Annotated in this window: 56 protein-coding genes, 1 tRNA gene and 1 other annotated feature (2 of these 58 only partly in view); of the genes, 42 read left to right on the forward strand and 15 right to left on the reverse strand. The window is 44.4% G+C overall.

Annotated features, from left to right (window positions below):
- Nucleotides 1-167, reverse strand: partial view of a Cof-type HAD-IIB family hydrolase gene (locus QMA04_RS05410; RefSeq protein ID WP_290184414.1) — the start only. The gene continues 640 nt to the left of window position 1, outside the view; only the first 167 of its 807 coding nucleotides appear in the window; its start codon is at nt 165-167; the stop codon falls past the left edge of the window.
- 159 nt (nt 168-326) lie between these two features.
- Between QMA04_RS05410 and QMA04_RS05415 the strand changes: the two genes are divergently transcribed.
- The 3 genes from QMA04_RS05415 (at nt 327) to QMA04_RS05425 (ending at nt 3746) form a co-directional block, all read left to right on the forward strand.
- Nucleotides 327-1091, forward strand: coding sequence for a prolyl oligopeptidase family serine peptidase (locus QMA04_RS05415; protein ID WP_191713859.1), 765 nt, complete (start codon nt 327-329; stop codon nt 1089-1091).
- Between the two features lie 67 nt (nt 1092-1158).
- Complete coding sequence (locus QMA04_RS05420) at nt 1159-1467, forward strand: metal-sulfur cluster assembly factor (protein WP_191713860.1); 309 nt, start codon at nt 1159-1161, stop codon at nt 1465-1467.
- Between the two features lie 137 nt (nt 1468-1604).
- Nucleotides 1605-3746, forward strand: coding sequence for an ATP-dependent Clp protease ATP-binding subunit (locus QMA04_RS05425; RefSeq protein WP_290184418.1), 2142 nt, complete (start codon nt 1605-1607; stop codon nt 3744-3746).
- 31 nt (nt 3747-3777) lie between these two features.
- Here QMA04_RS05425 and QMA04_RS05430 read toward each other — a convergent pair whose 3' ends face one another.
- On the reverse strand, nt 3778-3963 hold the full coding sequence (locus QMA04_RS05430) for a DUF2929 family protein (RefSeq protein ID WP_191713862.1): 186 nt from the start codon (nt 3961-3963) through the stop codon (nt 3778-3780).
- 187 nt (nt 3964-4150) lie between these two features.
- Between QMA04_RS05430 and QMA04_RS05435 the strand changes: the two genes are divergently transcribed.
- The 7 genes from QMA04_RS05435 to opp4A all read left to right on the forward strand — a co-directional run bounded on the left by QMA04_RS05435 (nt 4151) and on the right by opp4A (nt 12698).
- Nucleotides 4151-5089, forward strand: a complete 939-nt coding sequence (locus tag QMA04_RS05435) for a beta-ketoacyl-ACP synthase III (protein ID WP_191713863.1) — start codon at nt 4151-4153, stop codon at nt 5087-5089.
- A 27-nt stretch (nt 5090-5116) separates the two neighbouring features.
- Complete coding sequence (fabF, locus tag QMA04_RS05440) at nt 5117-6352, forward strand: beta-ketoacyl-ACP synthase II (RefSeq protein WP_191713864.1); 1236 nt, start codon at nt 5117-5119, stop codon at nt 6350-6352.
- Nucleotides 6353-6915: 563 nt separating this feature from the next.
- Complete coding sequence (locus QMA04_RS05445; RefSeq protein ID WP_191713865.1) at nt 6916-7932, forward strand: ABC transporter ATP-binding protein; 1017 nt, start codon at nt 6916-6918, stop codon at nt 7930-7932.
- Nucleotides 7919-8854, forward strand: a complete 936-nt coding sequence (locus QMA04_RS05450; RefSeq protein ID WP_225218322.1) for an ABC transporter ATP-binding protein — start codon at nt 7919-7921, stop codon at nt 8852-8854. Before QMA04_RS05445 ends, QMA04_RS05450 begins: the two co-directional genes overlap by 14 nt.
- A gap of 5 nt (nt 8855-8859) precedes the next feature.
- Nucleotides 8860-9822: an oligopeptide ABC transporter permease gene (gene opp4B / locus QMA04_RS05455; RefSeq protein ID WP_191713866.1), complete on the forward strand. Its 963-nt coding sequence runs from the start codon at nt 8860-8862 to the stop codon at nt 9820-9822.
- A 26-nt stretch (nt 9823-9848) separates the two neighbouring features.
- Entirely contained in the window at nt 9849-10760 is a 912-nt protein-coding gene (locus tag QMA04_RS05460) for an ABC transporter permease (RefSeq protein WP_191713867.1), read from the forward strand.
- Between the two features lie 117 nt (nt 10761-10877).
- Entirely contained in the window at nt 10878-12698 is a 1821-nt protein-coding gene (gene opp4A, locus QMA04_RS05465; RefSeq protein WP_290184425.1) for an oligopeptide ABC transporter substrate-binding protein, read from the forward strand.
- A 48-nt stretch (nt 12699-12746) separates the two neighbouring features.
- Here opp4A and trpS read toward each other — a convergent pair whose 3' ends face one another.
- Together trpS and QMA04_RS05475 are read right to left on the reverse strand one after the other, a co-directional pair.
- Nucleotides 12747-13736, reverse strand: coding sequence for a tryptophan--tRNA ligase (trpS, locus tag QMA04_RS05470; protein ID WP_290184427.1), 990 nt, complete (start codon nt 13734-13736; stop codon nt 12747-12749).
- A gap of 44 nt (nt 13737-13780) precedes the next feature.
- Nucleotides 13781-13992 (reverse strand) — a binding site (T-box leader).
- Nucleotides 13993-14035: 43 nt separating this feature from the next.
- Nucleotides 14036-14377, reverse strand: coding sequence for a DUF3899 domain-containing protein (locus QMA04_RS05475; protein WP_191713870.1), 342 nt, complete (start codon nt 14375-14377; stop codon nt 14036-14038).
- A gap of 242 nt (nt 14378-14619) precedes the next feature.
- Between QMA04_RS05475 and QMA04_RS05480 the strand changes: the two genes are divergently transcribed.
- From QMA04_RS05480 to pepF, 10 genes are all read left to right on the forward strand, one after another.
- Entirely contained in the window at nt 14620-16323 is a 1704-nt protein-coding gene (locus QMA04_RS05480; protein ID WP_191713871.1) for a peptide ABC transporter substrate-binding protein, read from the forward strand.
- Nucleotides 16324-16510: 187 nt separating this feature from the next.
- On the forward strand, nt 16511-17446 hold the full coding sequence (opp3b, locus tag QMA04_RS05485) for an oligopeptide ABC transporter permease (RefSeq protein ID WP_191713872.1): 936 nt from the start codon (nt 16511-16513) through the stop codon (nt 17444-17446).
- On the forward strand, nt 17446-18474 hold the full coding sequence (gene opp3C, locus QMA04_RS05490; RefSeq protein WP_191713873.1) for an oligopeptide ABC transporter permease: 1029 nt from the start codon (nt 17446-17448) through the stop codon (nt 18472-18474). Before opp3b ends, opp3C begins: the two co-directional genes overlap by 1 nt.
- 15 nt (nt 18475-18489) lie before the next feature.
- Nucleotides 18490-19545, forward strand: a complete 1056-nt coding sequence (locus tag QMA04_RS05495; protein ID WP_290184430.1) for an ABC transporter ATP-binding protein — start codon at nt 18490-18492, stop codon at nt 19543-19545.
- Nucleotides 19545-20483, forward strand: a complete 939-nt coding sequence (locus QMA04_RS05500) for an ABC transporter ATP-binding protein (RefSeq protein ID WP_191713875.1) — start codon at nt 19545-19547, stop codon at nt 20481-20483. Before QMA04_RS05495 ends, QMA04_RS05500 begins: the two co-directional genes overlap by 1 nt.
- A 276-nt stretch (nt 20484-20759) precedes the next feature.
- Nucleotides 20760-21968 carry a putative glycoside hydrolase gene (locus QMA04_RS05505; protein ID WP_203339312.1) on the forward strand — a complete coding sequence of 403 codons (1209 nt, stop codon included), beginning with the start codon at nt 20760-20762 and terminating at the stop codon, nt 21966-21968.
- Between the two features lie 396 nt (nt 21969-22364).
- On the forward strand, nt 22365-22760 hold the full coding sequence (spxA, locus tag QMA04_RS05510; protein WP_290184692.1) for a transcriptional regulator SpxA: 396 nt from the start codon (nt 22365-22367) through the stop codon (nt 22758-22760).
- 246 nt (nt 22761-23006) lie between these two features.
- On the forward strand, nt 23007-23663 hold the full coding sequence (mecA, locus tag QMA04_RS05515; RefSeq protein ID WP_191713877.1) for an adaptor protein MecA: 657 nt from the start codon (nt 23007-23009) through the stop codon (nt 23661-23663).
- A gap of 55 nt (nt 23664-23718) precedes the next feature.
- Complete coding sequence (locus QMA04_RS05520; RefSeq protein ID WP_290184433.1) at nt 23719-24825, forward strand: competence protein CoiA; 1107 nt, start codon at nt 23719-23721, stop codon at nt 24823-24825.
- Between the two features lie 60 nt (nt 24826-24885).
- Complete coding sequence (gene pepF / locus QMA04_RS05525) at nt 24886-26694, forward strand: oligoendopeptidase F (protein WP_290184434.1); 1809 nt, start codon at nt 24886-24888, stop codon at nt 26692-26694.
- A 461-nt stretch (nt 26695-27155) separates the two neighbouring features.
- On the opposite strand, the gene QMA04_RS05530 is transcribed toward pepF, so the two are convergent.
- From QMA04_RS05530 to QMA04_RS05540, 3 genes are all read right to left on the reverse strand, one after another.
- Nucleotides 27156-27953 carry a ClpXP adapter SpxH family protein gene (locus QMA04_RS05530; protein WP_191713879.1) on the reverse strand — a complete coding sequence of 266 codons (798 nt, stop codon included), beginning with the start codon at nt 27951-27953 and terminating at the stop codon, nt 27156-27158.
- Nucleotides 27950-28348 carry a globin domain-containing protein gene (locus QMA04_RS05535; protein WP_191714486.1) on the reverse strand — a complete coding sequence of 133 codons (399 nt, stop codon included), beginning with the start codon at nt 28346-28348 and terminating at the stop codon, nt 27950-27952. The genes QMA04_RS05530 and QMA04_RS05535 overlap by 4 nt, the downstream gene beginning before the upstream one ends.
- A gap of 101 nt (nt 28349-28449) precedes the next feature.
- On the reverse strand, nt 28450-29040 hold the full coding sequence (locus QMA04_RS05540; protein WP_290184436.1) for a CYTH domain-containing protein: 591 nt from the start codon (nt 29038-29040) through the stop codon (nt 28450-28452).
- A gap of 105 nt (nt 29041-29145) precedes the next feature.
- On the opposite strand from QMA04_RS05540, the gene QMA04_RS05545 reads away from it, so the two are divergent.
- From QMA04_RS05545 to QMA04_RS05560, 4 genes are read left to right on the forward strand one after another with little or no spacing between them, the layout of a single operon-like run.
- Nucleotides 29146-29541, forward strand: a complete 396-nt coding sequence (locus QMA04_RS05545) for a UPF0738 family protein (RefSeq protein ID WP_290184438.1) — start codon at nt 29146-29148, stop codon at nt 29539-29541.
- Nucleotides 29542-29563: 22 nt separating this feature from the next.
- Nucleotides 29564-30241: a GTP diphosphokinase gene (gene yjbM, locus QMA04_RS05550; RefSeq protein ID WP_191713882.1), complete on the forward strand. Its 678-nt coding sequence runs from the start codon at nt 29564-29566 to the stop codon at nt 30239-30241.
- Nucleotides 30238-31044 (forward strand): NAD kinase, encoded by an 807-nt coding sequence (locus QMA04_RS05555; protein WP_191713883.1) that lies wholly within the window; start codon nt 30238-30240, stop codon nt 31042-31044. The genes yjbM and QMA04_RS05555 overlap by 4 nt, the downstream gene beginning before the upstream one ends.
- 5 nt (nt 31045-31049) lie before the next feature.
- The gene (locus QMA04_RS05560) at nt 31050-31925 is read left to right on the forward strand and encodes an RluA family pseudouridine synthase (RefSeq protein ID WP_191714487.1); all 876 of its coding nucleotides are present in this window, start codon (nt 31050-31052) and stop codon (nt 31923-31925) included.
- Here QMA04_RS05560 and prpE read toward each other — a convergent pair.
- Nucleotides 31922-32659: a bis(5'-nucleosyl)-tetraphosphatase PrpE gene (gene prpE / locus QMA04_RS05565; protein ID WP_290184442.1), complete on the reverse strand. Its 738-nt coding sequence runs from the start codon at nt 32657-32659 to the stop codon at nt 31922-31924. The genes QMA04_RS05560 and prpE overlap by 4 nt on opposite strands.
- A gap of 101 nt (nt 32660-32760) precedes the next feature.
- Between prpE and mgtE the strand changes: the two genes are divergently transcribed.
- Both mgtE and fabI read left to right on the forward strand, forming a co-directional pair.
- Nucleotides 32761-34131, forward strand: coding sequence for a magnesium transporter (gene mgtE / locus QMA04_RS05570; protein WP_191713885.1), 1371 nt, complete (start codon nt 32761-32763; stop codon nt 34129-34131).
- A gap of 79 nt (nt 34132-34210) precedes the next feature.
- Nucleotides 34211-34981: an enoyl-ACP reductase FabI gene (gene fabI, locus QMA04_RS05575; RefSeq protein ID WP_290184445.1), complete on the forward strand. Its 771-nt coding sequence runs from the start codon at nt 34211-34213 to the stop codon at nt 34979-34981.
- Between the two features lie 64 nt (nt 34982-35045).
- Here the strand turns inward: fabI and QMA04_RS05580 are convergent, their stop codons facing one another.
- The 3 genes from QMA04_RS05580 to QMA04_RS05590 all read right to left on the reverse strand — a co-directional run bounded on the left by QMA04_RS05580 (nt 35046) and on the right by QMA04_RS05590 (nt 36791).
- Entirely contained in the window at nt 35046-35477 is a 432-nt protein-coding gene (locus tag QMA04_RS05580) for a GNAT family N-acetyltransferase (protein ID WP_191713887.1), read from the reverse strand.
- A complete protein-coding gene (locus tag QMA04_RS05585; RefSeq protein WP_290184448.1) occupies nt 35478-35996 on the reverse strand; it encodes a YjcG family protein in 519 nt (172 codons plus the stop codon). It lies immediately after the preceding gene.
- Between the two features lie 72 nt (nt 35997-36068).
- The gene (locus QMA04_RS05590) at nt 36069-36791 is read right to left on the reverse strand and encodes an alpha/beta hydrolase (RefSeq protein WP_290184450.1); all 723 of its coding nucleotides are present in this window, start codon (nt 36789-36791) and stop codon (nt 36069-36071) included.
- A 105-nt stretch (nt 36792-36896) separates the two neighbouring features.
- Here QMA04_RS05590 and QMA04_RS05595 point away from each other — a divergent pair, with 105 nt between their 5' ends.
- The 6 genes from QMA04_RS05595 (at nt 36897) to QMA04_RS05620 (ending at nt 43333) form a co-directional block, all read left to right on the forward strand.
- The gene (locus tag QMA04_RS05595) at nt 36897-37481 is read left to right on the forward strand and encodes a phosphatidylglycerophosphatase A family protein (RefSeq protein ID WP_191713890.1); all 585 of its coding nucleotides are present in this window, start codon (nt 36897-36899) and stop codon (nt 37479-37481) included.
- A gap of 128 nt (nt 37482-37609) precedes the next feature.
- The gene (locus QMA04_RS05600) at nt 37610-38593 is read left to right on the forward strand and encodes a TAXI family TRAP transporter solute-binding subunit (RefSeq protein WP_290184453.1); all 984 of its coding nucleotides are present in this window, start codon (nt 37610-37612) and stop codon (nt 38591-38593) included.
- Between the two features lie 78 nt (nt 38594-38671).
- Complete coding sequence (locus QMA04_RS05605) at nt 38672-39196, forward strand: DUF1850 domain-containing protein (protein ID WP_203339324.1); 525 nt, start codon at nt 38672-38674, stop codon at nt 39194-39196.
- The gene (locus QMA04_RS05610; RefSeq protein WP_290184456.1) at nt 39186-41219 is read left to right on the forward strand and encodes a TRAP transporter permease; all 2034 of its coding nucleotides are present in this window, start codon (nt 39186-39188) and stop codon (nt 41217-41219) included. Before QMA04_RS05605 ends, QMA04_RS05610 begins: the two co-directional genes overlap by 11 nt.
- A 481-nt stretch (nt 41220-41700) precedes the next feature.
- Nucleotides 41701-42960 carry a Y-family DNA polymerase gene (locus QMA04_RS05615; protein WP_191713894.1) on the forward strand — a complete coding sequence of 420 codons (1260 nt, stop codon included), beginning with the start codon at nt 41701-41703 and terminating at the stop codon, nt 42958-42960.
- A gap of 10 nt (nt 42961-42970) precedes the next feature.
- Entirely contained in the window at nt 42971-43333 is a 363-nt protein-coding gene (locus QMA04_RS05620) for a YolD-like family protein (RefSeq protein WP_191713895.1), read from the forward strand.
- A 281-nt stretch (nt 43334-43614) separates the two neighbouring features.
- On the opposite strand, the gene QMA04_RS05625 is transcribed toward QMA04_RS05620, so the two are convergent.
- The 3 genes from QMA04_RS05625 to QMA04_RS05635 all read right to left on the reverse strand — a co-directional run bounded on the left by QMA04_RS05625 (nt 43615) and on the right by QMA04_RS05635 (nt 44938).
- Nucleotides 43615-43687: transfer RNA gene (locus QMA04_RS05625), tRNA-Val, on the reverse strand.
- A 183-nt stretch (nt 43688-43870) separates the two neighbouring features.
- The gene (locus tag QMA04_RS05630; protein WP_191713896.1) at nt 43871-44602 is read right to left on the reverse strand and encodes a thermonuclease family protein; all 732 of its coding nucleotides are present in this window, start codon (nt 44600-44602) and stop codon (nt 43871-43873) included.
- 192 nt (nt 44603-44794) lie between these two features.
- Complete coding sequence (locus QMA04_RS05635; protein WP_191713897.1) at nt 44795-44938, reverse strand: hypothetical protein; 144 nt, start codon at nt 44936-44938, stop codon at nt 44795-44797.
- 115 nt (nt 44939-45053) lie between these two features.
- Here QMA04_RS05635 and QMA04_RS05640 point away from each other — a divergent pair, with 115 nt between their 5' ends.
- From QMA04_RS05640 to QMA04_RS05665, 6 genes are all read left to right on the forward strand, one after another.
- Nucleotides 45054-45977, forward strand: coding sequence for a Gfo/Idh/MocA family protein (locus QMA04_RS05640; protein WP_191713898.1), 924 nt, complete (start codon nt 45054-45056; stop codon nt 45975-45977).
- Nucleotides 45978-46041: 64 nt separating this feature from the next.
- Nucleotides 46042-47430: an aldehyde dehydrogenase gene (locus tag QMA04_RS05645; RefSeq protein WP_290184461.1), complete on the forward strand. Its 1389-nt coding sequence runs from the start codon at nt 46042-46044 to the stop codon at nt 47428-47430.
- 335 nt (nt 47431-47765) lie between these two features.
- The gene (locus tag QMA04_RS05650; RefSeq protein ID WP_290184463.1) at nt 47766-48464 is read left to right on the forward strand and encodes a response regulator transcription factor; all 699 of its coding nucleotides are present in this window, start codon (nt 47766-47768) and stop codon (nt 48462-48464) included.
- Complete coding sequence (locus QMA04_RS05655) at nt 48448-49818, forward strand: sensor histidine kinase (protein WP_290184465.1); 1371 nt, start codon at nt 48448-48450, stop codon at nt 49816-49818. Before QMA04_RS05650 ends, QMA04_RS05655 begins: the two co-directional genes overlap by 17 nt.
- Complete coding sequence (locus QMA04_RS05660; RefSeq protein ID WP_290184467.1) at nt 49818-50519, forward strand: PepSY domain-containing protein; 702 nt, start codon at nt 49818-49820, stop codon at nt 50517-50519. Before QMA04_RS05655 ends, QMA04_RS05660 begins: the two co-directional genes overlap by 1 nt.
- Before the next feature lie 110 nt (nt 50520-50629).
- Nucleotides 50630-51286 carry a PepSY domain-containing protein gene (locus tag QMA04_RS05665; protein WP_290184469.1) on the forward strand — a complete coding sequence of 219 codons (657 nt, stop codon included), beginning with the start codon at nt 50630-50632 and terminating at the stop codon, nt 51284-51286.
- A gap of 73 nt (nt 51287-51359) precedes the next feature.
- Here QMA04_RS05665 and QMA04_RS05670 read toward each other — a convergent pair whose 3' ends face one another.
- The gene (locus QMA04_RS05670) at nt 51360-52934 is read right to left on the reverse strand and encodes an ATP-binding protein (protein ID WP_290184471.1); all 1575 of its coding nucleotides are present in this window, start codon (nt 52932-52934) and stop codon (nt 51360-51362) included.
- Between the two features lie 191 nt (nt 52935-53125).
- Between QMA04_RS05670 and QMA04_RS05675 the strand changes: the two genes are divergently transcribed.
- From QMA04_RS05675 to QMA04_RS05690, 4 genes are all read left to right on the forward strand, one after another.
- Nucleotides 53126-54184, forward strand: coding sequence for a M42 family metallopeptidase (locus QMA04_RS05675; RefSeq protein ID WP_191713905.1), 1059 nt, complete (start codon nt 53126-53128; stop codon nt 54182-54184).
- A gap of 19 nt (nt 54185-54203) precedes the next feature.
- The gene (locus tag QMA04_RS05680) at nt 54204-55664 is read left to right on the forward strand and encodes a UDP-N-acetylmuramoyl-L-alanyl-D-glutamate--2,6-diaminopimelate ligase (protein WP_191713906.1); all 1461 of its coding nucleotides are present in this window, start codon (nt 54204-54206) and stop codon (nt 55662-55664) included.
- Between the two features lie 106 nt (nt 55665-55770).
- Nucleotides 55771-57339, forward strand: coding sequence for a peptide chain release factor 3 (locus QMA04_RS05685; protein WP_191713907.1), 1569 nt, complete (start codon nt 55771-55773; stop codon nt 57337-57339).
- Nucleotides 57340-57476: 137 nt separating this feature from the next.
- Nucleotides 57477-57671, forward strand: partial view of an efflux RND transporter permease subunit gene (locus QMA04_RS05690; protein WP_191713908.1) — the 5' end (the start) only. 2865 nt of this gene lie beyond the right edge of the window; 195 of the gene's 3060 nt are visible here — the first part of the coding sequence; the start codon lies at nt 57477-57479; the stop codon falls past the right edge of the window.

A 57671-nucleotide genomic window follows, 5' to 3' on the forward strand; every position in this document is an offset into this window, starting at 1 on the left:
TCTTTGTAATACGGTTCGCTTGAACGGTATGGACGTCCAGTGGCAATCATAACTTGATGCCCTGCTTCAAGTGCTTTATTTAAAGTCAGTTTCGTTTTGGGTGAAATGACTTTTTGATCGGTTAATAAGGTTCCATCTAAATCTAGAACAATCAAATGTTGCTTCATAAATAGCCGACTCCTTTCTCTATACTACTAGTGTAGCGATAATACGAGGGTTTCGTCAAAAAATCTTGAGAAAATCGACAGGGTTTTTTGGGAAGTAGATTGACATTTGCTGGATAAGGTTAAGATTGGTAGGATTACTAATGAAGGAAGTGATTTGAGATGAGAGTTGAACGACAAGTCTGGGGACATATCCCATTGCTGAACATAACGCCGGATCAGGATGGAAAAGAGTTGCCGACCGTTATTTTTTTTCATGGGCATACGAGTGCTAAAGAGCATAATCTGCATTATGCATACCAATTGGCTGATAAAGGAATTCGTGTGATTTTACCTGATTCCCATCTTCACGGAGAACGAAGTGAAGGATTGGATGGAGTCCAGATAAGCTTACGATTTTGGGAAATCGTTTTGACATCAATTGAAGAATTGGCATTTCTGCGGGATGAATTACATAAACGCGGATTGATGGCCGGTGAACCAGCAGTAGGCGGTACGTCAATGGGCGGCATTACGACACTGGGCGCAATGACGGTCTATCCGTGGATCAAAGCGGCCGCAGTGATGATGGGTGCCGGAAACTATGTGGAATTGGCACAGGCACAGATGGCCCAATACGAAAAGAGAGGTTTCCAGTTGCCGATCAGTGAAGAAGAACGCGAAAAGATGCTGTCGACTTTAGCTATTTTTGACAGCCGCCGCCATTTGGAGAAATTCAATGGACGCCCGATTTATTTCTGGCATGGGGAACAGGATGTCACGGTTCCATTTGAACCGACCTATCGCTTGTATAAAGAATTGAAACAACAATATGAAGCGATCCCTGAGAAGATCGAGTTCAAGCGTGAACGCGAAGCGGGACATGCGGTGAGCCGGACCGGCATGCTTGAAGCGACAAACTGGCTGGCTAAGTATTTGCTGGAATAAGCGTGTGAATTTCATTTCCGGTGAAAGTTTGTTAAGATGGTACTAACAGTAAAGGGAGGGATTCTGAATGGATCAAGATATGAAAGACAGCATGATGGGTGCCTTAGAAACAGTAATCGATCCTGAATTGGGTGTCGATATTGTCAATTTGGGCCTTGTATATGATGTAATGGTTACAGAAGACGGATTTGCAGTGGTTACCATGACATTAACGTCAATGGGTTGCCCAATGGGACCTCAAATCGTTCAAATGGTCAAAGAAGCATTATATGAGCTGCCTGAAGTGGAAGAAGTCGATGTTAAAATCGTCTGGCAGCCAGTATGGGGCAAAGAACATATGTCTCGTTACGCGAAAATGGCGCTTGGCGTCAGATAATCTATACTTGAAAGGCCGTTACGGATTTTATTCCGTAACGGCCTTTTTTTAAGACCAAAATAATTGCATATTCCTGAAAATTTGACTATAATCTAATTAGTCAAAGATAGTCAAACTAATTGAGAGGTGTGGTTGTTATGGTTCAATTCCAAAATAACACAGAACAAAAATCCCCGTTGGAGCAGTTTGGCCGCAATATGGTGGAGCAAGCCCAATCAGGGAAAATGGATCCTGTCATCGGACGAGACCAGGAAATCCGTAATGTCATCCGCATTCTGTCGCGGAAAACCAAAAACAATCCGGTATTGATCGGCGAACCGGGTGTCGGCAAAACGGCGATCGTTGAAGGATTGGCACAGCGAATTGTCCGCAATGACGTACCGGAAGGGTTGAAAAACCGGACCATCTATGAGCTTGATATGAGCGCATTGATTGCTGGAGCCAAGTACCGGGGGGAATTTGAGGAACGGTTAAAAAGTGTTTTAAAGCAGGTCAAAGACAGTGAAGGACAGATCATCCTGTTTATTGATGAAATTCATACCATCGTCGGAGCGGGTAAAACTGAAGGTGCGATGGATGCAGGAAATATGCTGAAACCGATGCTTGCCCGAGGGGAATTATATTGCATCGGAGCGACCACATTGGACGAATACCGGATGCATATTGAAAAAGATCCGGCTTTGGAACGCCGGTTCCAGCAAGTGATGGTAAGAGAGCCTTCTGTAGAAGACACGGTGTCGATTTTGCGCGGTTTGAAGGAGCGTTTTGAACTGCACCATGCTGTGCGGATACATGACCGTGCCATTGTAGCTGCGGCTGCTATGTCGGATCGTTACATCACTGAACGCTTTTTGCCGGACAAAGCCATTGATTTGATCGATGAGGCATGTGCGATGATCCGGACAGAAATCGATTCCATGCCGCAGGAATTGGATGAAGTGACGCGCCGCCTTATGCAGCTTGAAATCGAAGAGCAGGCATTGATGAAAGAAACCGATGCAGCCAGCAAAACACGCTTGGATACTTTGCGTAAAGAAATCACGGAGCTGCGCGATTCTTCCGCAGATATGAAAAACCAGTGGACAGAAGAAAAAGAATCGTTGAAGAAAATCCAGGAAAAGCGGGAACAATTGGATCAGTTCCGCCGCCAGCTGGAAGATGCGGAAAACCGCTATGATTTGAATGCGGCAGCCGTTCTGCAGCATGGCAAGATTCCGGAACTGGAAAAGGAATTGGTAGCGCTCGAAGCCAACCTTGAAAAAGACGGCGCTGAACGGTTGTTGCGTGAAGAAGTGACGGAAGAAGAAATTGCCGGCATTGTCGCCAGATGGACTGGAATCCCGGTAACCAAATTGGTGGAAGGTGAACGTGAAAAATTGCTTCGCTTAGGCGAGACCTTAAAAGAACGGGTCATCGGACAAGATAAGGCAGTTGAACTGGTGACGGAAGCTGTATGGAGAGCGCGGGCAGGCATCAAGGATGAGAAGAAACCGATTGGTTCATTTATTTTCCTAGGTCCGACCGGTGTCGGTAAAACCGAATTGGCCAAGTCTCTTGCTGCAAATCTGTTTGATTCGGAAGATCATTTTATCCGAATCGACATGTCCGAGTATATGGAAAAACACAGTGTATCCCGTTTGGTCGGAGCGCCGCCAGGATACATCGGCTATGAAGAGGGTGGACAGTTGACCGAAGCGGTACGCCGCAACCCTTACTCTGTCGTGTTGCTTGATGAAATTGAAAAAGCCCACCCGGATGTCGCCAATATCCTGTTGCAGATTCTGGATGACGGGCGCATCACCGACAGCCAAGGGCGCTTAATCAACTTCTCGAACACGGTGGTGATCATGACTTCCAATATCGGATCAGCCCACATCAGCGATACGAGCAATGAACATGATATTGAAGACATTGTCATGAGCGAATTGCGCAGACATTTCAAGCCGGAGCTGTTGAACCGCATTGATGACATCGTCATTTTCCATGCGCTCAACAACACTCATTTCTACGGAATTGCTAAGAAGATGATCGCTGAATTGGCAGCCCGCATCAGTCAGCAGCAAATCAAGCTGACAGTGGATGATTCCGTCATCGACTATATCGTCGAAGCTGGAACCGATCCGGTATTCGGGGCACGGCCATTAAAACGGTTTATCCAGCGGAATATCGAAACGAATATCGCCCGTGAATTGATCAAAGGTGGAATCGTCGCAAATACAGAGTTGGAATTGACTATGGGCGACAATAAGCAAATCATCATCAACAAAAAAGAAGCGTAAACCGGCTAACCGGTTTACGCTTCTTTTTCTATTAATGCTTTTCAGGAGCTGGTTCGTTAGAAATGACAGCTGACATAACGAAGATCATGATTGAAACTCCGACTGAAATGTAAACGCCGATCATGAAGTCGAACGGTACGTTTTGTACTGCACTTACCACATAGTTGACCAATGAAATCAATAAGAATGACCATAAGAACGTTCCAATATATTGCATCTAGTTTCACCTCTACATAGAATATCTAGATTAATCATAGCACAAGCTCCGACAGACAGAAAGGAAGATTGGAGAGATTGAAGATTTTTTGTCGGAAATATGTCAGTTAGTTGAAATTAAAGGATAGATGACGTATTATTAACACCAGGTACTAATATATGATGACAAGTGAAATGAGGGATATAAAATGAATGCTGGCATAATCGGTATGGGCAGATGCTTGCCTGAAGATAAATTGACGAATTTTCAATTAGAGCAGCGGATGGATACCAGTGACGAATGGATTCGAACAATGACAGGCATAGAAGAACGCCGAATCGCGAGAGAGGAACAGGACACTTCTCATATGGCTCGTGAAGCTGCGCAAAAAGCGATTCAGGATGCTGGAATCGATCCTGCTGAAATTGGTTTGATCCTGGTGGCGACCGTAACGCCGGACCAGCCATTCCCATCGATGTCTTGTGTCATCCAGCAGGAAATTGGTGCTGTCAATGCTGCAGCCATGGATATTTCAGCAGCATGTGCCGGCTTTATGTATGGAGTTATCACAGCAAAACAATTCATCGACAATGATGTTTATAAATATATTCTGGTTGTGGGCGTCGAGAAATTATCAAAAATCACCAACTGGGAAGACCGCAATACTGCTGTCCTTTTCGGTGACGGAGCGGGAGCCGCAATCATTGGGAAAGTATCCGAAGGAAGAGGGATTCTGTCCTTTGAACTGGGGGCTGATGGGTCTGGCGGCAAGCACCTGTTCCAAGATGAAGAAGATCATCTGCAGATGAACGGCCGGGAAGTATTCAAGTTTGCAGTTCGCCAGATGGGTGAATCTGCTGTAAATGTTATTGAAAAAGCGGGATTGCAGAAAGAGGACGTCGATTTTCTGATTCCGCATCAAGCGAATATTCGAATTATGGAAGCATCCCGAGAACGCTTGGGGCTTCCAATTGAAAAAATGTCAAAAACGATTCACAAGTATGGCAACACTTCAGCAGCTTCAATTCCGATTTCTCTTGTCGAAGACATCGAAGAAGGCCGTGTCAAAGATGACGATGTCATCGTCATGGTTGGATTCGGTGGTGGCTTGACTTGGGGAGCAATTGCAATGAAGTGGGGCAAATAATCAGCTATGCGAAAGGAAGAAGATAGAATGGATAATCGCCGTGTAGTCATTACGGGAATTGGTGCTGTAACACCTTTAGGCAATAACATCGAAACAACCTGGGAAGCTGTAAAAAGCGGGAAATCCGGTGTCGGTCCCTTAACTAGATTGGATGCAGATTTGTATTCAGCAAAAGTGGCAGCTGAAGTAGAAGGTTTTTCAATGGAAGATTATGTAGAAAAGAAAGATGCCCGGAAAATGGACCGTTTTACGCATTATGCGTTAGCAGCCTCCATTATGGCCATGAAAGATGCTGACCTTGAACTGGATGACAATACAGCTTTGCGTACGGGAGTTTGGATCGGTTCTGGCATCGGCGGAATGGAAACCATTGAAAACCAGATGAATGTGTTGAATACAAGAGGCGTCCGCCGCATCAGCCCGTTCCTGATTCCAATGATTATTCCTGATATGGCTTCAGGGCAAGTATCGATTTACTTTGGCGCAAAAGCCATCAACTCCTGCTCGGTGACTGCCTGTGCGTCCGGCACCAACTCGATTGGAGATGCTTTTAAAGTCATCCAGCGCGGAGACGCAGATGTAATGATTTCGGGTGGCGCTGAAGCACCGATCACGCAATTGTCTGTAGCCGGCTTTACAGCCAATACGGCATTGACGACCAATCCGGATGCAGCTACAGCATCCCGTCCATTCGATAAGAACCGCGATGGTTTCGTTATCGGTGAAGGTGCAGGGATTGTTATCCTTGAAGAATATGAACACGCAAAAGCACGTGGCGCCAAAATCTATGCGGAAGTGGTCGGGTACGGCTCGACTGGCGATGCCCACCATATTACAGCTCCTGCTGAAGGTGGAGAAGGAGCGGCCCGTGCAATGGCACAAGCTTTGGCAGATGCCGGTGTTGAAACAACGGAAGTCGGTTATATCAATGCGCATGGAACAAGTACACCATATAATGATTTGTACGAGACCATGGCTGTGAAAACGGTATTTGGTGAGCATGCCTACAAATTAGGAATGAGTTCTACAAAATCTATGACAGGCCATTTACTTGGTGCAGCAGGTGGAGTAGAAGCGATCTTCACTGCGTTGGCTCTTCAAGAAGGCATTATGCCCCCAACAACGAATTACGAAACACCGGACGAGCAATGCGATTTGGATTATGTTCCAAATGAAGCCCGCAAAGCGGATTTGAAATTTGCTATGAGCAATTCATTAGGCTTTGGTGGACATAACGCTTCACTGGTATTCAAGAAAATTTAACCACTATCTAGATGAAACAGCTAGTTGCGCTTTGTTGACGCAGCTAGCTGTTTTTATGTTTTCCATGTAGAAATAAGGGGGTTATGACATATTTTTATAAAAATTGAAAAAGTTTTCCGATTATTGTTTAGCTTGTGTTATTCTATTTACACAGAGCATTAGTGTTTAATTATATGGATGTACAATACAAATTATATGAACAATATTTACTAGGCTCTCTCTCGTTAAAAAATGAGTGGATATTCACAATAATTTAATCTCTATCGAAACGTTGGTACGACTGGTTTTCTAAAGAGAAATTGCTATTCGGAATTACGAAATAATTCATAAAATTAATAATAATCATTGTTTTTGTAATTTTATTGTAATAAAATTAATGGTAGAAACCATTATCCGAAGAAAACATTAACGTTGATATGCTGTTCCGGGGAAACAGCTCAGCAAGTGTTAACATTTTTTTTAGGATGATATGTCTGAAAATTGAAAACTTCATTGCATGTATTAAGTCGCTCAGTTCAGCAAGAAGACAACCATAGAACGGATTCATTTTGAGGAGGATAAATGTGAATGATGTTTTGTTGAATATCAAGAATTTAAAAACGTCTTTTAGAATTAAAGATGATTATTACGCTGCAGTTGATGATGTATCGTTGACCGTTAGAAAGAACGAAGTGTTGGCAATCGTAGGTGAATCAGGATCCGGCAAAAGTGCTTTTGCTTTTTCTATCATGGGTCTTCATACAAGAGCCAAAATCGAAGGGGATATTGATTACAAAGGAATCAACCTGGTAAAGGCTAGCACCAGCCAAATGAGAAAATTGCGCGGCAAAGATATGGGAATGATTTTTCAGGATGCACTTTCAGCTCTGAATCCGCTTATGGTAGTGGGAGATCAAATTGATGAAGCAATTTTCCTGCACAACCCGAAAAGTTCCAAGAGCCTGCGAAAAAAGCAGGTCATCAATTTATTGAATCAAGTGGGCATTCCCCGTCCAGAAAAAACATATCACCAGTATCCGCATGAACTGTCAGGCGGAATGCGCCAACGTATTGTAATCGCTATGGCGATTTCCAATCAGCCCGAACTGTTGATTGCAGATGAACCGACAACTGCGTTAGACGTGACGATTCAGTCACAGATCCTTGATTTGATAAAAGAATTGAAAGACACCATCAATGCCGGCATTATCCTAATCACACACGATTTGGGTGTCGTAGCAGAAATGGCCGATCGGGTAGCAGTCATGTACGCGGGGCAAATTGTGGAGATTGCAGATGTTTATACATTGATGGAAAATCCACAGCACCCGTATACCCGATCACTTTTAAATTCAATACCTACATTGAACGACGTGAAGGAAGAACTTCACGTAATACAAGGGGTAGTGCCATCGCTCCAGAAACTGCCAAGAACCGGTTGCCGGTTCGCTGCCAGAATTCCTTGGATCGAAGAATCTTCACACGAAGCTTCACCGGAACTCCATGAAATTAGTCCTGGACATTTTGTGCGCTGCACATGCTACAAGGACTTTTACTTCCCAGAACAAGCCGAGGAGGAGCGCAATTATGTCGCTAATTGAAGTTGAAAACCTGAAAGTTCATTTCCCCGTACGTGGAGGAGTCTTTCAGACAGTAAAAGATCATGTTCGCGCAGTAGATGGTGTTTCATTCTCTATTGAACAGGGCCAAACTTATGGGCTTGTCGGCGAATCTGGATCAGGAAAGACAACAACAGGACGCGCGATTATCGGTTTGAACGATATCACTTCAGGCAAGGTCATGTTTGAAGGAAGAGATTTGGCTACGATCAACAAGAAAGAGTATATTGATGTGCGAAAAGATATCCAGATGATTTTCCAAGATCCATTTTCCTCATTGAACCCTAAAAAAAGAGTAGTGGATATTGTCGCAGAACCTCTGCGCAACTACGAAAACTTATCGGCTAAAGAAGAGCGGATCCGTGTTCAGGAGCTAATGGAATTAGTTGGGCTCAGTCCAGAAGCTATCTATAAATACCCGCATGAATTCTCCGGAGGACAGCGGCAGCGGATCGGTATTGCCCGGGCAATAGCGCTCAATCCAAAATTGATCATTGCGGATGAACCGGTATCTGCCTTGGATGTTTCCGTCCAGGCGCAAGTATTGAATTTCATGCGTGAAATACAAAAAGAATTGAACTTGACGTATTTATTCATCAGCCATGATTTGGGGATTATCCGCCACATGTGCGATCATATCGGCATCATGTATAAAGGGCGATATGTTGAACATGGGACATCTGACGAAATTTTCAACAACCCGCAGCACATTTATACAAAACGGTTGATTGCGGCCATTCCGGACAGCAACCCGCGCAATCGGGAAATGCATTACGAAAATCGCAAACTGGTGAAATCTGAGTACGACAAGTTGGAGAAAGACTTTTTTGATGAAGAAGGTTTGCCTTTCTCTTTAAAATCAATTTCAGCTACCCACCAAGTAGCGTTGCCTGAGAGAGGTTGAATGGTATGTGGAAATTAATTTTACGCAGAACACTTATAACGATCCCGCAAATTATCCTCTTGAGTGTCTTGGTCTTCATCTTGGCCCAAGCAATGCCTGGAGATGCATTAACCGGACTGATTGATCCCAATATCGACCCTGCCACCATCGAAGCGATGCGAGAACGTCTTGGATTGAACAATCCATGGTATGTACAGTATATCGACTGGATCAAAGGTGTGCTTCAAGGGGATTTCGGACAGTCATTCCGCTTTAAGATGCCAGTATCTGAATTGATCGGCGAACGCATGATCAATACATTGTGGCTGTCATTGGCTACATTGATCCTGACTTACTTGATTGCCATTCCACTTGGAATCATCAGCGGCCGCTTTAACGACACATGGTTGGATCGTGCCATCACAGGATATACGTATATAGGCTTTGCAGCTCCATTATTTATTTTCGCCTTGGTTATGCTGTTTGTTTTTGGATTCCAGTTGGGCTGGTTCCCGACAAGCGGAAGTGTGACACCGGGTACTGAACCGGGAACCTTCGCATATTTCCTGAGCAAACTGAATCATTTATTATTGCCGGCATTGTCTATGGCATTAATTACAACTGTTTCAACAGTCCAGTATTTGAGAAGTGAGATCATTGATACAAAACAAAAAGATTTTATCGTAACAGCCAGAGCAAAAGGCAATTCTGAGACACGGGTCTACAATCGCCACATTTTGCGGAATTCCCTGTTGCCGATTGCCGCCTTCTTCGGCTATGAAATCACTGGCTTGATTGGCGGGACCATTTTCATCGAGAATATTTTCGGCTACCCAGGAATGGGTGAATTGTTCCTTTCTTCAATCAGCTTACGTGATTACAGCGTTATGACAGCTCTTGTCCTGTTGTTTGGACTAGCAGCGATTATCGGGGCATTGCTATCCGATATCATCTTGAGTTTGGTTGATCCACGCATACGGATTAAATAATAAATGACAATTTTAGAGGTGTAAATATGAGAATTGATAAAGACAGTGGAGCACAAATCCCTGATGTGGATCTTGGCAAAAGCCCATCTGGATTCAGTATATTACTAAGAGAGCTGATTCGGGACAAAGTTGCATTTGGTTCTCTCTTGTTCCTGTTTTTGATCATTGCTGGCGTCTTCGGCACTTCGATCATCATGGACCAGTCTGAGATTATCAAAGTAGATCTTTTTGCACTATATGAGCCGCCATCGGCCACTTATTGGCTGGGGACGGATTACGGCGGCCGCGATATTTTCGGGCAATTGATCATCGGTACACGGAATTCATTAGCTATTGGATTTTTGGTCACATTACTGACTGGAATCATCGGCATATTGGTAGGTTTGATTTCTGGTTATTACGGCGGAACTGTGGATAATATTTTCATGCGCTTTGTTGACTTCTTCATGGTTTTGCCGATTTTGATGATCGTTATCGCATTTGTTACAGCGGTACCAGGATACAGTATTGTATCTTTCTCATTGATCATGACAGCTTTCCTATGGATGGGAATTGCGCGATTGATCCGTTCAAAAGCATTGCAGGAAAAAGAACTGGATTACGTAAAAGCTTCTAAAACATTAGGGACATCCGATTTTAAAATCATGTTTTTCCAGGTTCTGCCGAATCTTAGTTCGATCATCATTGTTACGATGACGTTGAATTTGGCAGGCAATATCGGAATCGAGTCAGGCTTATCCTTTTTAGGGTTCGGCTTCCCGGAATCGACTCCGAGTTTGGGGACCTTGATCAGTTATGCAAGAAATCCGCAAACACTGGAATTACGATGGTGGATTTGGTTACCTGCATCAATCCTGATTTTTGTTTTGATGCTTAGCATAAATAATGTCGGGCAAGCGTTAAAACGCGCTACTGACGCACGACAGCGTAGAGGGTGACAAAAAGCGGGGGAAAAGGAGGAGTAGGGTTCTCAGTACCAGAAATAAACAACTCTATTCGAGTACAACATCAGTCAGAAATACCTTTAGTTATTAGAAAAGAGGAGGAAACAGAGAATGGCGAAAAACAAATGGTCCAGATATTTAGCATTGCCGATGTTGTCTTTTGTAATGGTCTTGGCAGCTTGTTCCGGAGACGATACGTCTAAAGAAGAAGGCGGGGAAAAAGAAGCCGACGGCGGACAGGATCTGAAGAATGGCGGCATGTACTCAATTGAAGATTTCGACAATGTAAAAACAAATGAAGGGGAAGCCATTGATGGCGGAACCGTTACATTCGGTTTGGTGTCGGATACAGTATTTGAAGGAACATTGAACTGGAACTTCTACTCCGGTGCACCGGATGCTGAAATTTTGAACTGGTTTGATGAAGGTCTATTAACATGGGATGAAAACTATGTGTATACCAATGATGGAGCTGCAACATATGAAGTTTCAGAAGATGGCCGTACATTTACCTTCAAAATTGGCGACAATGTCAATTGGCATGACGGCGAACCTGTAACTGCAGAAGATTGGCTATTTGCGCACGAAGTAATCGGTAACCCTGATTATGACGGCCCTCGCTACAATACTGATTTCACCAACATTGAAGGAATGGAAGAGTATAACAGCGGGAAAGCTGATACAATTTCAGGCATTGAAGTGATCGATGAAAAAACCTTGTCGATTACGTATATCGAATCAACACCTTCTCTATTAACAGGAAGTATCTGGACTTACCCATTGGCTAAGCACATCTTCGGAGACATGGCAGTTGCTGATATCTCGTCTTCACCTGAAGTGCGTGAAAAGCCAATCGGTTTTGGGCCATTCAAAGTGGACAGCATTGTACCTGGAGAGTCTGTGACTCTTTCTAAAAACGAAGACTACTGGCGCGGAGAACCAAAACTTGATGGTGTAACAATTAAAGTAATCAGCAGTTCGACAGTCGTTCAGGAATTGGAAACTGGCGGTGTTGACCTGGTAAGTGATTTCCCTGTAGATCAATTCCCGGATAATGCTGAAATGTCGAATGTAGAGTATTTGGGAACAATTGATCGTGCTTATACGTATATCGGCTTCAAGCAGGGAACATGGGATGCTGAAAACAACCGTGTTGCGTATGACCCTGAATCGAAAATGGGCGATGTAGAGCTTCGCCAAGCAATGTGGCATGCAGTGGATAACGCAGCTGTCGGCGAAAAGTTCTATAACGGTTTGCGTTGGAATGCTACAACATTGATTCCACCATCCCATCCTGAATTCCATGATGAAAACAATAAAGGCAGAGAATACGATCCTGAAGTCGCTAAACAACTTTTAGAAGAAGCTGGATATGTTGATACAGATGATGACGGTTTCCGTGAAGATCCAGAAGGCAACCCATTGGAAATCAATTTTGTTTCTATGACTGGCGGCGATACAGCTGAGCCTTTGGCACAATACTATGTTCAGTCTTGGGAAGCTGTTGGTTTGAACGTGAATTTGGAAATGGTTGAGTTTAACTCGTTCTACGATCGTGTAGGTAACGGCGGAGAAGATGATCCAAGCGTAGATGTTTACCAAGCAGCTTGGGGAGTTGGAATTGACGTAGATCCTTCAGGTCTGTACGGCGCTGACACATTGTACAACTTCGGCCGTTGGGAAAATGAAGAAAATGATCGCCTTCTAGCAGAAGGCCGTTCAGAAAAAGCATTTGACCTAGCATACCGCCAAGAAGTTTACAACGAATGGCAGCAATTGATGGTTGACGAAGTACCGGTATTCCCTACGCTATACCGTGCACTATTGGCTCCTGTCAATAAACGCGTAATGAACTATGCAATCGGTGATGGCACTGGAGTGTACTTGTCTGATCTTGCGGTAAACGCAGAATCAGCAGAAGTAGCTGAATAAAAGAAAATGGAAAAGGAGCTGCGAATTCGCAGCTCCTTTTTGTATATTTTATTTTCTTTTCCGTCCAAGACCCATAGCGTTTTCCATTTTCTTTAACGTTTTATTTGCCAGGTAATTGGCTTTTTCAGCACCAGCATCGAGTATCGCATCCAGCTCTTCAGAACCGAGAAGCGCAGCGTAGCGTTCTTGGATCGGTGCCAAATGTTCAGTGACGGCTTTGGCAACAGAAGCTTTAAAATCTCCGTAGCCGGAACCTTCATATTTAGCCACCAGACTATCAATGCTTTCTCCGGTCAATGCAGCTTCAATAGTCAACAAGTTCGCAACACCAGGCTTGTTGATCGGATCGTAGCTGACTACTCCTTCAGAATCCGTGACCGCGCTCTTGATTTTTTTCTCGATCGTTTTCAGGTCATCCAATAAAGTAATGATGGCTTTTTTATTGGTATCGGATTTGCTCATCTTTTTCGACGGATCCTGCAAGGACATGATGCGTGCTCCGTTCTTGGGCACGCGAATATCAGGGATCGTAAAGATGTCGTTGTATTTGCGGTTGAAGCGTTCTGCCAAATCACGTGTCAGTTCGATATGCTGCTTTTGATCATCGCCGACAGGGACGATATCCGTCTGATACAAAAGAATATCGGCTGCCATCAATGGTGGGTAAGTCAATAATCCTGCTAGAACAGACGTGTTTTTCGCGGACTTGTCTTTGTACTGGGTCATGCGCTCAAGTTCACCGATAGTGGAGACGCATTGCAGCATCCATCCGGCTTGTGCATGGGCGGGAACTTCAGATTGGATAAACAAGGTGACTTTTTCCGGATCGATTCCGACAGCCAAATAGAGAGCTGCTAAAGCACGAATGTTTTTCCGGAGCTCTAAACGATCCTGGGGCATTGTAATGGCATGTTGGTCGACGATGCAGAAGATGCAATCATACTCGTCCTGCAAATCTGTAAATTGCTTGAACGCTCCTATGTAATTTCCGAGTGTCACCGTACCAGTAGGCTGAACGCCTGAAAAAATTTTCTTCATCAATATTCCTCCTCAAAGTAAAAAACACAGCACACACCCCTAAAAAAAGGGACGAATGATGTGTTTTCCGCGGTACCACCCTAGTTGCCGTCACCGGCCACTCTTCTTCATAACGTGAAGAACACGGAACCGGCTACTCCACGTTCACCGGTTCAGCTCAAAAGCCCATTCAATGCAATCCTCCATCTGTTTCCACCAACCACAGACTCTCTTTATAGAAGGAACTGCATTTACTCTTCTTTTTCATCGCTCAATATATGTCTTATTATTATAATACATAAGCGATTTGAGGTGCAATGTTAGAAGCTGTAAATCATCAGGCAAATTCCCATGATCAGCATAGTGACTGCACCTGTGGTCAACAGCAGAGAACTGGAAAATCCCAATGCTTCGGATGGGGGACGCATTTCATCATCATCCAGTGTGGATTTCAGCTTAAAAGCTTTTCTCATGCTGATGGTGAATATATCAAATACGCCTGTACGGACGACGAAAACCCACAAACCGAAAAACAGCAGAACGCCACCGTAAATAAATGAGTTGTTGATATAGGACAACAAGGAAAGATTTTCTGCCCGGAAAAATATTGTCACGAAAATCAATACTTGGATAATTACTAAAGAGAAACCTATTTTCTTCAAAACTCGCACCTCGATTCTTATCAATTGTAGAAGAAATTAAAAAAAAAATCAAAAATTCTTTATTTATCTTAGACGGCGAAAACGCTTACAAATCCAATATTCTGGCGCTTTTATGTAATGTTAATGTAACGCAATTGTTACAAGAGTGTAAAAATTTCCAAAAAAAGTTCTGTACAACAAAAAAAAATTATGTATAATTAGCAGTGTACCAAGTTTTCAGAAAATTCGAGGGGGTCAATTTAGTGAAGAACAGCAAGATTTTTTGGCTACTAAGCCTAGTTTTAGTACTAAGTGCTTTTCTAGCAGCATGTGGGGGCGGCGATAACGCTGACACTGGGACTGAAACTACAGACGAAAAAGAAGGTACAGAGACAGCTGGGGATTTAGACTCAGTACAAGAACTTAACTTGATGGAAAGCGCAGAAATTCCAACAATGGATTCGGCAATCGCTGAAGACACAGTAGCTTTCAATATCTTGAATAACGTAAACGAAGGACTATTTCGTTTAGATCAAGAAAACATCGCTATTCCGGCATTGGCTGAAGGCGAGCCAGAAGTAAGCGAAGACGGTTTGACATACACGTTTAAATTGCGTGATGCTAACTGGTCAGATGGTACTCCTGTAACAGCTGAAGATTTCGTGTTCTCTTGGCAGCGTGCGATTGATCCTGCAACTGGATCTCCTTATGGTCCATACATGATGAGCGGAACAATCCTTAACGCTACAGCAATTTCTGAAGGTTCTATGGATAAAGCAGAACTAGGCGTTAAAGCTATTGATGAAAAAACTCTTGAAGTAAAACTTGAACGCCCGGTTCCATATTTCATGTCATTAATGGCATTCGGAACTTTCTACCCGCAAAACGAAGCGTTTGTTACTGAAAAAGGCGATGCATATGCGTCTAACTCTGACAACCTTCTTTTCAACGGACCATTCACACTTACTGATTGGGACGGCACTGGCTTGACTTGGAAAATGCAGAAAAATCCTGAGTACTGGGATGCTGAAACAGTTAAACTTGAAACAATCAATGTTGACGTAGTTAAAGAACCTGCTACTTCAGTGAACTTGTACAACTCAGGTGAAAAAGACCAAGCAATCCTAAGTGGAGAATTTGCATTGCAGTATGGCGATAACGAAGAAGTAGTAACTGATTTGGAGCCAACTGTATTTTACTTGAAATTTAACCAAGAACGTGAAGGAGCAGCAACAGCTCTTAAAAACGTAAATATCCGTAAAGCAATTGCAACAGCTTTCAACAAACAAGATCTAGCAGATGTTGTATTGGCGAATGGTTCACTTCCTGCAAACTTCTTAGTTCCAACTGAATTCACTTTTGATGAAAGCAAAAAAGATTTCCGTGAAGTAAACGGAGACATGCTTGAATTCAACGCTGAAGAAGCTAAGAAACTTTGGGCTAAAGGCTTAGAGGAAGAAGGCTTGACTGAAGTCACTTTGGAATTGCTTGGTGGCGATACAGAAACAGCTAAGAACATGGATGCATATTTGAAAGATCAACTTGAAACAAATCTTGAAGGTTTGACAGTTAATCTGAAAGCAGTACCTTTTGCAGTTCGTCTTGAGCTTGACGAAGCACAGGATTATGACATCCAAACATCTGGATGGGGCCCTGATTACCAAGATCCAATGACTTTCATTGACTTGTTCGTAACAGGATCTTCACACAACTTGATGTCTTATTCTAACGAAGAATTTGATAAATTAGTAGAATCTGCTAAAGCAGAACTTGCACAAGATCCAGCTGCACGTTGGGAAGCAATGGCTAAAGCTGAAAAAATCTTGTTAGAAGACGATGCAGCGATTGCACCAATTTACCAACGTGGTGAAAAAGCTCTTCAAAAACCTTACGTTAACGGTATCATCAAACACCCATTCGGTGGGGAATACAGCTATAAGTGGGCTTCTATTTCTGGAAAAGAATAATTTAATCCCGTTACTGTAAAAACAAAATAGAAGGAGAGTATATCGCATTGTTAGGACGATATACTCTCTTTTCTAATGTAAAGGAATTAACCGAAAATTAACGGTTTTCTGCTAACTCATGAATATAACAAGACTCTGTTTATTATGCATAGAGCTTGTCAAATAGACTTATTTTTGGAGGTGCACAATGGGTAAATATATTGGCAAACGTTTAATTTATATGGTTATCACTCTGGCTTTAATCGCTACGTTCACGTTCTTCTTGATGAATGTACTACCAGGTTCCCCAATCGCTTCCGCAGATAAATTAACTCCAGATCAAAGAGCAGTTGTAGAGGCAAGATATGGCTTGGACAAACCTCTTCCGGTTCAGTATTTTGATTACATGTTCGGGTTAGTGCAAGGAGATTTAGGGATTTCCATTAACCAATTTAAAGGCGCAGATGTAACAGATGTTATTTTAAGCCGTATGGGTCCTTCAGCTCAAATTGGTTTCCAAGGTATGCTGATCGGAACTGTGCTTGGAATTCTATTGGGCATGGTTGCCGCTTTAAGGCAAAACACATGGATGGATTACACCAGTACGTTTATCGCTATTGTTGGTATTTCAATTCCGTCCTTCGTTTTTGCATCTTTACTGCAATATTGGTTCGGATTGAAATGGGAATTGTTCCCGGTTGCATTATGGAAAGACGGCTTTATGTCCAGCGTTCTGCCATCCATCGCGTTGGCCATGTTCCCGCTTGCGACAGCTGCACGTTTTATCCGTACTGAAATGATTGAAGTACTGGGTTCGGATTACATCACCTTGGCGAAAGCCAAAGGCGCAAGCGGTTCAGAAATCGCATTCAAGCATGCATTCCGTAACGCATTGATTCCATTGATTACAGTTCTTGGGCCAATGGCAGTATCCATCCTTACTGGATCACTCGTAGTGGAACAGATTTTCGCAATTCCGGGCATCGGGGAACAATTCGTTAAATCGATCATGGTCAGTGATTTCTCCATCATTATGGGAACCACTATCTTCTTCTCAGTATTCTTGATTGTCATCATTTTACTGGTCGATATTCTCTATGGTGTCATTGATCCTCGTATCCGTCTTTCAGGAGGTAAAAGTTAATGACTCAAAAAATCGATAAAATTCCGGAACTGCCGAAAGGTTCGTTTGAACGCATTACATTAGATGCACATCAAGCGGAACGCATCACAAAGCCGAGTGTCAGCTTCTGGCAAGATGCCTGGTACCGTATCCGCAAAAACAAAGGCGCTTTATTCAGCATTGTGTTATTTGGTCTAATCGTCATTATGGCGTTTTTAGGGCCGGTCATCAGCCCGTATGCACCAAATGCCCAAACTATTACTCACGCTAACTTGCCACCAAAGATCCCAGTCATTGAAAAATTGGGGATCCTTGATGGAGTCGGAACTTTAGGCGGCAAAGAAGTCGATTTGTATGAAATGAAAAACGTTGAAGTCAACTACTGGTTCGGAACTGATGGACTTGGCCGTGATATGTTCTCACGTGTCTGGAAAGGGACTCAAGTATCCCTATTCATTGCTTTCGTTGCAGCAGCGATTGATATGTTGATCGGCGTCATCTACGGCGGGATTTCCGGTTACTTTGGCGGACGTGTGGATGATTTCATGCAACGGGTCGTTGAAATTTTAACAGGTATTCCAAACCTTGTTGTGGTTATCCTGTTCATTCTAATCATGGATCCGGGAATACTAGCCATCATCATCGCTCTGACGATAACCGGTTGGACAGGGATGTCTCGAGTTGTCCGTGGCCAGGTGCTTAAGTACAAGAGCCAGGAATTCGTTTTGGCCGCCCGCACGTTGGGTGCCAGCGACACTCGTATTATCTGGAAGCATTTGATGCCTAACGTATTAGGCGTAATCATCATCAATACCATGTTTACAATTCCAAGCGCTATTTTCTTTGAAGCTTTCTTAAGCTTTATTGGATTGGGGCTGCAGGCACCGGATGCTTCACTCGGAACATTGATTAACGATGGCTATGCGTTAATTCAGTTCGCACCGCATATCTTAGCGTTCCCAGCTATCTTGCTAAGTTTGATCATGATTGCATTTAACTTAATCGGTGATGGACTTCGAGATGCCCTCGATCCGAAGATGAAAGATTAAGGAGGAAAGTTTAAAATGGAGAAAATTTTACAAGTGAAAAACCTTGAGCTTTCCTTTAACACCCAAGGCGGGGAAGTTAAAGCGATACGCGGGGTTAACTTTGATCTAAATAAAGGTGAAACGTTGGCAATCGTAGGGGAGTCGGGTTCAGGCAAATCTGTAACGACGAAATCGATTATGCGTTTGCTGCCTGAAAGTTCCGCTGAGTTCAAAAATGGCGAAATTCTATTTGGCGGCCGTGATTTGACGAAGTTGAGCGATAAAGAAATGCAGAAAATCCGCGGAAAAGAAATTTCGATGATTTTCCAGGATCCAATGACTTCCTTGAATCCGACAATGCCAATCGGCCGGCAGCTGACAGAACCTTTGCTGAAGCATCAAAAGATCAGCAAAAATGAAGCGAAAAAAGTAGCGATCGATTTATTGCGCATGGTCGGTATGCCGAAACCTGAATTGCGGATGAAGCAATATCCGCACCAATTCTCAGGTGGACAGCGCCAGCGTATTGTTATCGCCATCTCACTCGCCTGCAATCCGAAGATCCTGATTGCGGATGAGCCGACAACAGCACTTGATGTGACAATCCAAGCGCAGATTCTGGAATTGATGAAAGATCTGCAGAAGAAAATCGATACATCAATCATTTTCATTACCCATGACCTTGGAGTTGTGGCGAACGTAGCTGATCGTGTGGCGGTTATGTACGGCGGGAAAATCGTCGAAATCGGTACAGTCGATGAAATCTTCTATAACCCGCAGCATCCATATACATGGGGCTTATTGAGCTCCATGCCTTCATTGGACACGGAGGATGCCAAGTTGTATGCAATCCCAGGAACGCCACCTGATTTATTGGATCCGCCAAAAGGAGATGCTTTCGCGCTTCGCAGCGAATACGCTCTGAAAATTGATATGGAGCAAAACCCTCCTTTCTTTAAAGTCAGCGATACGCATTCAGCTGCCACTTGGTTGTTGCATCCGGATGCGCCGAAGGTAGAACCGCCTTTAACTGTCATTGAACGAATGAAGAAATTCCCAGGAAGCAGATATTATGAAGGGGGCGCGGTGTAATGGCTGAAAAATTACTGGAAATCAAAAACCTGAAACAATATTTCAACATCGGCAAAGCCAATGAAGTCCGCGCAGTAGATGACATCAGCTTTGATATTTACAAAGGTGAGACCCTCGGATTGGTTGGAGAGTCAGGTTGTGGGAAATCGACGACTGGCCGTTCCATCATCCGTTTATATGATGCAACAGATGGGGATGTCTTCTATGAAGGTGAGAATGTCCATGGTAAAAAGTCCAAGCAGGACTTGAAGAAATTCAACCGTAAAATGCAGATGATTTTCCAGGATCCCTATGCTTCGTTAAATCAGCGTATGAAAGTTATGGATATCATTGCTGAAGGCATCGATATCCATGGTTTGGCGAAAAACTCGACTGAACGGAAAAAAATGGTTTACGATTTGTTGGAAACTGTTGGTTTGAACAAAGAGCACGCTAACCGTTACCCGCATGAATTCTCGGGTGGACAGCGCCAGCGTCTTGGCATAGCCCGTGCTTTGGCAGTAGATCCGGATTTCATCATTGCGGATGAGCCAATCTCTGCATTGGATGTATCCATCCAAGCTCAGGTCGTCAACTTATTGAAAGAACTTCAACAGGAAAAAGGGTTGACGTTCCTGTTTATTGCCCACGATTTATCGATGGTCAAGTACATTTCCGATCGCATCGGTGTCATGTATTTCGGAAAATTGGTGGAGTTGGCTCCTGCAGAGGAGTTGTACAATAATCCGTTGCATCCTTATACGCAATCGCTGTTGTCAGCTATTCCATTGCCTGACCCGAACTATGAACGCAACCGGATCCGCAAGTCCTACGATCCGGCCATCCATAAATACACAGAAGCTGATGACGTGCGTATGAGAGAAATCAGTCCTGGCCATTTTGTTCAATGCTCAGAACGTGAATTCGAATCGATTAAATCAGCATCAGTGTCGAAGTAACAGCAAAACGATGTCCTAATGGGCATCGTTTTTTTTTGTGGGAACAATCTATTGGCTGGCATAGTGAAAGAGTTATCAAAAGCTGCATCCAGGCGGATGATTTCTTATTTCAATTAGTCAGATAAATGTTAGAATGGAAGAACACTGGATATTAAAGTTTATTCATATAAGGAGGGCTCTGGGCTTAAGAGCCGATTTAGGCGATTGATCAAATTAGAAGGTCGGTAAGCAAGCATAAATAACTTGGCGTAAAAGTGGAATAAGGGGTGCAAGAAGATGGCGAAATCATTGAAGACAGCAGTAATTCTTACAGCAGGCGTTTTATTGGCAAGTGTTGGCAACGTTTATGCAGCTGAAGAAAGCGAAACACCGGATTTTACACCGCGTACATACAATACAATAGAACTTGATTCGAGTGTTTTGGCAGCTTCCCAGTTGTTTAAATTTGATTCAGGCCTCGAATTTGCCTATCCGGATGCCGTTCGGGGGATTTTTGTAACAGCTCATTCTGCAGGCGGGGAGCGGTTTGGATCACTGGTTGAACTGGTGGAGCAAACAGAATTGAATGCCATGGTCATCGATATCAAAGAAGATTTTGGCCATTTGACATACATACCGGAAGACGGCTCAGCACTGGCGGAACTTGGATTGGGCCAGCCTTTGATTAAAAACCCAAGAGCTATGCTGGAGCAGCTGGAAGAAAAAGAAATCTATCCTATTGCTCGCGTGGTGGTATTCAAAGATAGCGTACTGGCGGAACAGCGGCCTGAGCTGACATTTATGGATGGGGAACAGGTCTGGAAAAATAATCGCGGAGAATCATTCGTCAATCCATTCTTGAAAGAAGTGTGGGACTACAATGTCCAAATTGCTATTGAAGCCGCTAAGCTTGGGTTTAAGGAAATTCAATTCGACTATGTCCGTTTTCCGGAAGGATTTGAACATCGTGCCGACGATCTCAGCTATTCGCTCGGGGATTATGCAAATTCTGATGCTGATCCGATACAAAGGCGAGTAGAGGCTGTAACGGATTTTGTTGCTTATGCAAAAGAACAATTAGAACCGTATGAAGTGGATGTATCGGTTGATATTTTCGGCTATGCGGCAACACTGCCGGAAGCTCCCGGCATCGGCCAAAATTTTTCCAAGATTTCTGAAAATGTCGATGTCATCTCATCGATGATTTATCCGAGCCACTGGACTTCTTATTTTGGGATTGCCAAACCGGATCTCGAACCCTATAATCTGGTTGCAGAATATGCCAAGGTGGAAAATCAAGTATTGGGTGCCTTGGATAACCCACCAGTTTCAAGGCCGTGGCTCCAGGATTTCACCGCCAGCTACCTTGGGTCAGGCAATTATCTGCGTTATGGAAAATCAGAAGTGGAAGCTCAGATCAAGGCGCTGAATGATAATGGAATCGAAGAATTCCTTCTTTGGAATGCGGGGAATAGCTATTCCAAAGGTGTAGATTATACGCCTTAAGCAGATTCGTGGGATTGTGAATAGGGTGTTTGGCTAAGGAAATAAAAATATCTTGCAGCAATCATAAATTAGATGGAACTATTTTCAGTTTGAAACGTAATATATACTAGAATCGATTTTCAAAAAGAAGCTGTAACTGAGAATAAAAAATTTTAGTTTGGAAGTTTACGACAAAAGAAAATGGGGTAAATTTAAATATACAAGCTTACAAGTATAAAGAATGTATAGCGAATATGTGACAAAAAGCTTGAAATTTAATTTTTTTACTGAAATACACTATTAAATTCATCCCATACATTGTATAATGAATGTAGAGCCTCTAAACTATAATGATTCTAATTTGAAAAATGAACCACACTAAATTTTCATGAATCCGAAAGGAAGTGCTCCATTATGATGGTTACATTATTCACGTCCCCGAGCTGCACATCTTGCAGAAAAGCAAAAGCTTGGCTTGAGGAACACGAAATTCCATATACAGAACGCAACATTTTCTCTGAACCTTTGACAATCAGTGAAATCAAAGAAATCTTACGTATGACTGAAGACGGTACAGATGAAATCATCTCAACCCGTTCTAAAATATTCCAAAAATTGAATGTAGATGTTGAAAGTTTACCACTTCAGCGTTTATACGAATTAATTCAGGAACATCCAGGATTGCTGCGCCGTCCGATCATCATGGATGAAAAGCGTCTGCAAGTCGGCTATAACGAAGATGAAATCCGTCGATTCCTACCGCGTAAAGTTAGAGCTTATCAACTGCTTGAAGCTCAGCGAATGGTAACCTAACAATAAGCACATCAGCTGTCCGGTCTTTATGGTATTTCATAATAGATCCTGGGGCAGCTTTTCTTTATTTTAATTAGTTGCATAAATCAGTTAAGTGATTTAAACTCTATGTACTTGTAACTTGTCTTTGGAAGATAGGCATAAACTTTTTCTTTGCCTGCAAAAGAAGTTATACTTATTAGAAGCAACACAAGCACGGCTCGGAGGAAGGTTCTCTTAGTCCAAACCGTAAAGGAGAGGTGTAAAATGGAAATAGAACGCATTAACGACAACACAGTTAAATTTTACATTTCCTATCTCGACGTTGAAGAGCGAGGGTTTAGCCGTGACGAAATCTGGTTTAACAGAGATAAGAGCGAAGAACTTTTTTGGGAAATGATGGATGAAGTGAATGAAGAAGCCGATTTCGTAATGGAAGGCCCTCTGTGGATCCAAGTCCAAGCGATGGATAAAGGACTTGAAGTCACAGTAACACGCGCTCAATTGACCAAAGATGGGCAAAAGCTTGATTTGCCTGATGACATAGAGGAACGCCGCAAAATGTTTGCAAGTGAAGATGCGGTGACTCCCGAATTTGATGAATTCGAACCGGTTTTTGATGAACCCGATATTAAGAAACTTGAATATACATTTGTCTTCTCAGAAGTGGAAGAACTATTGCCGATTGCACGGCGCTTGATGTATGTGCCGATTGAATCTGCGGTTTATCACTTTGAGAACAAATACTACCTTTACACAAGTTTTGATGAAATTCTTCATTCTGAAGAAGATATCAAAAACAATGTCAGCATCATCACAGAGTATTTGCGCATATCTCCTGTTACAGTTCACCGACTTGAAGAATACGGCAAGCCCATCTTCAAAGAAGACGCGCTCTCAAATGTACTGCATTACTTTGGCTAAGGCCTCCTTTACAGGAGGTCTTTTTTTATTGCCAAAATAGGCTGGATTCCATAGAATGGAAAAAAGGAGAGTGATTGATATATTAGTGGCTAAAACAGAACAACAGGAATTGTTTTATTTGACCGGACAACACGATAGGCATGAACTTCAGTACATTCGCACCCAGCGTCGATTCTTTTGCCCATCCTGCCAAGCTCCATTGCTTTTAAAAATTGGCGTAATCAACATCCCTCATTTTGCCCATCGGACTCTTTCAGGCTGCGACCATTACAGCGAACCTGAATCATCTTTACACCTTCAAGGAAAACTCCTTCTCCATCAATTCTTCAAACAGCGGAACTTTAAAGTCAATCTGGAAAACTACTTGCCTGAAATCCGGCAGCGTGCAGATCTTCTGGTAGATGGCCAATATGCCATTGAGTTCCAATGCAGCACCATATCACCTGAGGACCTCCAGCAGCGCTCGCAAGGCTATCGGCGATTAGACATCAAGGACATATGGATTAAAGGCTTACAAGAGCCCTGCAATGAAGGAATCGGCTTGTTGCGATTGAAATCCCACGAAATTGCCATGCAGCAGAAAAGGGGAGCGCTTCCTTTCATTCTTTTGTTTTTCCCTCCGGCTAATCGATTTTATTATCACTCCAATTTATTGTTCATCAGTTCAAATCGGTGGGTGGGCAAAACGAAGTCGATTTCAGCTGCTATGCAGGTCTTTCCATTTGCAGTTCCGAAGCCACTGTCGAAAGCGGAGTTCAAAACAGTGATGGAAATTTTTAAGGCCGAAAAAAAGCGCTATATCCGAAATCAGCTGTACGCTGAAAATCGGATTAGAAACGTTTATTGCCGTCTTTGCTACGAGTTGCGAATGGATATGGCAAATGTACCAGAGTTCATCGGCATCCCAGTCCAAGGCGCCCAGTGTTTCAAAGAGCCTGTAGTGTTGTGGCAATTGCATGCCCTTGCTGCACAGGAAAAAAAGATTCCCCTTCGTGACTTGATCCGTTCGGGCAAATTGACATTGAGTGCCGGTACGCAAGAAGGACAGGCAGCAGCAGTTTTGGAAGATTACCTTTCCTGTTACCTGTCTTTTGGAGGAAGTGCCTTGACTGATAACAGTCTTTTGGATATCGTCTACCATAACTATTGCAAAACCTTGTGAAAATTGAGAAAATAAGGTGTAGTTCGATTCCCGAAAGAGTGGGACAGAGGAGGAAATTAAATGGTTGAGAAAGTATTGGCAAGAGAAGAAGTACCAGCAGAACTGACGTGGAGATTGGAAGATATATTTGAAACCGATGAGCTGTGGGAAAAAGAGTTTGTAGAAGTTGCAGCTCTTGGAGATAAAGCCGAATCCTATCAAGGGAAATTGCAGGAAAGTGCGGAAGCACTCTATGAGGTGCTGGTCTATAAAGATGAGTTGACTGAACGCTTAAGACGCCTTTACACGTATTCCCATATGCGCTATGACCAAGACACCACCAATTCAAAATATCAGGCGTTGGATAGCCGCGTAAAGTCTTTGTTTGCGAAAGTATCAGCGGGCTTGTCCTTCCTGACACCGGAAATTTTGGCGCTGGAGGAATCCGTCTTAAATGACTATGTTGAAAACCATGAAGGCTTGAGTTTATACAAACAAGCACTCGAAGAATTAAATTCATTGCGTCCTCATGTCTTACCGGCAGAACAGGAATCCCTGCTTGCCCAAATGTCTGAAGTAAGCCGTGCTTCTTCCGAAACGTTCGGCATGCTGAATAATGCAGATCTTGAATTCCCGGAAATTGAAGATGAATCGGGCGAAAAAGTACAGATTACACATGGCAACTATATTCGCTTCCTTGAAAGCAAAGACCGCCGTGTGCGGGAAGATGCATTTAAAGCCGTTTATGCGACATATGGCAAATTCCGCAATACGTTCGCTTCTACACTTTCAGGCAATATTAAGCGTGATAACGTCAATGCGCGGATCCGTAAATTCGAATCGGCTCGCCAGGCAGCTTTAGCTGATGACCATATTCCGGAAGCGGTTTACGATAATCTGGTGGAGACCATCAATAATAACCTTCACCTCTTGCACCGTTACGCTGCCCTGCGCAAAGAAGTGCTTGGCATCGATAAGGTTCATATGTGGGATATGCATACGCCATTGGTCAAAGAAGTGAAAATGGAGATTCCATACGAAAAAGCCACTGGCATCATGCTTAAAGGCCTTGAAGCACTTGGAGAAGAATATGTTGGCATCGTCAAAGAAGGCATCGATAATCGCTGGGTGGACGTCAAGGAAAACAAAGGCAAGCGCAGTGGAGCCTATTCTTCGGGTACTTATGGAACAAACCCGTATATCCTGATGAACTGGCAGGACAACGTCGATAACCTGTTCACATTGGCGCATGAGTTCGGCCATAGTGTCCACAGTTATTATACGCGCGCCAATCAGCCGTATATTTACGGCGATTATTCAATTTTCGTGGCAGAAGTGGCTTCTACCACCAACGAAGCCCTTTTGAATGAATACATGGTCAACGCCACTGAAGATGACCAGGAACGCATCTATCTGCTGAACCACTGGTTGGATGGATTCCGTGGGACGGTGTTCCGCCAAACCATGTTTGCTGAATTCGAGCATATGATGCACAAAATGGATCAGGATGGCGAAGCGCTGACTGCAGACCGCCTGACAGAAGTTTATTATGAACTGAATCAGAAATATTTCGGACCGGATGTAGCAGTCGATGAAGAAATCGGTTTGGAGTGGGCGAGAATCCCGCATTTCTACTATAATTACTATGTGTTCCAATATGCGACAGGCTTCAGTGCAGCAACTGCCTTGAGCAAAGGGATCCTAGAAGAAGGACAACCCGCTGTCGACCGCTATATCAATGAATTCCTGAAAGCCGGCAGCTCGGATTATCCGATTGAAGTGCTGAAAAAAGCCGGTGTCGATATGACACAATCAAAAGCCGTTGAAGAAGCCTGCAAAGTGTTCGAACAAAAACTTAATGAGCTTGAGAAACTATTGTTGAATAAATAAGAAGGAAGAGAAACTAACGATATTAGTTAGTTTCTCTTTTCTATTTGTTATTACACAATAGTTAAGTTCAAACAGACATTGGATAATACACAGCTCGTTTATGACAAATTTGTGAAAGTCTTTGTGAATTATTGCATTAACTATTATGCCGTGCTAAGATTAGGTTGTGAAATAAATCACATACAAACATACACCCCTTTGTTTGAGCGTGAACATTTCTCCCATCCCCTTTGTGTAATATAGAAAGGCGCCTTCCGGACGTGGAAGGCGCCTTTCGCTTTTTCGCATCTTTATTGGGCAGACTTTCGATTCAGATACTTTCTAATTCAACCCAAATACTTTCCAATAAATACGGAATACTTTCCGTTTCAGCACAAATACTTTCTATTACAGAATGTATACTTTCCATAGCCATCTTGATGCCAAAAAAATAGCCTGTCTCCCCCAAAAGGGGAGGCAGGCTATTTTACTTTCCATATGGTTTCTTTTGCCATGCAGATGCGTTCCAGTTTTTGTTGGAGCACTTGTTTTTTCAGTTCGCATTCGGCTGTTTGTTCGGAAATATTATAAATAGAAGCAATTTCTCTAGTGGCCATTGTCGAGTATTTAGTAAAAAGATCATCCAAGGGTGGCGGGGACTGACGATTTAAGCTTTCTTCACCCATCATCTCTTGCAAAATTGTCTGGTAGACATCGTATGAATAAAGTCCGGATACTTTAACACCTTCATCTTCAATGCATTCATTGAAAAATACGATGCTTGGCACTTCGTTGATTTCCATTTCACGTGTAATCTGTAAGTCGCATTGGAAAGCTTTTGCGGTATGTACAGAGTGGAAGTCCAATTTGAACTCTTCTTGATCCAATTCTGCTTCTTCCGCAATTTCCAGTAAAACATTATATGAAGAAACATCTTTTGATTGAAGGAACAAGTGCTCCTGCAATTTGTGCAGGAATCGGTTTCCAGAACGTTTTCCCTGAAGCTCTGCTGCTTTAATCGCCACAGACGGCAAAACAGGATGGGTTAAGTTGTTCGTGTCGATGTTTGATGAAAGTGTTCCTTTATTTAAATTGAGCAGCTGTGTACTCAATACAATACGCATAGAAAAGTAATGGCCGTATTCGATCTGGAGTTTCCGTATAACTGCTTGAAGCTCCCAACATTCTGGGTTCAAGGGGTCTACGAAAACATACAACTCCATTGGTTTAAAAGAATTCGCAGGTTCACGAATTTCCTGGACCAAATCTAGATTGCTCACTCCAACTCCTCCTCACTGTCAGACTCATTGATCATGTGATGTGCAGTTAAAACAAGTCGATTGTATAAGGTTTCACGGAATTTTCCGCTCAATCCCACCTCGTCCATTGCTTCACTCATGCACTCAAGCCAAGCCTGAGCTCTAGCAGGCGTTATTGCGAATGGATTATGTCTTGCTTTTAGTCTCGGATGCCCATGTTCTTCTGAATACAAATTCGGTCCACCTAAATATTGGGTTAAGAATTGTTTTTGTTTACGGGCGGTCTCGGAAAGGTCATCTGGAAAAATAGGCTGCAGCTTTGGATGTGCCGCTACGCGAGCATAAAATGCATCGACTAACTGTGATAATGTTTCCGCACCAATCTCTTCGTACGGAATAATCGGTTTTCCAGTCATCATCGTGTCTCCTTTGCTTTAGCTGTAAACTCATTCTAACAACGCAGCACAAATATCTCAAACAAATCGATTGAACAGTTGGAAAAATTAGGCAATAAAATTTATTTGTCAACAGAACGGACAGAAGCAGAATTCATGAAGCGGGCGATTTTCTTGTCGGCGGGACGCTGTGGAATGTCTTGCTGCTGCAGGAAATCCAAGAAGCGTTTTTGGCCATTTTCAGCATCAGCTACTTCGAATTCCAATTCAAAATCTTCATGGCCGTTGTACTCGGAATGGTCAATCACCAGAAGCCCATCCAGATAGTCGAACTCTGCACGATGAGTGGTCAATGTGCCGATCGATTCTAATTGCGCCAATGGAATATCCATTTCCTGCAGGGCAAGCGAAACTTCAGGTGCTTCAAAAGTCTTTAATTCCAGCATGCGGCGCGCTTGTTCTCTGGTCAATTTATCAGTGATTTCGTAATGTCCGACTGGCGCCGGAATCTTTAACGTACATTCGAAGCGCCCCTGTTTATTGCGGATGCGAAGAGCGCCGAGCTTGTTCTTCAATTGAAAGTCGGGCGTGTCAAAATAATGGTTGTGCTGGGTTTTAGGCCCGTTGTGGAAAGCAGAAAAATCCTTCAGTAAACGCATGTATTCTTCTTTAGTGAGCATGTTTTTAAATTCGATTTCAAGTTCTTTTGTCATAAGATGCACCTCTCTAGTAACTTCATTATCGGATAGTTTAGCGCAAACTGCAACGAATGGCAGAGCTGTGTTAAAATATCATTATCAGGAAGCCAGAGAGGATGTATGAATTTGCATAAATTAGTAGCTGTATCTAAGACTGAAATTACCGACAATGAAATAGAATTCATTATTGAAGAAACAGAACCTGTCGAAGCAATTGAAGCTTCTGGCCAAATGCTGACAGATTCCGACAACCAGGCGTTTGTCTACTTGTTGGATACGGGTACTGACTATATATATGTTCAATTTGATATACATACATGGCCGGCGTTGACTAAAGCGCTTCAGCTTAAAAGCGTCCCCCTTTTAACGTGGGGCAAGCAAGTTATGCCTTTGGCTAATTTCCACGACGAACTATGGATGCTGGTGGAGAATATAGAAGGCAATGACAATTATGGTGAAGCGTTCCGCATCGCTGTTGAACAGGCATTTCATGAGGCACTTGCTTCAAGATCTTAAAGAGAAGTGAGGAGGACCGGAAATGGGTCAATGGAATCGATTTTTAGCACCATATAAACAAGCCGTAGATGAATTGAAAGTGAAATTTAAAGGAATGCGCAGCCAATTTGAAAATGGCAATACAAATTCACCAATCGAGTTTGTTACAGGCCGAGTCAAGCCTCTAGCGAGTATCTATGACAAGACGCTGGAAAAAGGCATCCCGTTCGAGCCTTCTGAACAATTGGCCCACCAGTTGCAGGACATTGCCGGAATCCGGATGATGTGCCAATTTGTCGGTGACATTGAAACGGTAGTCAGTCTGCTCAGACAACGCAAGGATCTGCGCATTGTTGAAGAAAAAGATTATATTTCCAATGAAAAGCAAAGCGGTTACCGGTCTTATCATGTCATCGTAGAATATCCGGTCCAGACCATTGATGGGGAACAGCTGATTTTGGCTGAAATCCAAATACGTACTTTAGCGATGAATTTCTGGGCCTCGATTGAGCATTCCTTGAATTACAAATATAAAGGTGTTTTTCCGGAAGAGATAAAGAATCGCCTGCAGCGAGCGGCGGAAGCCGCGTTCCAATTGGACGAGGAAATGTCGCAAATCCGGGATGAAATTCAGGAAGCCCAAGCTTATTTTACTGAATTTAAGGAATCGCCTGGAACCCATTTCCGAACCGACAGAGAAGGAGGTCGATCTGAAAGATGAAGTTTTATATTATATCGAGAACGGACAAATTATCCAATGAATTGATGGCCACTGCAAAGAATTACCTGGAGGACTTTGGGATGGAATGGAACGAAGAGGCACCGGATGTTGTCTTATCGATTGGTGGAGACGGCACGCTTCTTCACGCCTTCCATAAATACAGTGAAAAACTGGCGGATGTAGCTTTTGTCGGGATACATACGGGCCATCTTGGTTTTTATGCCGACTGGAAGCCGATCGAAATCGAAAAATTGGTTTTATCGATTGCCAAAAAAGATTATGAAGTGATCGAATATCCATTGCTTGAGGTTAGCATCCACTATCAGAACCTCGATGAGCCGGCTGTTTATCTGGCGTTGAATGAGTCAACTGTGAAATCTCCGGATGTCACATTGGTGATGGATGTCTTTTTGAATGAAAGCCATTTTGAGCGTTTCAGAGGAGACGGCCTGTGCATGTCGACGCCTTCTGGCAGTACGGCCTACAACAAAGCGCTTGGCGGGGCGATCATCCATCCGTCCTTGCAGGCGATGCAATTGACGGAGATGGCCTCCATCAATAACCGGGTTTTCCGCACAGTCGGTTCACCATTGGTTTTGCCTGCGCATCACAGATGTGCGTTGCGCCCGGTCAAGGCGCCGGATTTCATGGTGACAGTTGACCATCTGCAATTGCTTCATAAAGATGTAAAATCAATCGAATACAAAGTGGCCAGCGAAAAAGTCCGTTTTGCCAGATTCCGTTCATTCCCGTTCTGGCAGCGTGTCCACGACTCCTTCATTGACAGCGAGCTTTCAGATTGAACGCCATGAAACCTTTTCAACTGACGTATACTGCTGAAAGCCAAAGCCTGCTGCGTGAAGCATTGGGAGAATGGGGCATCTCCAAACGAACGTTGGCTTCCGTCAAGTATGGCGGCGGACAAATTTTAGTGAATGGTGCAGAGGTAACGGTCAGGCATCCCCTTGAAAAAGGCGATGCGGTGACCGTTATTTTTCCGAACGAAGAACATGGCAAGGGCCTGCTGGCAGAAGACGGGAACCTGGATATTGTCTACGAGGATGATGCTTTGCTGATTGTCGAGAAACCCCCTTTGCAGAACACGATTCCTTCTCGCGAGCATCCCTTTGGAAGCCTGGCCAATATTGTAGCCAAGCACTTTAATGACCACGGAATCCCTTCGACTTTGCACATTGCCACACGGTTGGACCGCGATACGTCCGGCCTTGTCTGTATTGCAAAAAACCGCCACATCCATCATATGATCTCCATGCAGCAGCAGGAGAAGAAGATGAAGCGGCGGTATGAGGCCTTGGTTCATGGGCTTGTAGAAAAGGACGAATTTACAATAACGGCTCCGATTGGACGGAAAAATACAAGCATCATTGAACGGGAAGTCCGTGAAGACGGGCAATTTGCGGAAACCGAAGTACGGGTGATTAAAAGGCTTCCCGATTATTCGCATATCAGCCTCCAGTTGAATACTGGAAGGACCCATCAGATCCGTGTGCATTTAGCCCATATCGGCCACCCTTTAGTTGGAGATGATTTGTACGGCGGCAAAAGGGAACGGTTGGACCGCCAGGCGCTTCACTGTACGGAATTGGAATTGATCCATCCGGTTTCCGGAGAGAAATTGTTTTTCAGTTCTTCGTTGAATGAGGACATGCAGGCATTGGTTTAATTGTAGATGTGAAAACGGTCGGGTTGGTAGGGCTGCTGAGATGGAACAGAGACGATTTCTTTTTCGGGATAGCGAAATGCCGTCAAGGCACCGCCGAACACACAGCCGGTATCGATATTAACGGTCCGGTTGATGACATAAGGTTCAGCGGTCGGCGTATGGCCATAGACCACCCACTTCGTTCCTTTGTATGTTTTAGCCCAGTCGCGCCGGATAGGGCGCCCGTCGGCATGGAATCTGCCTGTGATGTCACCATACAGCACAAAAACCGCGATGCCTTTGCTCAGCGGCTTGCCGATCATTTCAGCCTTTAAACCCGCGTGGGCGACAATCAAATCATGTTCAAGCTGCTGATAATGAGGAAGCTGCTCATAGAAATGGATATAGCGTTTCCGGAACTGCTGCCTTTCCTGTTTGGGCATCTGTTCCCATTCGGCGACAGTCATTTCCAGTCCATGGGCAAGCTGAACATTATGCCCTTTGAAAAAACGGAAAAGTTTATTGCAATGATTTCCAGGGGAATAGTAAAGGATGCCTTCATCCTGCATGGCGAACAGTAGGCGCAGGACGTTCAACGACTCTGATCCACGGTCCATCGCATCACCGACAAACGCCAGCTTTCTGTTTTCAGGATGGATGAATACATCGCCCTGTTTCTGGTAACCTAAGCGTTCGACGAGCTGCAATAGTTCTTGGTAGCAGCCATGGATGTCGCCGATGATATCGTATTTCAAGTAAACCACCTCTTTAATGAAAAATTTACTATACAGTTCTATAGTGAAGCGTATAGACTACTATAGCAAGCAGACACAATCCTCGAAAGGAGGGGGTATACATGATGGAAGAAAAAGTTATACGTGATGAGGAAATGAACGACGCATTGTTCAATGAATTGCTTATCCGCGGAGATGTTAAAGAATTCCGTGATGAGTTTTTATCGCACCATCCATACGACCAGGCAAGTTTTTATGAAAAGGCGGATTCCGCCACTAGGCAAGTGCTGTATCAGTATCTCTCTCCTAAAGAGATGGCAGATCTCTTTGAAGCAATCGAAGTGGACGATGATGATTACGAAGATTTGTTCCGCGAGATGGATGCTAGTTATGCCGCTGATCTCTTGTCCTATATGTACACGGATGACGCGGTCGATGTCTTAAACGAATTGAATAAAGAACAAGTCGCCAGTTACTTGACGATTATGGACAAAGACTCGGCGCAGCAAATTAAAGACTTGCTGCATTATGAGGAATATACTGCAGGTTCCATTATGACGACGGAGTTTGTGGCTATCCCGAAAAACTCCACTGTCCGTTCCGCGATGAACATTCTTCGCAATGCCGCTCCGAATGCGGAAACCATCTATTATGTGTTTGTGGTAGATGATGATCAAAAGCTTTCAGGCATCGTGACGTTGCGTGATTTGATTCTGGCGGAAGAAGATACTCTGATCAGCTCCATCATGAATGACCGGGTCGTCAGTGTCTCTGTCAGCGAAGACCAGGAAGAAGTGGCACGGATGATCAAAGATTATGATTTCCTGGCCATGCCGGTTGTCGATTATCAGCACCATCTGCTCGGCATCATCACCGTCGATGACATCATTGACGTGCTGGAAGAAGAAGCATCAGATGACTACTCCAAACTGGCCGCTGTCTCGGATATGGACACGTTTGACAAAGGATCCTTTACCGCGGCTAAAAAACGGCTGCCTTGGTTGATTTTATTGACGTTCCTTGGAATGCTGACGGCTAACCTCATGGGTATGTTCGAAGCGACATTGGATCAGGTAGCGTTGCTTGCTGTCTTTATTCCGCTTATTGCGGGAATGGCAGGGAACAGCGGAACTCAAGCTTTGGCCGTAGCAGTCCGTGGGATTGCGACAGGAGACATCGAAGAAGAAAGCAAGATCAAGCTGTTGTTCCGGGAAGCCGGCACAGGTCTGATTACAGGCGTGGTCTGTGGCATCGTAGTGGTAGGCTTAGTGTACTTCTGGAAAGGTGAATTGCTGATCGGTGTATTGGTCGGAACCGCTGTTTCCAGCTCTATTTTTGTGGCGACTCTTGCGGGTTCGTTCATTCCATTATTGATTCACCGGATGAAGATTGATCCGGCTGTCGCTTCAGGACCCTTTATCACTACTTTAAATGACATCATTTCCATTTTGATTTATTTAGGTTTAGCGACAACGTTCCTAGGCAGCCTCTAGAAAAGTGCGAATTGCACTTTTCTTTTTTGTGATGTATTATTAGTACCAGGTAATAATAACAGATGCAGGAGGAATGGACATGTCAATATCATTAGAAGGAAAGACTTTTGTCATTATGGGAGTAGCCAACAAGCGGAGCATCGCTTGGGGAATCGCACGTTCGTTGGATCAATCGGGAGCTAACCTGATTTTCACTTATGCAGGTGAGCGCTTTGAAAAATCTGTGCGTGATTTGGTGGCTACGTTGGATGGCAACCACGAACTGATTTTGCCATGTGATGTGACAAATGACGAAGCTGTAGCAGAATGCTTTACGGCCATTAAAGAACAGGTAGGCACCATCCATGGACTTGCGCATTGCATCGCTTTCGCGAAGAACGAGGAACTGGCAGGAGATTTTTCGGATACGTCAAGAGACGGATTCTTGCTGGCACAAAACATCAGTGCATACTCATTGACCAATATTGCCAAAAACGCCAAGCCATTGATGGCTGAAGGCGGAAGCATTGTAGCTTTGACATACATCGGCGGCGAGCGCGTTATGCCGAATTACAATGTCATGGGCGTTGCAAAAGCTTCTCTTGAAATGTCGGTGCGTTATTTAGCAGCAGATCTGGGGCGTCATGGAATTCGTGTCAATGCGATTTCTTCAGGTCCGATTCGTACACTTTCTTCTAAAGGAGTCAGTGATTTCAATTCGATTTTGCATGAAATCGAAGAAAAAGCGCCACTGCGCCGCAACACTACACCGGAAGAAGTGGGCGATACAGCATCATTCCTCTTCAGCGACATGTCTCGCGGGATTACAGGAGAAACCATCCATGTAGACAGCGGATACCATATCCTTTAAAGAACACAAAAAAACAGGGCGACCAGATTAGCGGTCGTCCTGTTTTTTCATGTCTGCAAAACCATCAATTAACGACTTTTTCCATCGATTTGTGGGGGATTCCCGCATCCATGAATTCTTCTGATGTCACTTCATAGCCAATATTTTCATAAAAGGAGATAGCGTGGGTCTGGGCATTCAATTTAAGTCTGAAAATCCCGTTTGTCCGTGCATACTCTTCCATCTCGTTCATCATCATGACACCGATATGCTGTCCACGGTACTCGGGGAGCACGCATACCCGTTCGACTTTGCCGAGGCCTGCTTCTACTTCCCGCATCCGTCCGGCAGCAATCGGCTGTTCAAGCTGATAGCCGACAAAATGAATGGCACTGTCATCGTATTCATCCATTTCAAGATGAACCGGAACTTTCTGCTCTTCCACAAAAACTTTTCTGCGGATATCAAAGGCCTGTTCTTTTTCCAATTGGTTTTCGGTTATTTTTACTTTCAGCACTTATTGATCATCTCCAGTTAATCGGAATGTCTCGTAGACCGTCCATGAACCATCTTCCAATTGATAAAGTAAATGAATGCGGTCAATCATTTCATCGTGGTCGATGCCTGCCATCTTCAATTGGGCAAAAACATCGGCATGTTCGGTATCAGACAATTTCTGTCCAATCGTAACATGCGGTACGAAAGAATGCTTCGGCATACCGCCAAAGAAATCGGAATGTAAGTCTTCATGCAACGCTGAGATATCAGCATTCGGTTCCACTTTGAAATACAAAGTATTGGTGACCGGAGAAAATGTGCTGACACGCGTCGCGTGCAATTTAAACGGTTTATGGCGTTTGGCGATGTTCTGCATTTCTGCCGCAACGTCTTTTATTTTTGATGCGTCCGCCTCAAATGGATCTTTTAATGTCATGTGAGGGGTGATCAGTTCATAATGCGGATCATAGCGTTTTCTGTATGAGTTTGCGATATCCTGCAATTTTTTTGAAGGAAAAGCTGCTACTCCATATTTCATCCTAATGACCTCCTTGTCTGTAATGACCATTTCTCTGAATGCCCCCAGTTAGTCGTGGTGCCTCATCAGCTTCTACATACCGAAGTTCTGAATCAATGCACGCCGCAAATCTGGCTGCCAATGCTTCCAAGTATGGTCTCCATCAAATTCTTCATAAAAGATCGAAAACCCTTTATTTTTCATTAAATTATTTAATTTCCGGTTAGGTTCAACAAAATCTTCCGTTCCGCCATTGCTTAGTTTGACTGCTGTTTCTTCTTTTCCGATGACGTGGTAAACGGTGAAAGAATTGGCTGAATTAAAGGCTTCGACTGCTTTCAGCATGTCTTCGCCGACTTTTGGCGACTGCAGAATGACGCGGCCGAATATATTCGGGTATTTCAAAGCTGCCATCAGCGATACTGTTGCAGCCAGCGAATCCCCAATCAATGCACGGCCCATGCCGACCTGATAGGTCGGGTATTTTTCATCCAGGAAAGGCACCAGCTCATGTGCTAAAAAGCGCACGTATGCACCATGCTGTTCACCGGTCGGTTCGTATTTTTTATTGCGGTCGGACACGCTCTTATAAGGCACGCCGACCACGATGATATTTTCGATTTCCTGATTCGCCAATAACTCATCTACGACACGCGGAATCCGCCCTAATTGAAAATAATCCTTGCCATCTGAAGCGATGACCAGTGTGTATTTGTACAAGGGTGAAAAATTGGAAGGAAGGTAGACAAGCAATTGCATGTCTTCTTGAAGTTCCTTGCTGTAAATGGATAAATCTTCTACCTTTCCAGTAGTCATTTATATGCCTCCTCTAGTGGTTTGTAAGAAAATTGTACCATACTGGATGGACAAGGTATAATGGGAAAAGAACACCAAGACTATAGAAGGAAGGGGTTTTTGATTATGGATGGCGGAAGATTTCGAGTACATTCGGACGAAGTGACGAAAGCGACGCACGAGGCGTTGGAGCGAAGAGGCGTCACCAATGAAGACATAGCTAAAATCGTTTTGGATATGCAATTGCCTTTCAATGAAGGACTGACAATTGAACATTGCATGGAATCCGTTGAAAGTGTTTTGCGCAAACGTGAAATGCAGCACGCCCTGCTTGTGGGAATTGAGTTGGATGAATTGGCAGAACAAGGGAAGTTATCCCGTCCACTCCAGCAGATCGTAGGAGCAGACGAAGGGCTTTTCGGGGTCGATGAAATGATCGGTTTAGGTGCAGTATTGACTTATGGAAGCATCGCTGTAACCACATTCGGCCATTTGGACAAAAACAAAACTGGAATTATCCATAAGCTTGATACGAAATACGGCGGCCAAGTCCACACATTCCTGGATGACCTGGTAGCAAGTGTTGCGGCATGTGCATCGGCACGGATTGCCCACCGGACGCGTGACCTTGAAGAACAGGGGCGGACTTTTGAAGATCTGGCGCCGGGAGAAACAACTCCTGAAACTCATGTAGAAGGTGCTGAAACTTGATTCGAGTTTTCTAAATGTTCTCTATGTAAGCGGTTGTATTTCCTGAAATGCATTGAAAGTAGTAAGAAAGACATGCTATTATGAAAAGGAAACACAAAATACGAATTGAGCAAAGGGGAGGTCACTTTATGTTGAAGAAGAAATTTGGTTTATTTGCTGCAGTAACTCTTGCAGGATCTGTATTTTTGGCAGGCTGTGGAGATGACGCAGCAACAGAACCCGAAGGAGAAGGCGGTGGCGGGGCTTCAGATCCCGAATTCCTCAGCATCTTGACGGGCGGAACAACAGGAACATACTATCCGCTTGGTGGCGCGATGGCTACGATCGTTGAAAATGAAACGGGCTTGGACACGACTGCTGAAGTTTCCCAGGCTTCCGCTGCAAACATGACTGCACTTGCTGATGGAGCGGCGCAGATTGCGTTTGTTCAAACGGATACAGCCTTCTACGCAGCTGAAGGATCGAACATGTTCGAAGGGGAAAAGATTGATACCGTTTCCGCTATCGGTGCGCTTTACCCGGAAACCATCCAATTGGTCACAACTTCAAATTCAGGAATTGCTTCTTTTGATGACTTGGCTGGGAAGAAAATCTCTGTAGGTGCCCCTGGATCTGGGACTTATATTAATGCTGAACAATTACTGGAAATCCATGGCATGACGATGGAAGACATCGATGCTCAAAATCTTGATTTTGGGGAATCACAAGAAAGCCTGCAGTCAGGACAAATTGATGCGGCATTCATCACTGCCGGGACACCGACAGGCGCTGTTGAAAGCCTTAGCGCAACTTCAGACGTAGTGATTGTACCTGTCGAACAGGATAAAGCGGATGCATTGATCGAAAAATATCCTTACTATGCAAATGATGTTGTACCATCCGGCACTTACGGATTGGCTGAAGAAGTTCCGACTGTTTCTGTATTGGCTATGTTAGTGGTACAAAACGAACTTTCAGAAGACTTGGTGTACGACATCACTAAAGCGATCTATGAAAACACAGATCAAATCCAGCACGCTAAAGCGGAATTGATCAAAGCTGAAACGGCTCTTGATGGAATCGGAATCGATATCCATCCTGGAGCACAGAAGTATTTCGACGAAGCAAAGTAATTGAATGAGCGAACAACTGACGGTAAAGCGAAAGCTCTGCCGTCAGTTCTTTGTTTTCAAGATGGAGGAGAATGGACGATGCAGTTTCCCCGGATACAGAAGTTTCTTCCGTTAATGATTGCCCTCATCTTAATCAGCTCCTTGATCGCATTCACCCCATTCCAGAAGAATTATGTGTTTACCGATAACGAGACTGAAAAAATAACGGCTTATGTGCCGGTCAAAAGCCGGTTTTTCCAATTGATCTATACCCATTCGATCCATTTGTCAGAAGTCATTGAAAGTTATAAAGTGATCGAGGATAACGCTTTAATGATGACAGAGCTTGAATATGAAGATTTTAATATTGGCATGCCCTCAAATGCAGGAGAAGGCGAGACCTTTGTCGAAAAGGACGGTAAATACTTTATCAAGAATATGACAAGGGAACTGCCCGAATTTCGGCTGTTCGTCGGAGATGTGGATGCCGGTTTATCATTCAGAACAAAAGGACAGAAGATTGATTTGAAAAAAACGCTTGAAAGAGGGAAGTCGTATACTTTTAGGGTAGAACGCTTATCCCTGTTTCAACTAAGACAAGGAGTGAGAATTGATGAGCGATAAATTGTCTCCAGAAGAACGCGAACAGCAAAAGCTTCCGCCGGAAGATGAATCTTACATCTCGGAAGAAAAACAGAAGGAAATTCTACAGAAATACGATCCTGAATCCAATACGCGGGATTTAAGCGGAATCATTAAGCATGTGGTCTTTTTCGGGTTATTAGCTTTTTCTTTATTCCAGCTTTATACCGCTATTTTCGGGCAATATACCGCTTATATTCAGCGGTCTGTCCACTTAGGGTTTGCATTATCTTTGATCTTCATATTATTCCCGGCCAGAAAGCGCAAAGGAATCCGGCATAAAGTGGCCTGGTATGATTATATTCTGGCGCTGCTTTCAATTGGCGTAGCTGCCTACTGGCCAATCATGTATGATGATTTGGTGTTCCGTCTCGGACGGGTCACTGAACTGGATTTGATTGTCGGGATTTTAGCGATCCTGCTGACGCTTGAAGCAACTCGGCGGGCCGTGGGTATGCCGATTACCGTCATTGCCAGTTTATTTTTGGCCTATGCCTTTTTCGGGCCTTACTTCCCGAGCTTCCTGCGCCATAGAGGACAGGATCTGGATTCGATCGTCCAGCTCATGTTCTATACCACAGATGGCATACTGGGAACGCCAATCAGCGTTTCAGCCACCTTTATCTTTACGTTCCTGTTGTTCGGTTCGTTCCTGGTGAAGACCGGGGTCGGACAGTATTTCAATGATCTGGCTGTATCCTTGGCCGGTCATTTGACTGGGGGGCCTGCGAAAGTGGCCATCTTCTCCAGTGCGTTGCAGGGGACCATTTCCGGGAGTTCTGTGGCCAACGTAGTAACTTCAGGTTCCTATACTATTCCGATGATGAAAAAACTGGGATATAAGAAGGAATTTGCCGGAGGCGTAGAGGCAGCAGCTTCGACAGGCGGACAATTGATGCCGCCGATCATGGGTGCTGCAGCCTTCCTGATGGTGGAGTTTATCGGAGGAGTTACCTACTGGGAAATTGCGAAAGCAGCTGCAATACCGGCTCTTTTGTATTTCACAGGAGTTTGGATCATGACTCATTTTGAAGCCAAGCGGATTGGACTGAAAGGCCTTTCGCCTGAAGAAATGCCAAACCGCAAGGAAGTTGTGAAAAAGATTTATCTCTTGCTGCCGATTATCGCCATCATCGTTTTCTTGTTGATCGGCATTCCAACCATGCAGGCAGCACTTTACGGGATTCTGTTGACGATTTTCGTCAGTGCTTTTAATAAAGAAACACGCTTGAACTTTAAAGATATCATTTTAGCGCTTGTTGATGGGGCACGAACGGCTTTAGCTGTTGCAGCGGCAACAGCCGCCGCCGGAATCATCGTCGGCGTCGTTGTGAAGACCGGCCTTGGCCTGAGTCTGGCAAATGGGCTGGTTTCAGCTTCAGGAGGAAATATCCTGCTGACCTTGTTCTTCACCATGCTGGCAGCGATTGTTCTCGGAATGGGGTCACCGACAACTGCCAATTATGTCATCACCTCTACGATAGCGGCACCAGCCATTATCACGTTGTTGATGATGGATGAGCCGGTTGGAGCGGCAGTACCGCTGGTGGTCGCTTTATCTGCCCATCTATTCGTGTTCTACTTCGGGATCATTGCCGATATTACACCGCCTGTTGCGCTTGCAGCATTTGCAGCTTCAGGGATTTCAGGTGGCGAACCGATCAAGACTGGTTTTATTGCAGCCAAATTGGCGGCCGCGGCGTTTATCATTCCGTATATGTTTGTGTTGTCACCCGCTCTGCTGATGATCGATACCACTTGGCCTGAGCTGATCTGGGTACTGATTACAGCATTGACAGGGATGATTGCCATCGGAGCAGGATTGATCGGTTATTGGTATCGCAAGCTGAACTGGCTTGAACGCATCCTGGCATTCGCAACCGGATTAGCTTTGATTTATCCGGAGGGCTTGTCTGATACGATTGGTGCCATTGCCTTTGTTATTCTATTTGGAATCCAGTGGCTGGCGCGCGATAAAAAGCCTGCCAAAACTGTAGAAGCATAATAAACTATGAAAAAACCGGTCGGGCTGATGCCTGGCCGGTTTTCTTTTGGCTAAAAAACGAAAAAAGCCATCACCCGAAGGCGATGACTTTTTCAAAGCAAACTTTGTTCCTAAAGCTTGCAGTGGGTTTGGCACCCATTGATTCCTGCAAATCGGGAACAGCAATTTCCAACTGTTTTCCGGTGCGCTGATAAGAATGATGGATGTCAAATCTTTTACTGCACTTATCATAATACGCATACCGGCAAATGTAAAGTTGTTAGAAAATTGAATGATCCATAAGGCGGGGCATTCAATTTTTTTAAATCTTTTTTATAGTTGAAGCATAGAAACGGTTGGATTTTTTTAGAATATCGCTTTTGCTATGCAGTTCAGATCCAGTGAACCGCATGGCAGAAGTTTATTTTTTTAAAAAGGATTGCCGTTACGATCATCGTGGTATAGAATAAGAACATACGTTCCCTTTTGAGAGGTGAGAGTGATGAAAGCACTTGAATTGCCAGAACGTCATATCTTTTGTATTGATATGTGCAGTTTCTATGCCAGCGTCTCGGCGGTAGAACTGGGACTCGATCCGTTGGAAGTTTGTCTTGCAGTGGTGGGAAACCAGGAACGGAAAGGAAGTGTGGTTTTAGCGGCATCGCCTATGATGAAAAAGCGTTTTAGTGTGAGAACTGGCACACGGCTTTTTGAAATTCCGAACCATCCGGATATTTTACTGATTGAACCTAAAATGAAGCTTTATTTGGAAAAATCGATGGCCATTACTGAGCTGTTGGGCAGCTACGTGCCAAAAGAATCGATTCATGTTTACAGTGTAGACGAGAGTTTTATTGAACTGACAGGGACAGAGAAGTTGTGGGGGCCTCCTGAACAGACAATGCGCCGCATCCAACAGGAATTGCTGGACTGTTTCAAACTGCCTTCTTCGGTGGGGGGAGGGCCAAATATGCTGCTGGCAAAGTTGGCTCTCGATTTGGAGGCGAAAGAAACGGGTTTTGCCAATTGGACATATGCCGATGTGCCGAAAAAGTTATGGCCAGTGGCGCCTCTCAGTAAAATGTGGGGCATCGGCTCTCGGATGGAAAAAACCTTAAACAGCATGGGGATTTTCTGTATTGGAGATTTGGCCTGTACAGACGTCTCTCTTTTGGAGGAGCGCTTTGGGATTATGGGCAATCAACTCCACCAACACGCCAATGGCATCGACTTGTCGGATTTAGGTGCGCCTTTGGTGGAGGGACAGGTCAGTTACGGAAAAGGACAGATTTTATATCGCGATTACATAGAAGAAAAAGACATCATGACGATTATTCTGGAAATGTGTGAAGATGTTGCGATGCGTACGCGTAAAGCTCACCGCATGGGGCGGACAATTCACTTGAGTGTTGTTTACAGCAAGTCCGTATTCGGCGGCGGATTCTCCCGTTCGCGCTCTATTGACGAAGCAACGAATGATACGCTGAAAATTTATCGCGTCTGCCAGGAGATTTTTCATGAGCATTTCCAACATAAACCGGTTCGCCAGATTTCGTTGTCCATCAGCAATCTGGAAGAAGAGTCGTCGATGCAGTTAAGTCTGTTCGATGAAAGGAAGTTTGAAAACAGGCGCTTGGGGAGTGCCATGGATGCCATCCGGAAAAAGTATGGCTATTCGGCTATCTATCGGGGCATCTCGGGCACACAGGCGGGCACCGCCATAGCGCGGACAAAATTGATCGGCGGACACAACAAAGAATAGGGGTGGTCCGATGAAACGCAATAAGTATTTAAAGACAGTCGGCGATATTAAAGATCGCGGGAACATTAAATGGACAGCCTTGATGCTGCCGGAACATGTCGAAATGATCCGGGAATGGTACGAGAAAGACGAACAAGTGCCAAAACCCGAGTTGAACGGAGACGACTTGCAGTTGATTCAGGAAGAGATGGAGATTGCGCTGAAGCGGCAATGCGAAGTTCTCATCCGCTGCTGGAAAGATGGTGCCATCGAGGCACACAGGGGGACGATTAAAAGCATTGATGGGAAAACTCGAATGTTGATTTATGAGGATCCATTCAAGCAGCGCAGACTGCCCGTGGATGAAATCGTGTCGATTGTGATGGTGGATTAAACCGGCAGGCATGGCCTAAAAAAGTGACAAAAAAGGATGATAAAATGAAACGGATGAATTTGTATTTTTTTGGTGAAGAGCACATAAGTTTTCAAGATGGCTTTTATTTTTACGGGATGAACTTACTGGGGATCGCCTTGCTGTTTTTGATGCAGTTTTGATGTTGAAGATAAAGATGAATAGGATTTCAAATTTGGTGCGGGAGCTTTATGCATCCCGTTTTTTGTGATACAAAAAAACCGCGCAGCCTAAATGGCTGTGCGGTTCTTCATCGTACTATATGATTCCTACTGGGCTCGAACCAGCGACCTCTACCCTGTCAAGGTAGCGCTCTCCCAGCTGAGCTAAGGAATCTCAATTTCCAGGACAAATATAAGTATAGCTTGTCCACGGAAAAAGTCAATAGTTTTTGGAGAAGAAAAATAAGCGCTGTATTTCCCTTTATCCGTCCCGCCGGAGCACTGTCAGGGCATGCGAAAATACGCTGCATTTCATCGACGACACAGCCGGAAGAAGGCCCCATAAAGAACTGTTGTCCTACTGTCCAACCCCTCTGAAACCGGCGTCTTGCGCTTCTTGTTCTGTACAGAACCATTCTTCGGGATTGGTTTGTTCATAAGAAGAATCACTCGGCATGTGATAGATTTTATTGCCGTTGCGGTTGATATTTCCTTTGATTTCACAATCACCGTCTATTGGCTCTTCAGTGGAAGGACGGGCATTTCCGGAAGATTCCTGTCCAAATGCTTCTGAATTGAAGCCCCGGTCGGTGGAATAGTTTTCGTATTGCCAAATTCCTGCTTCCTCATCTTTGGCGATTTGCTCCGCTTTTTCAAAATCATCCAGGTAACGGGTATTTGGAGGGAAGACATAGGCAACCCGGGCCAGTCCAGACTCCAGCATCTGTTCCTGAACACTTTCGCCATCGACGTAGATATAAGCCAGCAAGCGGTCATAATCGTCAAAACGGTCGCCGACGTCAAACTCGATCGAGACATCGCCTGATTCGATCAGCCGTTTGTTTTCTTCTGTCGCTTCTTTGCCAAGAGGCTGTTCACCCAGGCGCGGGTGATTGGTTTCCGGCGTATCCATCAACAAGTAGCGGACAGTGACTTCTTCGCCTTCATAAATGATTTTTATGGTATCGCCATCAATGACCTGCGTCACTTCCACATCGATCCGGTCGGTTGTGCCGGATGTATCAGTCGATTCCAGCATGCCGCATCCTGAAAGAAAGAATAAGGCCAGCAGCATAAGTTTTAGTTTCATAGGATCCCTGCTTTCGTTTCCATTATTATATGGATAATTAGGCTTTCTGGCAATGCGACAGCGGTTAGCGGATTTGGGTTCAGCTATAACTGTCCGGGAAATTTGCATAATAAAACGCCTCGATCAATTGTAAATTGAACAAGGCGTTTTCTATGTATTGCAGCGGCAAAAGTCGTGTGTAAGTTTCAGCAATTAAAAAGCTGACTCCGTCTGATTTGAAGTTTCTTCATAGTATAAAATGGATTCTTCCGTAACGCTTTCTAACTTTTCTTTATTGACGCCTACTTCTAATTGTCCTGTGAAAATAGGCTCCCACCAATTCGTTTGTTCATTCATGTTGTTTCCTCCTCAGGATGTAATGGTATTGTTTGACTATTCTATACCCCTAAAGGTTACACTGATAAACACAGGGCATAAAAAAGCCGAAAGGCCATAAAAGGGGAGATTTTTTATGATTTCAATTGGCATCATTGGAACAGGAATTGTTGGTGAACGCATCATCAAACAGCTTCAGCAGGAAAAACAAGTGGAAATAAAAATGGTCTATGACCAGCAGGCAGAACGCCTCGAAGAAATCAGCGAAGCCTATGGAATCCCTGCAGCAAAATCAGTAGAGGACGTGTTGCATTCAGATATCAATTGGGTATATATTGCGACACCGCCCGCCTTTCATTCGGAAATCGCTGAACTGGCAGCCAGTGCGGGCATCAATATCCTCTGCGAAAAACCGTTGGCTCATGACGTGGAAGATGGCGAAGCAATGGTCAAGTCTGTTGCAGACAATCGTGTGCAGACGGCCATGCATTTCCCGCTGATGTATAAACCGGAAATCCGCGAAATGGCCAAGCGCATCAAGAACGGACAGATTGGAAAAGTGGTACGGATCGAGCTCCAGACATTTTTCCCGGATTGGCCGAGGTTGTGGCAACAAAATCCATGGATTGCTTCAAGAAGCCAAGGAGGCTTTGTCCGTGAAGTCTTTCCCCATTATTTTCAATTGATGAACCGTCTTTTCGGTGAGTTGTCGTTTACTTCCCATCACATCACCTATCCGGAAGACGCAGAAAAATGCGAAACGGGATTGATTGCGCATGGCTTGACTCAAGAACAAATTCCGTTCTTGTTGACGGGAATCAGCGGCATCGGCCAACAAGAGAACTTGCAGTTTAAAATATACGGCGAAACTGGAGTTCTGACATTGGAGAATTGGTCGGATCTTTATGAATCAGAAAAAGGCCAAGAGCGGCGATTGATCAGTGGATTTGAAAATGTACCATCACTTTTCACAGAAATGGATAGCCAATCGACTCTTTTGGTTAATTTTGAAGAAGGCCTGGTCATCCAACGCTATATCGATTATTTATTGACTGAATAAGTGTTCATTTTTTGAATTCAAGAACTCCATTGGTATAATGAAAACACTTGAGGGAGGTTGGAAAATGAATTTTACAGCAAATGACGTAGAACAGATGATTGAAGAACAACGTGATTATTACTATACGGGTGCCACAAAATCAACGGACTTTCGGATTGAACAATTGCACCGCTTGAAAAGCGTAATCCAATCCCATGAAACCGACGTAATTGAAGCTTTGAAGAAAGACCTGGGCAAAAGTGAATTTGAAGCCTATGCAACCGAAGTAGGCTTTGTGCTCGACAGCATCGGCAGCATGGCGAAAAATTTGGAAGACTGGATGAAGCCTGAACAAGTCAAGACGCCGATTCATCTTCAGCCGTCGAAAAGCTTTGTCATCCGTGAACCATACGGCTCTGTCCTGATTATCGGTCCTTTCAACTATCCGTTCCAATTGGTGATGGAGCCATTGATCGGGGCTATTATCGGCGGAAACTGTGCAGTGGTCAAGCCATCTGAAGCAACGCCTCATGTGGCGAAAATCATCCGCACCATTATTGAAGAAACGTTTCCTACCTATTACATTCGTGTGGTTGAAGGCGAACGTGAAGAAGTGACGGCGTTGATCCATGCATCATTCGATTATATTTTCTTCACGGGCAGCGTCAATGTCGGGAAAGTCATCATGAAAGCGGCATCGGAACGATTGACTCCCATAACTTTGGAGCTTGGCGGCAAAAGCCCGGCAATTGTAGACCAGACGGCGAACTTGGACCTGGCTGCCAAACGGATTGCCTGGGGCAAACTGATGAATACCGGCCAGACCTGTGTAGCGCCTGATTACATTTGTGTGCATGAATCGGTTAAAGAAGAATTCCTGAAAAAATTAACGAAGACGATACAGAAGTTTTACGGAAAAGATGCGCAGCAAAGCAAAGATTACGGGCGCATTGTCAATACCCAACATTTTGACCGCTTAGCGGAAATTGTGAATAAGGAAGCTGATCACGTCATTTACGGCGGCAAAATGGACCGTGATGATTTGTATATCGAACCGGTTCTTTTGGACAATGTCAATTGGGACAGCCCATCGATGGAAGATGAAATTTTCGGACCGGTTTTGCCGATCATCACATATACGGATCTTCCATTGCTGTTGCGCCAAATCCGTAAATTGCCGAAGCCTTTGTCGGCGTACTTGTTCTCTGAAAACGACCGTGCTGTCCGGTTCTTCCTGGATCAATTGCCATTTGGCGGCGGCTGCATCAACGATACGGTATCGCATGTGGGCAGCTCGTATTTGCCATTCGGCGGCATCGGTACATCGGGAGTTAATTCCTACCACGGAAAATCCAGTTTTGAAACTTTTACACATGCCAAATCGATTCTAAAGAAATCAACTAAATTATCAACAAACCTGGTCTTCCCGCCTTATAAAAACAAAGCGAAGTGGATCAAAACAGTATTGAAATAAGCGGCCTTCGGGTCGCTTATTTCTTTTTTGTCTACTTGCTTGCGCTTTTCGTAGTGTCCAGACTCCAACAGCCAGCCCCTCGAGTCGCTTCAGCCTTCCCGACAATGGCAAAGAACGCCATTACCAGGAAGGCTTCCAGCGCTTGTCGGAGCTAAACGGCTGCTTGCGCTTTTCGTGATATCCAGACTCCAACAGCCAGCCCCTCGAGTCGCTTCAGCCTTCCCGACAATGGCAAAGAACGCCATTACCGGGAAGACTTCCAGCGCTTGTCGGGGCTAAACGGCTGCTTGCACTTTTCTTAAATCTGCTATTATAAGTATCAAGAGGTGATTGCAGTGGCAGAACGCATTTTAATTGTGGAAGATGAGAAAAGCATTGCACGTGTATTGGAATTGGAATTGAAATTTGAAGGATATGAAACAGGGGTTGCCCATACAGGATCAGAAGGATTGATTCAATTTCGGGAACAGGACTGGGATTTGGTGCTGCTCGATTTGATGTTGCCGGAAATTCATGGACTGGATGTCTTAAAACGAATCCGTTCTTCTGATGCAGCGATTCCGGTTATTTTATTGACGGCTAAAAACGATGTGAAAGATAAAGTGGCCGGATTGGATTTAGGGGCAAATGATTATGTCACCAAACCTTTTGAAATAGAAGAATTGTTGGCCCGGATCCGTGCTTGCTTGCGCTTGGTGAATGGCAACGGCAATTCTTCACTCCATCGTTTCCAGGAGCTGGAGATGAATGAAAGCACACGTGACGTCAGACGTAACGGCCGTGCCATCGAATTGACGCCGCGTGAATTTGATCTTTTGCTGTATCTGATTAAAAATCCACAGCAGGTGCTCAGCCGCGAACAAGTGTTGAATGCAGTGTGGGGCTATGATTATTACGGCGACACCAATGTCATCGATGTCTATATCCGTTACTTGCGGAAGAAAGTGGACGCTGGTGAAAACTCGACTTACATCCAGACGGTTCGCGGAGTCGGCTATGTCTTGAAGGAGCAAGGCCATGAAGCTGAAAAATAAAATCCACATTTCCTCCACTTTACTGATGCTGGTTATTTTACTGGTGCTGGCTTTTGTCATTTATTTTTCGTTCAGCCAATTGACGTATTCATCGGAAGTCAATCAACTGCAGTCGGAAACAAACGCTCTTGTGGCGAAGTTCAATGAAACTGAAACCTCAGATCCGAGCAATGTACTACGAGCGTATGTGCCTGTCAACGGACTTGTGAAGGTCACAGTTCCAGAAGGCAAGCAGCCTTCACCTATCCAATCTCCGACAGTGACTGTGAAACTTCCTGCAGAGTTGGAAGGCCAGTCCGGAACAGTGAAAGTGGATGACGAGCGCTTTGCGTATGTAAAAGCGCCGATTATCTGGACAGATGGCCAAGTGGCGGAAGTGACGGTCGCGCAGTCACTGCGGGAAACGACCAATAACTTGAATACGCTTCGTTTAGTTTTGATTGCGGGAACTTTGCTCGCGATGATTCCAGTTGTCATTTCCAGTGTCGTTCTGGGGAAAATCGTGACACAGCCGATCACCAACTTAACGAATACCATGACACGCATCCAGCGCAATGGCCAGTTTGAAAGACTTCCGATAGAAGGGAAGTCTCAGGATGAATTGACACAGATGGGCAATACCTTCAATGAAATGATGAGTCTATTGGAAGAAAACTATTCCAAGCAGGAAGAGTTTGTTTCGAATGCATCGCATGAACTGAAGACACCGCTGACAGTCATCGGAAGTTACGCCAAGCTGCTGCAGCGGCAGGGCATGCAGGATGAAAAAATTGCGGAAGAAAGTGTGGCCGCCATCCGTGCAGAAACCGATCGCATGAAAGCGTTGATCGAGCAATTGCTGCACATTGCCCGCCGAAGCGAATCCCAGGTGGAGTGGACACAGGTGGATGCACTTGACCTATTGGAGCAGACCGTCACTGCCATGAACACTTCCTACGAACGTGAATTCAAGTTGATCACAAGTGAGCAGTCTCTGCCAGTCGTCACCGATATCGCGAAGTTCAAGCAATTGCTGTATATCCTGTTGGACAATGCCCGAAAATACAGCTCGGAAAAAGTAGAAGTGGTGGCCAGAAAGAACGGTGACACCATCATCCAGGTTCGCGACACGGGAATCGGCATTCCAAAAGAAGCTGTGCCCTATGTCTTTGAACGTTTTTACCGAGTGGATAAAGCCAGAAACCGTGAAACTGGCGGGTTTGGTTTAGGGCTCTCGTTAGCGAAGCAACTAGCCGATTCCTTGAAAGTCCGAATCGAGCTGGAAAGCATTGAACAGCTTGGTACGACAGTATCCATCATTTTCTCAGAGAATTTTAATGTTGATGAAGTACACTCGAAGCAGGAGGGATTGTGATGCGAAAATGGATTTTGATGGCGTCAGCGACAATCTTGTTTGGAGTGGGGGTTTTGGCTTTTCTTCTGTTTCCTCGTTCTGGACCTGATATTTCAGCAAAGCAGGCCAATGAAACCGTAATCAGCCTGTACGGGGGGGAAGTGGAACAGACTATAGAAGAAGGTGACGCTTACCGGGTCGAATTCGTGCGGCCGGATGGACGTTATCTAGCTTTGGTCAACCGTCAGAACGGGCAAGTGGAGACCATGGAATTGCTTCATAAAACAGAAGCAGTCAAGGAATTGACGGAACATCAAGCACAGGAAATGGCGTTGAAGAATGCTTCGGGTACGATTGACGGCATCAACTATAACAAAGAGCGCAATGAATACGAGGTCAAGGTAAAGGAAGAAACCCAAGTTTCGACGGTCATCTTATCTGCGGAAACAGGAGAGGTACGGAAAATCAGCCAGGAGCCGATTAAAGCGGCACCGCCTGCAGAAGAACCGGAAGCAGAACCTGAAAGAATCATTACAAGAGACGCCGCGATCAAACTGGCTAAAAAAACATTGACCGGCGAAGTGCAAGAAGCTGAGTTTGTAGAAACTGGAGACGGCGGATATTACTTGGTTGAAATTGAGAATGAACAGACTGACCAAGAAGCAACAATCCAGATTCATGCGATCCGGGGGGATACCATGACCGTTGAGTGGGACGATTGACTCTGAGAACACTATCATGGATTTCTCATCAAATTCTCATAAACCCTTAATCTTCTGCTCAGAACAGAAGGTTATTGTAAGAGTAACAACAAATGAGGAGGAGAAATTACATGAAGAAATTAATTTACATTCCAGTCGCAGCAGGGGTTTTAGCTTTTGGGGGCATCGTTTTAGCTAACTCGGAAACGCCGGCAGCCAATCCGGCAGCCAAAACCGGAACGGTGACCAACGAAGTGCAGAAATCATCAACACCTGAAGAAATGCTCAGCTTTGAAGAAATCTCAGCAAAAGCATTGGAGTTGGCAAATGGACGCATTACTGATATCGAGTTGGACAAAGATGACCGTAAAGCTCATTACGAAGTGGATGTCGACTTTGAAGGGTATGAATATGATTTTGAATTCGACGCCTACACTGGAGAAGTGCTGGAACATAAACGCGAAAAAGACAGAAATGATGATGTAAAGCAATCCAGCACAGCAGTTTCACCGGCAAGCACAAAGACAGCGGACAGCAAATCAGGCAATCAGGCAGTTTCAAACAAAGACTTGATCGGTTCGGATAAAGCGATTGAAGCGGCTTTGGCGGTCGTAAGCGGGACTGTGGAAGGATTTGAACTCGAAACGGATGACGGATTTGCTTATTACGAAATCGAAATCAAAGATGGACGCTCAGAACATGACGTCGACGTCAATGCAAAAGACGGTTCTATCTTGAAAGTCGATTCGGATTTTGATGATGATGACAACGATGACGACTGGGATTGATTACAGCATGCATCTGAATAACAGGCTGGAATAGAAAAGACAGGAAGGGGAATCGATCCCTTCCTGTTTTTGTTTAAATCGTTTTTATAGGCAAAAGAATTGTGGCGGTTGTTCCGACGCCTTCTTTACTTGAAATCGTCAAGGAACCTTTGTGTTCTTGGATAATCTTTTGGGAAACAATCAATCCGAGGCCAGTACCACTGGCTTTAGTGGTGTAAAAAGGTTCGAAAACTTCTTCCAGATCCTGTTCAGCAATCCCAATCCCCGAATCTTTGAACCTGATGGAAAACATGGAATCAGCTTCGGCTTGCAGTGAAATCTCGATTTCGCCAGGCTGTTCCATCGATTCCACAGCATTTTTCAATAAATTGATAAAGACCTGTTTTAAATGATGTTCTTCCCCATTGATCTGGAAATCCTTGTCCCATTCCGTCTTCAAAATGATGCCGTTCAGATTGAGCTCTGAACTGAAGAGCAGCAAAATATCATTCAGTGTTTGCTGAACGCTGAAAATCTTCAATGTGGCAGCTTGAGGTTTAGCGAGAACTAAAAATTCACTGATGATCAAATTGATCCTGTCTATTTCAGATAGAATCAATGCTGTATATTCAGGAAAGAGATGCTTGGGATCCTGATGCATCATTTGGACAAATCCGGAGACGACGGTCATGGGATTCCTGATTTCATGAGCCACCCCTGCAGCAATTTCTCCAGCAAGCTTGAGTTTTTCAGATTGCAATATCAGCTTTTCAGATTCCTTTTGGTAGCTGATGTCACGGGAAATGATCGAAGTAGCAATCACCTCATTGGAATCATCAAAGATAGGCGACAGCGTGACCTGTGCATGAAAGCGGCTGCCGTCTTTTCGGACATCTATCGTTTCCAATAAAGAATAGCTTTGGCCCTGTTGGACTTCCCTGGTACGGATTTCCGCTTCTTTTTTCATATCCGCTGGGTAAAGCGGCAAGGTTTTGCCGATGCATTCTTCCGAAGGCCATCCGTATAGTTCTTCAAAAGCGGGATTGACAGCAATGATTTTATTAGTTGAATCAAAAACAGCAATCGCATCTTTGGCATTCTCGAAAAACAAATGCAGGTAGCCTTCTTTTGACAACAGCGCCTTTTCCATCGATGCATTTTTTGATTCCAACTGTTTTAGGTAATGGCTGAAATAGATGCTGTCGAGCAAAGTAATCGACAGAATTGCGATGAAGAACATGATCATCGATAGTTGGTTGTAGGGCAGCGGTGCTCTTACGGCAAAGCGGTCAAAAACAGTCAAAAGCAGCATGAATTCTGCAGATGTGAGCAGTGCCAAGATAACGATCGGCTTTGTGTCGTTATATAAGGCGGAGGCAATGATTGGCACCACAAAAAAAATAAGGGTGATGGAAGACAAAGATTCGAAGTTCAAGATGAATACATATAAGTTCATAGCTAAAAGAACCATGAATTGAAGCGTACGATCGTTTACTTGGGCAACAGCCAGGCTTAACAATACGGAATATGAAATAATGCCGAATATGAGGGAGACGGTGGCTGTGTTCATTTCCACTAATTGGTTAAGCAGAAAATGGAAAATACTCGCAAATCCGTACAAGTGGATAAATAACTGGTTTCTTCTGTGTTTGATGACATTGCTTTCCATTGGACACCTCGAGGTTTATGCTTATAAACTATAGTATGTTGAACTATTCTTTCCGGTTTTCCGGCAAACAAACCGGAAGCGGAAAATGGCAGGCAAAAGTTCATTTTTTTGATTCAACTTATACCATGATACTATAAGACAGGACTGTCCGAACAACTTTGATTTTGATATGATTAAAAGATCGAGGAGTGATGAAGGTGACTTATCAATGGAACCAAAACGAAACGATCAATTTATTAAAAGAGTTAGTGGAAATTCCAAGTCCATCCGGCTATACCATGGACGTCATGGCAAAAATCCGAACGTTATTTGAACAATGGAATGTCGAGTACAAGACCACCCATAAAGGTGCGGTAATCGCGACGATCCAAGGAGAAAATAATCAGCAACATCGGTTGCTGACGGCGCATGTCGATACACTCGGTGCGATGGTGAAGGAAATCAAACCCAGTGGCCGCCTGAAGCTGTCATTGGTGGGCGGATTTAAATTCAATGCGATTGAAGGCGAAAATTGCCTGGTACATAAAGCGGACGGTTCAACCGTATCCGGAACGATCCTGCTGCATCAGACGACGGTCCATGTCTACAAGGACGCGGGATCAGCTGAGCGGAATGCAGACAACATGGAAGTGCGCTTGGATGAAAAAGCCTTTTCACAGGAGCAGGTCAGGAACCTTGGAATTGAAGTGGGAGATTTTGTTTCTTTCCAGCCAAGGTTTGAAGCGACTGCTTCTGGCTACATCAAATCCCGTCATTTGGATGACAAGGCAAGCACGGCTTTGCTGCTTCAATTGGTGAAACATTTCAGTGAAACGCAAGAAAAGCTGCCTTATACGACCCATTTTTATATTTCAAACAATGAAGAAATCGGCTACGGCGGAAATTCCAGCATTCCTGAAGAAACACAGGAGTATATTGCAGTTGATATGGGTGCTATTGGAGACGGACAGGAATCAGATGAATACACTGTATCGATCTGTGCGAAAGATTCAAGCGGCCCGTATCATTACGGATTGACCCGCCACTTGATTTCCTTGGCGAAAGAGCAGAGCATTGATTACAAAGTCGACATCTACCCTTATTATGGATCGGATGCATCGGCGGCCATCAGTGCCGGCCACGACGTGAAGCATGCTTTGTTCGGTCCTGGGATCGAAGCTTCCCATTCATATGAGCGCACCCATACAGATTCATTAAAAGCGGCGGCAGCATTGCTTCACGCATATGTCTTGTCACCATTGGTTTCATAAGAGTTAGGAGAGGATTTACATGAACAGCAAAGAATTACTTGCGGCAATCCCATATAAGCAGATTAAAGGTGAGTTGCCTGAAAAAATTAAGTATTTAACCATCGATTCACGGGATATCCAACCGGATTCCTTGTTCATTTGTATAGCAGGATATACGGTGGACGGCCATGATTTTGCACAACGGGCTGCCGACCAAGGGGCAACCGTGATTATTGCTGAAAAGCCATTGACGATCGATAATGCGACAGTGATCACAGTGGCCAGTACTTCGCGGATATTGGGGCTATTAGCCGCTAAGTTTTACGACTATCCCTCTAAGCTTTTGCATATGATCGGCGTCACTGGCACTAACGGCAAAACCAGTGTGGCAGGCATTCTGCATTCCATGTTGATGGAGCTGGGCGAAAAGTCAGCATTGACCGGGACAATCGGCTTCAATTTAAATGGCCAACTGCATCCATCAGCCAATACGACAAACGATGTCTTGACGACCCAGCAGATGATTGCACGCGCACGCGATGAAGATTGTTCACACATGACGATGGAAGTTTCTTCGCATGGATTGATACTCGGCCGATTGGCTGGCGTGGAATTCGACACGGCCATTTTCACCAACTTGACACATGATCACTTGGATTTCCACGGCACGATGGAAGCATACGGCCACGCCAAAGCGCTATTGTTTTCTCAGCTTGGCCAGGACCTTGCCAACCGGAAGCAGGCCATCTTAAATGCAGATGATCCATGGTCTTATGAAATCGCCAAAATGACACCGCATCCTGTCTATACATTCGGCATTAAGAACGAAGCGCAATTCCGGGCAACAGATATTGAATTGACGCATGAAGGGACCCGCTTCACTCTTGAATGTTCTGAAGGGAAGTTCCCGGTCCAGATGAAATTGCTGGGAGAGTTCAACGTTTCCAATGCGCTGGCAGCAATTGCTGCATTATACGCTGAAGGCTATAAGTTGGATGAAATCCTTAAAGCTTTGGCGGCAATTGCGCCTGTCGAAGGACGTATGCAGAAAGTGGAACTGGAAGCACCGATTTCAGTCTTCATTGATTATGCACATACACCGGATGCCATCGAAAAAGCGATTGATGCTGTTCAAGACTTCAAAAAGAACCGCATCATCTTCCTGGTCGGAACCGGAGGCAACCGGGATAAGACAAAACGTCCTATTATGGCTGAAAAAGCATCGGTTGCCGATTATGTCGTCTTGACGACAGACGATCCTCGCGATGAGGCATATGACAGCATTTTGGGCGACTTGGAAACCGGTATGACGCACAGCAATTTTGCTTGCATCGGCGACAGAGAACAAGCTGTCCGCCATGCTGTGCAACAAGCTGAGCCAGGCGACATCATTATTTTTGCCGGCAAAGGACATGAAGATTACCAAATTATCGGCAATACCAAATATCCACATAGCGATAAAGAAATTGCGATACAGGAAGCAATGAAAAAGTTTCAATGAAAAAGGAGCCTCTTCAGGCTTCTTTTTTCTATGTACAGTAAAATTCCTTGTTTTTTTCAGTCGCGTTCTCTAATATGAAGAGAGTAGATTAAAGGAGCGTATAAACATGCCAGACCAATTAAAGAATGAAATTCAAAATAGAAGAACCTTCGCCATCATTTCCCACCCGGATGCCGGAAAAACGACTTTAACGGAAAAACTGCTGTTATTCGGCGGTGCGATCCGTGATGCAGGAACCGTTAAAGGAAAGAAAAGCGGCAAGTTCGCTACATCCGACTGGATGGAAATTGAAAAACAACGGGGGATTTCTGTAACATCTTCCGTGATGCAATTCGATTATGCCGGACACCGTGTCAATATTCTGGATACTCCTGGACACCAGGATTTCAGTGAAGATACGTATCGCACATTGATGGCCGTCGACAGTGCCGTCATGATCATCGATGTGGCCAAAGGGATTGAAGCCCAGACCGTCAAATTGTTCAAAGTCTGCAAAATGCGCGGTATTCCCATTTTCACCTTCATCAACAAAATGGACCGCCAAGGGAAAGAACCGCTCGAACTGATGGAAGAGCTGGAAGAAGTACTTGGTATCCAATCCTATGCGATGAACTGGCCGATCGGTATGGGGAAAGAATTCCTCGGGATTTATGATCGCTACAATAAGCGCATCGAGCCGTTCCGTTCTGAAGGAGAGCGTTTCCTGAAGCTGGATGAAGAAGGCAAATTGATGGAAGAACATGAAATGACCAAAACGTCTTATTACACTCAAGCGATGGAAGACATCGAATTACTGGATGAAGCGGGCAATGACTTTTCGATTGACCGAGTGAAAAAAGGTGAATTGACGCCAGTATTCTTCGGCAGTGCTTTAGGAAACTTCGGGGTGCAGACTTTCCTGGAAACGTATCTGCAGTTTGCCCCTTCACCACAGCCGCGTGAAACGCGAGATAACGAAGAAATCAATCCGGTCGATATGCCGTTTTCTGGATTTATCTTTAAAATCCAAGCCAATATGAATCCAGCTCACCGTGACCGTATCGCTTTCGTGCGCATCGTGTCCGGTAAATTCGAACGGGGAATGAACGTTACGCTGGCACGGACAGGAAAAAGCATCAAATTATCACAAACCACTCAATTCCTGGCGGATGATCGGGAAATGGTCAACGAAGCCGTTGCAGGAGACATTATCGGTCTTCACGATGTCGGGAATTACCAGATTGGGGATACCATTACGAGCGGCAAGAAGTTCCAATTCGAAAGCTTGCCACAGTTTACACCGGAACTGTTCATGAAAGTAACCGCCAAAAACGTCATGAAACAAAAGCATTTCCATAAAGGGATTCTTCAGCTTGTACAAGAAGGAGCCATTCAATATTACAAAACCCTTCACTTGGAGGAAGTTATTCTTGGGGCAGTCGGACAGCTTCAGTTCGAAGTGTTTGAACATCGGATGAAAAACGAATACAACGTGGATGTACGGATGGAACCGGTCGGTTCGAAAATCGCACGTTGGATCGAAAATGAAGAAGATGTTAAAGAATCGATGTCCAGTGGACGTTCGATGCTGGTTCGCGACCGTTTCGATAATTATGTTTTCTTATTCGAGAATGAGTTCGCAACACGTTGGTTCCAAGACAAAAATCCGGGAATTCGATTGTACAGCCTTCTGTAAAAATGAAACCTGCTTCGGCAGGTTTTTTTATTTTTATTGTTAAAAGTGGCAGATAAGTGAACACTGTCTTTATAATTTGCGGTTGTAAGCGTTTTTTCTTATGATTAAGAAACACGGATAAGAGAGGGTTTGAAGAAATGAAACTAAGCGATTTTTCGATTAAAAGACCTGTTTTCACCTTAGTCATTATGTTTTTGATCATTATTCTGGGAGTGGTATCTTTTACCCGGATTCCAATTACTTTAATACCTGAACTTAATCCGCCGATTGGCGTGGTAGTGACTAATTACCCAGGGGCAAGCCCTACAGAAGTAAGTGAAAAAGTCACAAAG

The organism is Planococcus sp. APC 3900, from assembly GCF_030407735.1.
Taxonomy (GTDB): domain Bacteria; phylum Bacillota; class Bacilli; order Bacillales_A; family Planococcaceae; genus Planococcus; species Planococcus notacanthi.

Coding starts and splice junctions, on each gene's coding strand:
- QMA04_RS05415 (WP_191713859.1), top strand. CDS start 327: ATGAGAGTTGAACGACAAGTCTGGGGACATATCCCATTGCTGAACATA.
- QMA04_RS05420 (WP_191713860.1), top strand. CDS start 1,159: ATGGATCAAGATATGAAAGACAGCATGATGGGTGCCTTAGAAACAGTA.
- QMA04_RS05425 (WP_290184418.1), top strand. CDS start 1,605: ATGGTTCAATTCCAAAATAACACAGAACAAAAATCCCCGTTGGAGCAG.
- QMA04_RS05430 (WP_191713862.1), bottom strand. CDS start 3,963: ATGCAATATATTGGAACGTTCTTATGGTCATTCTTATTGATTTCATTG.
- QMA04_RS05435 (WP_191713863.1), top strand. CDS start 4,151: ATGAATGCTGGCATAATCGGTATGGGCAGATGCTTGCCTGAAGATAAA.
- fabF (WP_191713864.1), top strand. CDS start 5,117: ATGGATAATCGCCGTGTAGTCATTACGGGAATTGGTGCTGTAACACCT.
- QMA04_RS05450 (WP_225218322.1), top strand. CDS start 7,919: ATGTCGCTAATTGAAGTTGAAAACCTGAAAGTTCATTTCCCCGTACGT.
- opp4B (WP_191713866.1), top strand. CDS start 8,860: ATGTGGAAATTAATTTTACGCAGAACACTTATAACGATCCCGCAAATT.
- QMA04_RS05460 (WP_191713867.1), top strand. CDS start 9,849: ATGAGAATTGATAAAGACAGTGGAGCACAAATCCCTGATGTGGATCTT.
- opp4A (WP_290184425.1), top strand. CDS start 10,878: ATGGCGAAAAACAAATGGTCCAGATATTTAGCATTGCCGATGTTGTCT.
- trpS (WP_290184427.1), bottom strand. CDS start 13,736: ATGAAGAAAATTTTTTCAGGCGTTCAGCCTACTGGTACGGTGACACTC.
- opp3b (WP_191713872.1), top strand. CDS start 16,511: ATGGGTAAATATATTGGCAAACGTTTAATTTATATGGTTATCACTCTG.
- opp3C (WP_191713873.1), top strand. CDS start 17,446: ATGACTCAAAAAATCGATAAAATTCCGGAACTGCCGAAAGGTTCGTTT.
- QMA04_RS05495 (WP_290184430.1), top strand. CDS start 18,490: ATGGAGAAAATTTTACAAGTGAAAAACCTTGAGCTTTCCTTTAACACC.
- QMA04_RS05500 (WP_191713875.1), top strand. CDS start 19,545: ATGGCTGAAAAATTACTGGAAATCAAAAACCTGAAACAATATTTCAAC.
- QMA04_RS05505 (WP_203339312.1), top strand. CDS start 20,760: ATGGCGAAATCATTGAAGACAGCAGTAATTCTTACAGCAGGCGTTTTA.
- spxA (WP_290184692.1), top strand. CDS start 22,365: ATGGTTACATTATTCACGTCCCCGAGCTGCACATCTTGCAGAAAAGCA.
- mecA (WP_191713877.1), top strand. CDS start 23,007: ATGGAAATAGAACGCATTAACGACAACACAGTTAAATTTTACATTTCC.
- QMA04_RS05520 (WP_290184433.1), top strand. CDS start 23,719: ATGGAAAAAAGGAGAGTGATTGATATATTAGTGGCTAAAACAGAACAA.
- pepF (WP_290184434.1), top strand. CDS start 24,886: ATGGTTGAGAAAGTATTGGCAAGAGAAGAAGTACCAGCAGAACTGACG.
- QMA04_RS05535 (WP_191714486.1), bottom strand. CDS start 28,348: ATGACTGGAAAACCGATTATTCCGTACGAAGAGATTGGTGCGGAAACA.
- QMA04_RS05540 (WP_290184436.1), bottom strand. CDS start 29,040: ATGACAAAAGAACTTGAAATCGAATTTAAAAACATGCTCACTAAAGAA.
- QMA04_RS05545 (WP_290184438.1), top strand. CDS start 29,146: ATGAATTTGCATAAATTAGTAGCTGTATCTAAGACTGAAATTACCGAC.
- yjbM (WP_191713882.1), top strand. CDS start 29,564: ATGGGTCAATGGAATCGATTTTTAGCACCATATAAACAAGCCGTAGAT.
- QMA04_RS05555 (WP_191713883.1), top strand. CDS start 30,238: ATGAAGTTTTATATTATATCGAGAACGGACAAATTATCCAATGAATTG.
- QMA04_RS05560 (WP_191714487.1), top strand. CDS start 31,050: ATGAAACCTTTTCAACTGACGTATACTGCTGAAAGCCAAAGCCTGCTG.
- mgtE (WP_191713885.1), top strand. CDS start 32,761: ATGATGGAAGAAAAAGTTATACGTGATGAGGAAATGAACGACGCATTG.
- fabI (WP_290184445.1), top strand. CDS start 34,211: ATGTCAATATCATTAGAAGGAAAGACTTTTGTCATTATGGGAGTAGCC.
- QMA04_RS05585 (WP_290184448.1), bottom strand. CDS start 35,996: ATGAAATATGGAGTAGCAGCTTTTCCTTCAAAAAAATTGCAGGATATC.
- QMA04_RS05590 (WP_290184450.1), bottom strand. CDS start 36,791: ATGACTACTGGAAAGGTAGAAGATTTATCCATTTACAGCAAGGAACTT.
- QMA04_RS05595 (WP_191713890.1), top strand. CDS start 36,897: ATGGATGGCGGAAGATTTCGAGTACATTCGGACGAAGTGACGAAAGCG.
- QMA04_RS05600 (WP_290184453.1), top strand. CDS start 37,610: ATGTTGAAGAAGAAATTTGGTTTATTTGCTGCAGTAACTCTTGCAGGA.
- QMA04_RS05605 (WP_203339324.1), top strand. CDS start 38,672: ATGCAGTTTCCCCGGATACAGAAGTTTCTTCCGTTAATGATTGCCCTC.
- QMA04_RS05610 (WP_290184456.1), top strand. CDS start 39,186: ATGAGCGATAAATTGTCTCCAGAAGAACGCGAACAGCAAAAGCTTCCG.
- QMA04_RS05615 (WP_191713894.1), top strand. CDS start 41,701: ATGAAAGCACTTGAATTGCCAGAACGTCATATCTTTTGTATTGATATG.
- QMA04_RS05620 (WP_191713895.1), top strand. CDS start 42,971: ATGAAACGCAATAAGTATTTAAAGACAGTCGGCGATATTAAAGATCGC.
- QMA04_RS05630 (WP_191713896.1), bottom strand. CDS start 44,602: ATGAAACTAAAACTTATGCTGCTGGCCTTATTCTTTCTTTCAGGATGC.
- QMA04_RS05635 (WP_191713897.1), bottom strand. CDS start 44,938: ATGAATGAACAAACGAATTGGTGGGAGCCTATTTTCACAGGACAATTA.
- QMA04_RS05640 (WP_191713898.1), top strand. CDS start 45,054: ATGATTTCAATTGGCATCATTGGAACAGGAATTGTTGGTGAACGCATC.
- QMA04_RS05645 (WP_290184461.1), top strand. CDS start 46,042: ATGAATTTTACAGCAAATGACGTAGAACAGATGATTGAAGAACAACGT.
- QMA04_RS05655 (WP_290184465.1), top strand. CDS start 48,448: ATGAAGCTGAAAAATAAAATCCACATTTCCTCCACTTTACTGATGCTG.
- QMA04_RS05660 (WP_290184467.1), top strand. CDS start 49,818: ATGCGAAAATGGATTTTGATGGCGTCAGCGACAATCTTGTTTGGAGTG.
- QMA04_RS05665 (WP_290184469.1), top strand. CDS start 50,630: ATGAAGAAATTAATTTACATTCCAGTCGCAGCAGGGGTTTTAGCTTTT.
- QMA04_RS05670 (WP_290184471.1), bottom strand. CDS start 52,934: ATGGAAAGCAATGTCATCAAACACAGAAGAAACCAGTTATTTATCCAC.
- QMA04_RS05675 (WP_191713905.1), top strand. CDS start 53,126: ATGAAGGTGACTTATCAATGGAACCAAAACGAAACGATCAATTTATTA.
- QMA04_RS05680 (WP_191713906.1), top strand. CDS start 54,204: ATGAACAGCAAAGAATTACTTGCGGCAATCCCATATAAGCAGATTAAA.
- QMA04_RS05685 (WP_191713907.1), top strand. CDS start 55,771: ATGCCAGACCAATTAAAGAATGAAATTCAAAATAGAAGAACCTTCGCC.